Source organism: Mycobacterium sp. BK086, from assembly GCA_004362315.1.
Classification (GTDB): Bacteria; Actinomycetota; Actinomycetes; order Mycobacteriales; family Mycobacteriaceae; genus Mycobacterium.
In genome coordinates this window covers 399,954-456,327 of the sequence record SNWL01000009.1, presented here as the reverse complement: position 1 = coordinate 456,327, position 56,374 = coordinate 399,954, and the positions used below count along the sequence as shown (strand labels likewise).

Genomic DNA, 56,374 nt, shown 5'->3' with positions numbered 1-56,374 from the left:
TCTGTCGGTGATCAGCACGGCGCAGCACCGCACAGGCCAGCCCGTGGCGCAGTGCCTCCCGGTCACCGAGCCCGAGCACGGTCAGCACCCGGCCTGCGTCGACTGTCTCCGAGGGGCCCACCGAAATTCCCTGGGCGCGCAGCGCTTCGACGAAGCCGACCAAGTGCCCCGGAATGCCATGCGGGGCAAGCGGTTGTGGGGGGCGCACCCTTCGGACGGCCATCGGCTTAGTTCAGCCGCAGTTCGCCGGCCGCGCGCTGCTGGTCGGACTGATGCTTGAGCACCACCCCGAGCGTCGCGGCGATGGTGGCGTCGTCGATCGTGTCCATGCCCAGAGCCAGAATGGTGCGGCCCCAGTCGATGGTCTCGGCGACCGAGGGCAGCTTCTTGAGCTGCATACCGCGCAGCACGCCGATGATGCGGACCAGTTCGGCGGCCAGCGACTCGGGCAGCTCGGGCACCCGGGAAAGCAGGATGCGCCGCTCCAGATCCGCATCCGGGAAGTCGATGTGCAGGAACAGGCAGCGACGCTTGAGGGCCTCGGACAGTTCGCGGGTGGCATTCGAGGTCAGCACCACGAACGGGGTGCGCGCCGCGGTGATGGTGCCGAGTTCGGGCACGGTCACCGCGAAGTCGGAGAGCACCTCCAGCAGCAGGCCTTCGATCTCGATGTCGGCCTTGTCGGTCTCGTCGATCAGCAGCACGGTGGGCTCCGTGCGCCGGATCGCGGTCAGCAGCGGGCGGGAGAGCAGGAATTCCTCGCTGAAGATGTCGGACTTGGCCTGGTCCCAGTCGTTCGACCCGGACTGCATCCGCAGGATCTGCTTGGCGTGGTTCCACTCGTAGAGCGCGCGGGCCTCGTCGACACCCTCGTAGCACTGCAGGCGCACCAGCCCCGACCCGGTGGTCTGGGCGACCGCGCGGGCCAATTCGGTCTTGCCGACACCGGCCGGCCCCTCGACCAGGAGCGGCTTGCCCAGCCGGTCGGCGAGGAATACCGCTGTGGCGGTGGCGGTGTCGGGTAGGTAACCGGTTTCGGCCAGCCGCTTGGCGACATCGTCGATGTCGGTGAACAGCGGTGCCGGGCGGGCCGGGGTTTCAGTCATGGTTCTCCTGTCGTGCCTCAGGCAGGGCGGGTGTGGCCGTCTCCCCAGACGATCCATTTGGTTGACGTCAATTCGGGCAGACCCATCGGGCCGCGGGCATGCAGCTTCTGGGTGGAGATGCCGATCTCGGCTCCGAAGCCGAACTGCTCGCCGTCGGTGAACGCCGTTGATGCGTTGACCATCACCGCGGCTGCGTCGACACGTTCGGTAAAGAGCTGTGCCGCAGCAAGATTGGTGGTGACAATGGCCTCGGTGTGACCGGTACCGTAGGTGTTGATGTGCTCGATGGCGGCGTCGAGCCCGTCGACGGTGGCCACCGCGATGTCCATCGACAGGAATTCCGCCCGCAGGTCGTCGTCGGTGGGGTTGTCGTGGACGGTGACGCCGGCCTGTTGCAGGGCGCCCACCAGCCGCGGCAGGGCGGTGCCGGCGACGGCGGCGTCGACCAGCAGCGTCTCGGCGGCGTTGCAGACACTGGGCCGCCGCGTCTTGGCGTTGAGGATGATCCGCTCGGCGACGTCGAGGTCGGCGGCGGAGTGGACGTAGACGTGGCAGTTGCCCACACCGGTTTCGATCGTGGGCACGGTGGCGTCGCGGACGACGGCGTCGATCAGACCGGCCCCGCCGCGCGGGATCACCACGTCGACCAGACCGCGGGCCTGGATGAGATGGGTGACGCTGGAGCGATCGACGCTGGGCAGCAGTTGCACCGCATCCTCGGGCAGACCCTCGGCCGCCAGCGCACCACGCAGCGCAGTGACGAGGGCGGCGTTGGAATTCGCCGCCGAGGAACTGCCGCGCAGCAGGACAGCATTGCCGGACTTCAGCGTGAGGCCGAACGCGTCGACCGTCACGTTGGGTCGGCCCTCGTAGACGATTCCGATCACGCCGAGGGGAACGCGCTGCTGGCGCAGTTGTAGTCCGTTGGGCAGCGTGCGGCCGCGCAGGACCTCGCCGATCGGGTCAGGCAGGCCGGCGACCTGGCGCAGGCCTGCGGCGATGCCGTCGATGCGCTGCGGGTTGAGGGCCAGGCGGTCCAGCATGGCCTCGGCGGTGCCCGCGGCGCGTGCGGCGTCGAGATCTGCGGCGTTGGCCGCCAGGATCTGATGAACGTGGGCCAGGACCGCGTCAGCGGCGGCGTGCAGGGCCCGGTCTTTGACGGTCGTCGTCAGCGATCCGAGGGTGCGGGAGGCGACCCGCGCCCGACGGGCGGCGTCGTGAACCTGATCGCGCAAGTCCACCTGAACGGCCTGCGCCTCGACACTCATAATCCGAGGATATCGGTCTCCTTACCAACCGGCAGGTGGGGGCTAACGTAGCCGGATGACCCGGGTCTGTGTGGTGGGCAGCGTGAACGTCGATCAGTTCTTCCGGGTCACCGCTCTGCCGCACGCCGGAGAGACGGTGTTGGGCTCGGCGGTGACCACCGAGCCGGGCGGCAAGGGCGGCAATCAAGCGGTGGCGGCGGCCCGAGCCGGTGCCGACGCGCAGTTCGTCGGGGCGGTCGGCACCGATCCGGCCGGGGCCGGGCTGCGGGCGCACCTGCGCGCCAACGGCGTCGAGCTCGACGGTCTGCAAGAACTGGGCGCGCCCAGCGGCAGCGCGGTGATCCTGGTCGACGACCGCGGCGAGAACATGATCGTGGTGGCCCCCGGCGCCAACGGGCATCTGACGTTGAATTCAGCTGCCGCCCGGGCGGTCATCGCCGACTGTGAGGTGCTGCTCGTCCAGTTGGAGGTGCCGATCGCGACGGCGGTGGCGGCCGCACGCGAAGCCCGGTCGGTCGGGGCCACCGTGATCGTCAACGCCTCCCCCGTGAGCACCGACGCCGGCCTGAGCGAGCTGGCCGACGTCACCGACGTCGTGATCGTCAACGAAGCCGAAGAACCGCACTGGCCTTGGCCCACAAGACATCTGGTGGTCACCCGCGGTTCTCGTGGGGCGACCCACCGGAGTCCCGACGGCGACGTCGAGGTACCCAGCCCCGAGGTCGAGGCGATCGACACCACCGGCGCGGGCGACGTCTTCGCCGGTGTGCTGGCCGCGGACTGGCTGGCCGGTCACGAGCGCGCCCTTCGGCGGGCGTGCGCAGCCGGTGCGCTGGCGACACTGGTGCCCGGCGCCGGTGACTGCGCACCGACGGCCGAGGCGATCGACGACGTTCTCACCCAGTACTGAACGCCCTACGGTTGTGGCGATAGTCTGCGGCCATGACGCAGACCGACGGCCCGCGGCCACCCGAGGGTGACTGGCTGGGAACGAAGTTCCTGAAGTTCACCCGCGAAGCCGGGTTCGGGGTGTGCACCCTGGACCGGCCCGAGGCGCGCAACGCGATGACGCCGGCGATGTACTTCGGCATCAAGTACGCGGTCAACCACGTCGGGTCTGATCCTGACCTGGCCGGTCTGCTCATCACCGGCACCGGCGACGTCTTCGCCCCCGGCGGCGATATGGGCGGCGGCGGAGAGGACAACTGGCTGACGTTCGGTGCGGCACTGGGCATGGACGCCCTGCCGTTCGACACGCTGCGGCAATCCGCCAAGCCGGTGGTGGCCGCCGTCAACGGTCTGTGCCAGGGCGGTGGGCTGCAGATCGCGCTGTGCGCCGATATGGCGGTGGTCAGTGATCGCGCGACGTTCCGCGTTCCCGAGCTCTACCGCGGCATCGCCGACACGTACTACAGCCAGATGCTGGCGCGGCTCATCGGCCCGGTCCGCACCCGCGATCTGATGTTCACCGGGCGCACGCTGAAGGCCGAGGAGGCACTGGACTGGGGCATGGTCGCGCGGGTGGTCCCGCACGACGACCTGGGCGACGCGGCCCGCGAGATCCTGGCCCAATGCTGCCGCACCGCGCCCGTCGCACGGTCGGTGGTGAAGTCCAGCCTGGACAACTACCTGGGCCTCTACGACCGGATCGGCATGCAGCGCAGCCTCGGCTCGCCGGAATCCATCGAGGGTTTCATGGCCTTCAAGGAGCGCCGCTCCCCGGACTGGGTGCACCCGGACCTGCGCATCGACGGCAGGCTGTAAGTACATCCTTTTCTGAATACAGACTTGGCTGTACTGTCGATGGAATGCAGACCGTCGTCAACCGCGATGCACTCGCTCGCTTCGGCTGGGCGCTGTCGGACCCGACCCGGGCCGAGGTCCTCCTGCTTCTGCGTGATGGACCCGGATATCCCTCGGATCTGGCCGAGAAGATCGGGGTATCGCGCCAGATCCTGTCCAATCACCTGGCCTGTCTGCGCGGCTGCGGGCTCGTCATCGCCGAGCCCGAGGGTCGGCGAAGCCGTTACGAGCTGGCCGACGCCCGGATCGCCACGGCGCTCGAGGATCTGATCGGTCTGGTGCTGACCGTCGATCCGGCGTGCTGCCCGGCCGCCGACACCGACGACTGCTGCTGATGTCCATCGTCACGACCCCCGCACGGCGCGCCCAGCTCACGCGGCGGATCCGGCTGCTCGTGGCGGCCACCATCGCCTACAACGTGGTCGAGGCGGCCGTCGCCCTCACCGAGGGCACCAGGGTGTCGTCGACCGCGCTGATCGGGTTCGGCCTGGACTCGCTGATCGAGGTGTCCTCAGCGGCCGCGATCGCCTGGCAGTTCTCCGCCGAGGACCCCGAGACCCGGGAGAAAACCGCGCTGCGGATCGTCGCCTTCTCGTTCTTCGCGCTGGCGATCTATGTGGCCGTGGAGTCGGTCCTGGCACTCGTCGGGCTACAGGAGCCGCGGCATTCACCGATCGGCATCGGTCTGGCCGCGCTCAGCCTGGCCATCATGCCGGTGCTGTCGCTGGCCCAGCGCCGCGCCGGTCGGGAGCTCGGCTCACTGTCGGCGGTGGCCGATTCCAAGCAGACCCTGCTGTGCACCTATCTGTCGGTGGTACTGCTGGTCGGGCTGCTACTCAACGCGCTCGCCGGCTGGTGGTGGGCTGACCCGATCGCCGCCATCGTCATCGCGGGCGTGGCAGCACGGGAGGGGCTGCAGGCGTGGCGTGGTGACACCTGTTGCGCGCCAACCACTGTGACCGACGACTGCTGCTCAGGAGACACCACATGCCCGCCATCGCACTGATTCTGTTCGCCGTCTTCGCCACGCTCGGATTCGGTTGGCGCAGTTGGGAACAGCGCCGCCGCACGGGGTCGACCGGGTTCAAGGGCATCAGTGGCCGGCCCGGGTCGGTGGAATGGCTGGCCGGCGTCGGGTTCGTGGTGGCCCTCATCGGCGCCGTGGTGGCACCCGTGCTTCAGCTCACTGGCGTCGTTGCGCCTCTGTCCGTCCTGGTCGCGACGTGGATTCAGGTGACGGGCATCGTCGTTGCGGCCTTGGGCATCGCGACGATGGTGTGGGCCCAGATCGACATGGGCGAATCGTGGCGCATCGGGGTCGACGAGGGCGAGACGACGACGCTGGTTCGCTCCGGATTGTTCGGCCGAGTGCGTAATCCGATCTTCACCGCGATGTTGTTGTTCGGCGCTGGGATCACGCTCGTCACCCCGAATATCCTGGCGCTCATCGCCTTTGCGCTATTGCTCGCATCGATCGAAGTACAGGTTCGCTTGGTCGAGGAACCGTATCTGCTGCGGGTACACGGCCAGACCTATCGGGACTACGTCGCCACGGTCGGACGTTTCGTTCCCCGCGTCGGATAGCCTGGGTGGGATGGCACGCAGGGAACCGTCTACGTCCAGCACCGGCCGGCTCTACATCCCTCTAATCATCGGACTCATTCTGGGCGGTACCGTGGCGGCCGCAACCGACCGGTGGTGGTGGTCGACCGTCGGGGTCATTGCCGGCGCGGCTACCGGAGGAATCGCCGAACTGGTGCGTCGGAAAAGGCAGCGCCGCTGATCAGTCCTCGGGGATTTCCCGTTCGATCTCGGCCAGCCAGATCCGTGCCGACATGTCCGACGGCGCCCGCCAGTCACCGCGTGGCGACAACGAGCCGCCGTGAGAAACCTTGGGGCCGTTCGGCAGTGCCGACCGCTTGAACTGGCTGAACGAGTAGTACCGCTGGGCGAAGACCTGCAACCACTGCCGGATCTCCTTCAGCGAGTAGGCGGGTCGCTTGCCGGGCGGGAAACCGGGTGGCCAGCTGCCGGCGTCGGGATCGCTCCACGCGTGCCACGCCAGGAACGCGATCTTGGACGGCCGGAAGCCGTACCGCAGCACCTGGAACAGCGAGAAATCCTGCAGCGAGTACGGGCCCACCTTGGCCTCGCTGCTCTGAATCTCTTCGTCCTCACCGGTGGGCACCAATTCCGGGGTGATCTCGGTGTCGAGCACCGACTGCAGGATCTCCCCGACTTCGTCCTCGAACTGACCCGAGGCGATCACCCACCGAATCAGATGCTGGATAAGGGTTTTCGGCACTCCGGCATTGACGTTGTAATGCGACATCTGGTCGCCGACACCGTAGGTCGACCAACCCAGACCCAGTTCGGACAGGTCGCCCGTGCCGAGCACGATCCCGCCGCGCTGGTTGGCAAGCCGGAACAGGTAGTCGGTGCGCAGGCCGGCTTGCACGTTTTCAAAGGTGATGTCGTACAGCGGTTCACCCTTTGAGAAGGGGTGATCCATTTCGGTCAGCATCAGTTTCGCGGTCTCGCGGATGTCGAGTTCGGCGAAGGTGACGCCCAGGGCGCGAGAAAGCCTGATCGCGTTGTTCTTGGTGCGCTCGCCGGTCGCGAAGCCCGGCAGCGTGAACGCCAGAATGTCGCTGCGCGGGCGGCCTTCCCGGTCCATCGCGTGCGCCGCGACGATCAGCGCATGCGTGGAGTCCAGACCGCCGGACACCCCGATCACAACCTTTGGGTAATCCAGTGCCCGCAAACGCTGCTCGAGACCGGAGACCTGAATGTTGTAGCCCTCGTAGCAATCCTGTTCGAGCCGGAACGGATCGCTGGGCACGAACGGAAAGCGTTCCACCGCCCGCATCAGGCCGATGTCGCCGGTGGGCGGATCGAGCTGGAAACCGATGCGCCGGAACGACTTCAACCGGTCCTGATGGTGACGGCGATTGTCGTCGAAGGTGCCCATCCGAAGCCGTTCGGAGCGCAGCAGATCCAGATCGACGTCGGCGACCGAGCGCCGCTCCCCCTTCGGGAACCGCTCGGATTCGGCCAGCAGACGGCCGTTTTCGTAGATCATCGTCTGGCCGTCCCAGGCCAGATCGGTGCTGGACTCCCCCTCGCCCGCCGCGGCGTACACATAGGCCGCCAGGCAGCGCGACGATGCCGAGCGAGCCAACAGCTTGCGGTCATCGGCCCGCCCGATGGTGATCGGGCTGCCGGAGAGGTTGGCCAGCACCGTCGCGCCGGCCAGTGCGGCCTCCGCGCTCGGCGGCACCGGCACCCACATGTCCTCACAGATTTCGACGTGCAGAACCAGCCCCGGCACGTCGTCGGCGTCGAACAACAGGTCCGGGCCGAACGGTACGTCGGTAGCGCCGATGCGAATCGTGCCGTGCACGTCGTCGCCGGCGGCGACCTGGCGGCGTTCGTAGAACTCCCGGTAGGTCGGCAGGTAGGACTTCGGGACGACTCCGAGCACAACACCGCGGTGGATGACCACCGCGGTGTTGTAGATGCGGTGCAGGTAGCGCAGTGGCGCACCCACCACCAGCACGGGAAACAGATCGGCCGACGCCGCGACGATATCCAGCAGAGCGTCCTCGACGGCGTCGAGCAACGAATCCTGCAACAGGATGTCCTCGATGGAGTAGCCCGACAGGGTGAGCTCGGGAAACACCGCCACCGCAACGCTGTCGTCGTGGCAGGCGCGGGCAATCCGCAGCACCGACTCGGCGTTAGCGGCGGGGTCCGCGAGCACCGTGTGGTGGGTGCACGCAGCCAGCCGCACGAAGCCGTGCCGGTAGGCGGAGTAGAAATCCATAACCCATTGTCGCCCGTCGCCCGGTGCCCAGATGCGAGAACCCCGGAAGTGACCTGAGTCACATCGTGTCGAGCGAGTGGCGCCGGCTACCGCAGACGTTGTGGCTCAAGGCTTTTGCGTGGTCCGCACACGGGTTTCGAGTATGGCTCTACGCGTTCTCATCCGTGCTCGCGGTCGTAGGTTTTCGCCATGAGGCCGGATTTCGCCGGCCGACCAGATCGGGGGATCGAAATGTTGTCAGTCCACGCTCCTGTCCAGCAGCCGGAAGCGACGCCTCGCGTCGTCGACACCCGGCCGACCGTGCTGATCACCGAGCAGGAAGTGAAGCTCCTGACCGCAGCGGCCATCGCAGCACCGGCCAAGCAGGGCCTGTTCTCGCGCTGGGTGGTGTCGCATCGGGAGGCCCGTGACGCGCGGCGCAACCGGCAGCGGTACTCGCCGGCGCACTACGAGTTCCTGGAGCACTCGGCGATGGCCCGGGCCATGGAACGGCTCTGAGGAGCCGTCCCGTAACGACCCAGCACGCTTGCGCGATTACGCCAACAGCAATTTCAAACGGGTCGGAGGACATGTGCGAGGTCGGTGGAAGGCCCTCTGCGGCGCATTGGTGCTGATTGTCGCGACCCTGTTCGGTGAGATCGGCACCGCTGCGGCTGACCCCCTACCCGCGCCCGTCACCAAGGATTTCTCCAATCCGGCGATCGTCATCCTCGGGTACGGCCTACTGCCGGACGGTTCGATGCGGATGATTCTGCGCAGGCGCGTGCTGACCGGGCTCGCCGTCGCGCAGATGTATCCGCACTCACCGATCATCGTGACCGGCGGGAATCCGCAGAACGGCGTGACGGAAGCCGCCCAGATGCGCCGGATGCTCACCACGCTGGGCTTCCCGGATCATCGGATCATCGTGGAGGACAAGGCCAACAGCACCGTGCAGAACGCGCAGTTCTCGGTGCCGCTGGCCAAGCAGGCCGGCACCTCGGGCATCATCCTGGTCACCTCCTCGACGCACCAGGGCCGCGCTGACGGCGATTTCGTGGATGCCGGCGCCAATCTGCTGGCCACCGTGAGCTATCCCGACGGCAATCCGACGCTCAACGTCACGCAGTTCGCCCACGACGTACTGAGCCCGCTCACCAACTTCGGCTGACTACTCTGGAGTTCGTGGAAAGCCCCGAACTCGTCGCTCTGTTGGCGGGCCGTCGCGTCGCGGTCCTCACCGGCGCTGGGATCTCCACCGACTCCGGCATTCCCGACTATCGCGGCCCGGATTCACCGCCGGCGAACCCGATGACGATCCGTCAGTTCACCTCCAGCCGCGCGTTCCGGCAGCGGTATTGGGCACGAAACCACCTGGGCTGGCGGCACATGGCCCAGACCCTGCCCAATGCGGGGCACCGGGCCCTGGCACACCTGGAGCGCGCCGGCGTGGTCAGCGGTGTCATCACCCAGAATGTCGACCTGTTGCACACCAAGGCGGGCAGCCGCAACGTGATCAACCTGCACGGCACCTATGCACAGGTCGTGTGCCTGGATTGCGGGTACACGATGTCGCGCGCGGCGCTGGCCGACGAACTCGAGGCCGCCAATCCCGGATTCGCGCAGCGCGCCGAACATCTCGGCGGCATCGCCGTCGCACCCGATGCCGATGCCGTGGTCACCGACACCGAGTCGTTCCACTTCATCGATTGCCCGTCCTGCGCGGGGATGCTCAAGCCCGACATCGTGTACTTCGGCGAGAGTGTGCGCAAAGAGGTTGTCGCCCAAGCCTATTCGATGGTCGATCAGTCCGATGCATTGCTGGTGGCCGGATCGTCTTTGACGGTGTTCTCCGGGTACCGATTCGTGCGGCACGCCGCCGCATCGGGTATGCCCGTTGCGATCGTGAACCGCGGTGCCACCCGCGGTGACGACCTGGCGACGGTCAAGGTGCACAGCGGCTGCTCGCCGATGCTGGCGCTGCTGGCCGACGAACTGTCGGGGCAGATGTCGGCTTAGACGGCCACCAGGTCGTCGGCGTGCACGGCGGGACGGCGCATTTCGGCGGGCAGGTCCGACGTCGATCGGCCGATCATCGTCGTGAGCTCGGTGGCGTCGTACGCCACGACCCCGCGGGCGACCATCTGCCCGTCCAGGTCGTGCAACTCGACCACGTCACCGCCGAAGAAGCGGCCCGCGACCGCAGTGATCCCCGCCGCCAGCAGCGACCGCCGCTGTTTGACCACCGCGCGCACCGCACCGGCGTCCAGCGTCAGCGCGCCGGCGGCCTCCGCGGCATAGCGAACCCAGAACCGCCGGGCCGACATCCGGTCCGGGCGCGGCGCGAACACCGTGCCCACCGATGCGTCGGTCAGCGCGGCACCGGCATCGGCGGCCGCGGCCAGCAGCACCGGAACCCCGGCGTCAGCCGCCAACAGCGCCGAGGACAGCTTGGACCGCATCCCACCGGTGCCCAATCGGCTGCCCTGACCGGCCACCACGCCGTCGAGATCGTCGGGCCCGGCCACCTCCTGGATGAAGCGGGCATCCCCCTTGCGCGGGTCGGCGTCGTAGAGCCCGTCGATATCGGAGAGCAGGATCAGCGCGTCCGCGCCGACCAGGTGAGCGACCAATGCCGAGAGCCGGTCGTTGTCGCCGAAGCGAATCTCGTTGGTGGCCACGGTGTCGTTCTCGTTGACGATCGCGACCGCGTGCAGGGCCCGCAGCCGGTTCAGCGTGCGCTGGGCGTTGGTGTGCTGCACCCGCATCGAGATGTCGTGCGCGGTCAGCAGAACCTGACCGACCGTGCGGTCGTAGCGGGCGAAGGCCGCACTCCAGGCATTGACCAGCGCGACCTGCCCGACACTGGCGGCGGCCTGTTTGGTCGCCAGATCGGTCGGGCGCCGGTTGAGGCCCAGCGGTTCGATACCGGCGGCGATCGCACCCGACGACACGATGACGACGTCGGAGCCGGCCTCCATTCGCGCCTCGATCGCGTCGACGAGCTGGGCCAGCCGGCCGGCGTCGAAAAGTCCCGACTTCGTGGTCAGTGCCGTGGTGCCGATCTTGACGACGACGCTGCGCGCCGCGCGCACAGCATCGCGGTACTGGCTCACCTGTCGTCCTCGTGCTCCCGGCGGTGGCGGCGAGCCTCTTTCCGCTCGGCGGCACCGATCCGGTCGTTCTGCTCCAGCCGGGCGTCGGTGCCGCGGCCGGTCGGCGTGACGTCGACTCCCGCCGGGGTCTGCGGCTCCCAATCGAACGTCATATCGCCGATGGTGACCGCGCAACCGGGCTTGGCGCCCAGCTTGAGCAATTGGTCCTCCACCCCGAGCCGGGCCAGCCGGTCGCCGAGATAGCCGACGGCTTCGTCGTTGTCGAAGTTGGTCTGTGCGATCCAGCGTTCCGGCCGGACGCCGCGCACGATGAATCCGCCCCGATGTTCGGGGTCGGCTTCGACGGTGAATCCGCTCTGGTCCACCGGAACCGGCCGGATCACCGGGCGCCGCGGCACCACTTCTGGCTGCGCGGCTTGATAGGCATCCACCATCTTCCAGAGCGCAAACGTCAGCTCTCGCAAGCCTTCCCGGCTCGCGGTCGACACCTCGAATACCGGCCAGCCGCGCGCCTCGACATCGGCGCGCACGAACTCGGCCAGCTCCCTGGCCTCGGGAACGTCGATCTTGTTGAGCACTACCGCCCGCGGCCGGTCGGCCAGGTCGCCCAGCGTCGTATCGCCTTGCAGCGTCGGACGATACGCGGCCAGCTCGGCCTCCAGCGCGTCGATGTCGGAGACCGGGTCGCGGCCGGGTTCCAGTGTGGCGCAGTCGACGACATGCACCAGCACCGCGCAACGTTCGATGTGGCGCAGGAAATCCAGGCCCAGCCCGCGGCCCTCCGAGGCGCCGGGGATCAATCCGGGTACGTCGGCGACGGTGAAGGTGTGATCCCCCGCCGACACCACACCCAGATTGGGCACCAACGTGGTGAACGGATAGTCCGCGATCTTCGGCTTGGCTGCCGAGATCGTCGACACCAGTGAGGATTTGCCTGCCGACGGAAAGCCGATCAGCCCGACATCGGCGACGGTTTTGAGCTCCAGGGTGAGCTCGCGCTCCTCGCCCTTCTCGCCGAGCAGCGCGAACCCCGGCGCCTTGCGGGCCCGGGATGCCAGCGCCGCGTTGCCCAGTCCGCCGCGGCCGCCCTCGGCAGCCACAAAGCGGGTGCCGGCGCCGACCAGATCGGCCAGCAGACGCCCGTTGGCGTCGAGCACGACGGTGCCGTCGGGCACCTTGACTTCGAGATCGGAGCCGTTGGCCCCCTCGCGATTACTGCCCATCCCCTGCGTGCCCGACGGGGCCGCGACGTGCGGATGGAAGTGGAAATCGAGCAGGGTGTGCACCTGCGGATCGACGACGAGCACGACGCTGCCGCCCCGGCCGCCGTTACCGCCGTCGGGTCCGCCGAGGGGCTTGAATTTCTCCCGATGGACCGAGGCGCAGCCGTTCCCGCCGTTGCCCGCGCGGGTATGGATGACGACGCGGTCGACGAAACGGGGCATCGGAGAGTCCTTTCAACCGCCGAGTGTGAACCTGGTGCGAGAAATCGGCCTCAACCTCGCAGTGGTTTCACACTCGCGAGTGAGACCTACTCCGGTCGCGCAGTGCGAACGATGTTGACGGTCTTGCGGCCGCGCTTGAGCCCGAACTCCACGGTGCCGGGGGCAGTGGCGAACAGGGTGTCGTCACCGCCGCGGCCGACGTTCACGCCGGGGTGGAAGTGGGTGCCGCGCTGGCGCACGAGGATCTCGCCGGCCTTGACGAGCTGGCCACCGAATCGCTTGACGCCGAGCCGCTGGGCGGCTGATTCGCGACCGTTGCGTGAGCTGGAAGCGCCCTTCTTATGTGCCATGTCAGTACGCTCCCTTACTTGATTCCGGTGACCTTGAGCACGGTCAGCGGCTGACGGTGCCCCTGCCGCTTGTGGTAGCCGGTCTTGTTCTTGAACTTGTGGATACGGATCTTCGGACCCTTGGTGTGCTCGAGCACCTCACCGGTGACCGCGACCTTCTCCAGAGCCTTGGCGTCAGTGGTCACCGTGGCGCCGTCGACGACCAGCGCGACGGGCAGCGACACCGAGCTACCAGCCTCGACCTCGAGCTTCTCGACCTTGACTATGTCTCCAACGGCGACCTTGTACTGCTTGCCGCCGGTCTTGACGATTGCGTACGTCGCCATCGTGTCCTCTGCCTTGCTCTGCGGGCGCGCGCTAACCGAAGCTGCGTGCGCGGGTCTGGGGGTGCGGGATCTTGAGCCCGCTGCCACCGGCGTCGGACGCCTGGCGACAACTGCTCAAGGTTACGTGACCAGCACCGGGAGGGTCAAACCGCCACTCTATGAGGTTGGCGGCCCTGCTGGGCGTGCCGCCGCCCGGCGCCGGTGCCTGCCGGCCGGCGCGGGTGGTGCCGCGGCCGCGACGGGCTGGTCGACGTCGTATTCGTCGGATTCGTCCTCGTCATCCTCGTCGTCGAGGTCGTCCTCGTCGTCATCGTCCTCGTCGTCGTCGTCAGAGTCGACGTCCAGGTTGTCCTCGTCGAGGTCCTCGTCGTCTTCGTCCAGGTCGACGTCGATTTCGTCGTCATCCTCGTCGTCATCGTCGGACTCGTCGTCCTCGTCCGAATCGTCGTCGTCCAAGTCCTCGGCATCCTCGACGGCGACCTCCTCGGTGACCTGCTCGGCGGTGTCGGCCTCGTCCTCGGACACGGCCTCCCGCTCGAGCTCGTCGGCCAACTCTTCCTCGGCCTCGTCGTCCTCGAGCTTGCCGTTGGCCGCCGCCATCGCCTTGAACATCGGGTGCTCACTGGTGTGCTGCGGCACCTTGGCCACGGGCGCGGCCTCTTCGGTGCGCCCGCGCTTGCCCCGCTTACCGCGCCGGCCACCGCCATTGCCGCCGCCGGACTCGGACTTACGCCCGGCCGCCTGCGTGGTGTCGACGGGATCGGCGTGCAGCACGATGCCCCGGCCGCTGCAGTGCGTACAGGTGGTGGAGAACGCCTCCACCAGTCCGGTGCCCAGCCGCTTACGGGTCAGCTGGACCAGGCCCAGGGAGGTCACCTCGGACACCTGATGACGGGTACGGTCGCGGCCCAGTGCCTCGGTCAGCCGCCGCAACACCAGGTCGCGGTTGGACTCCAGCACCATGTCGATGAAGTCGATGACCACGATGCCGCCGATATCGCGCAGCCGCAGTTGACGCACGATCTCCTCGGCCGCCTCGAGGTTGTTCTTCGTGACGGTCTGCTCGAGGTTGCCGCCCGCACCGGTGAACTTTCCGGTGTTGACGTCGACGACGGTCATCGCCTCGGTGCGGTCGATCACCAGCGTGCCGCCCGAGGGCAGCCACACCTTGCGATCCAGGGCCTTGGCCAGCTGCTCGTCGATGCGGTGCACCGCGAACACGTCCGGCCCGTCGCCACCGGCAGGCTCGTACTTGGTCAGCTTCGAAACAAGATCGGGCGCAACGGAATTGACGTAATCATGGATGGTCTCCCAGGCATTGTCGCCCGAGACGATCAGTCCGGAGAAGTCCTCGTTGAACAGGTCGCGGATCACCTTGACCAGCACGTCGGGCTCTTCGTAGAGCGCGACGGCGGCACCGGCTTTGTTGCCCTTGACCCGCTCGGCCTCCTCGGCGATCGTGGTCCAACGTTCCTGCAGACGGGTGACGTCGCCGCGGATGTCCTCTTCCTTCACACCTTCGGAGGCGGTCCGGATGATCACACCGGCGTCATCGGGCACGACGTCGCGCAGGATCTCCTTGAGCCGCTGACGTTCGGTGTCGGGCAGCTTGCGGCTGATCCCGGTCGACGACGCACCCGGCACGTACACCAGGTAGCGCCCGGCCAGCGACACCTGGGTGGTCAGTCGCGCACCCTTGTGTCCGACGGGGTCCTTGCTGACCTGGACGACGACGTAGTCGCCGGGCTTGAGGGCCTGCTCGATCTTGCGGTTGGCACCGCCGAGACCGGCGGCCTCCCAGTTCACCTCACCGGCGTAGAGCACACCGTTGCGGCCGCGGCCGATGTCGACGAACGCGGCCTCCATCGACGGCAGCACGTTCTGCACGATGCCGAGGTAGATGTTGCCGACCAGCGACGCCGAGGCCGCCGACGTGACGAAGTGCTCGACGACGACCCCGTCCTCCATGACGGCGATCTGGGTGTAGCGGGCGCCCTCGTGCGGGGGTTCGGTGCGGATCTTGTCGCGCACCACCATGACGCGCTCGACAGCCTCGCGGCGGGCCAGGAATTCGGCCTCGGACAGAATCGGCGGGCGCCGGCGGCCGGCGTCGCGACCGTCGCGACGGCGCTGACGCTTGGCCTCCAGCCGCGTGGAGCCGCTGATGCCCTGGATCTCGTTGGAGTCGCGTTCCTTCTCTTTGCGGGGCGCGCGCTCGTGGACGACGGTGTTCGGCGGGTCGTCGGCCGATCCGCCGTCGGCGTCCTCGCCGCCGCCGCCGGACTTGCGGCGCCGCCGCCTGCGGCGCCGACGGGTTGCCCCCTCGCCGCCGCCCGACTCGTCGTCACTCTCGTCGTCGTCGCCCTCGGATTCCTCGCCGGACTCGGCGGTCTCCTCGGTGCCCTCGGGCCGCTCCGACTCGTCGCGCTCCTCGCCGTCCGGGCCGCCCTGCTCGCCGCGGCCACGGCCACGGCCACGACGGCCGCGGCGGCGCCGCCGGTTGGCGGGGCGTTCGGACTCGCCGTCGGTGTCGGCGGCGGACTCGTCGTCCTCGTCCTCGTCGTCCTCGTCGGTCTCGTCCTCTTCGTCACGGGGCGCAGCACGGCGAGGTTCGGCCTCGACAGGCTGCGGGGCGACGAACAGCGGCATGTACGCCGCCTGCTCGAACGTGGTGGTCTCGAGGATCAGCCGCGACTCGGGCTCCTCGGCAGCCTCGGGGGCTTCGGCAGCCTCAGATTGCTCGACGACTTCGGGCGCCAGAGCATCCTCGGGCGCCGCGGCGTCGAGTGGCAGAGCCTCCTGGGCCGCCGGCTCGTCCGCGCTGTCGTCGGCACCGGCCGCCAGCACGTCACGGACCCGCACGGCGTCGGTGCGATCCACGCTGGAGTGCGGGCTGCGGGTGCGGCCGTCCAGCTCGCTCAAGGCGTCGAGCACGCGTCTGCTGGTGGTGCCGAGCACCCGTGCCAGCGAATGCACCCTCAAGCGGTCGGGCAGGTCGTCCGCAGCGGCAGCTGCCGCTGGGGGTCCCCACTGCTCCTGGGGTTCGGTTTCGGGTAGTTCCTGATAGAGGTCATCGTCGGCCACGTATTCTCCTCAAGCCCCCGGGCGCGTCATATCGACGCGGCCACGCGAGGGCTTCCGCTATTTGTCCGGGTTAGTTCGCCCGGACTTGTTTATGGTCTCGCTCCGAACTGTTCACGGGAACGGGTCCGGTGCCTGGCTGAATGATGGCTGTGACGGTCGGCGCCTCACCAATGGTGCTGCGGTGGTCGCGCACGTCGTAAGTCTTCATCCGGATGCGCTTTGGGGGCACATCCGCAGCCAGTATCCCACACCACAGGGGCTGTTCGAACGAGAGTGGCGCGGGAAGTGGCCTCAGGCGCCGGGGAACCAGAGGGCGATCTCGCGCTCGGCCGACTCCGGGGAGTCCGAGCCGTGCACGAGATTGAACTGCGTTTCCAGTCCGAAATCGCCGCGAATCGTGCCCGGTGTGGCCTTCTCCACCGGGTCAGTGCCACCGGCGAGCTGGCGAAATGCCGCGATCGCCCGCGGACCGTCGAGTACAGCAGCCACCACCGGGCCTGAGGTGATGAACTCCAGCAGCGAGTCGAAGAACGGCTTGCCGTCGTGCTCGGCGTAGTGCGCCCGAGCCAGCTCGTCACTGACCTGCTTGAGCTCCAGGGCAGCGATCGTCAGGCCTTTGCGCTCGATTCGGCTGATGATCTCGCCGACCACCCCGCGCTGAACACCGTCGGGCTTGATGAGTACCAGCGTCCGCTCAGTCATTCGCGCCATTCCTCCTCATCGCTTCGCTCCGCATCGTGACCGGCGCGGTCACGGCGCACAGCGTACCTGTCACCGGTGTCGCGTCGAGTGTCCGGATACCCCACTCTTGGCGACCCGTACTCGACTCCGCTCCAGCCCCTAGGCACGGACGACGGCGGAATCTAGCGTTCGACTTTGGGGGCAATAGCCACATTTCACAACTGGGGGAAACATGAGAAACGACAACGATTTCGTCCGCCGGATCCGCCGGCTATCGGGCGGCATGCTGTTCGGCGCACTGGCTGCAGGCACGTTGGCCACGCTGTCCCTGAATTCCGCGGGGACCGCCAATGCCAGCTGCGCGTCGATCAACGGCTTCAACATCGGTTCGGGTTGCCACACCACGGATTTCGGTGATTTCGCGCTGGGCATCGGCAACGTCAGCAGCGTCACAGCCAGCGGCGGGTTCAACACCGCGATCGCGTTCGGAAACGGCGCCTCCGCATCTAGCTACGGCCGACTGAACGTCACCGTCGCGGGCGGAACGAATGCCACCGCGTATGCGAACGGGACGCTCAACCGCTCGGTGGCCATCGGCAATCGAGGCAATAACGTCTACTACGGCGCGAACGACTACACCTATGCCAAGGCGAACGGCTCACTGAACTCGGCGTACGCCATCGGCAATGGCAATACCGCCGAGGTGGCGGGGGGCAACGTGAATCCGCTGCGCGGCCCTGGCTTCAGCACTGCGGTCGCCGTCGGTTATGGAAACGCCTCCAGTGCGGGCGTCGGTTCAGGCAGGCTCAGTATCGCCGCCGGTTCGCGACGGGAGGCACAGAACGGGTTGAACAACGGCGGCTACCACCCCGTGTAATCCGTTCGGCTTACGGGGGCGGCTGCTGACCCGGCAGCCGCCCTTGCCGCTGTCTGCGCAAGACCTCGGAGCGCAGGTACGCGATGAGCGCCCACACGACGACGAACAGGATTCCCACCATCCCCACGGCGGGATACACCACGAACCCGGCGACCAGGATGAGCTGCACACCCAGGTTCAGCCAGATGGCCCACGGCCTGCCCTGCACACCGGCCAGCAGCAGCAGGAACACCGCGAACCCAACCAGGTAAGCCGTCGACCAGGCAGTGAGACCGCCGCCGACCATGCTGACGACAGGCAGAGCCAACAGCACCACGATCGCCTCGAGAATGAGGGTCCCGGCCATGACCCCGCGGAAACTCTTCCAGGGATCGGGGGGCGCGGGCGTGTCGCTCATTGCGGGTCCTTCCCGAACAGGGTGCGTGCCGCACCCGCGGTCACCACGGATCCGGTGATCACGATCCCGGCCCCGGAGAATCCGTCGGAATCGGCGGCGGATTCCTCGACCAGCGCGGTGGCGGTCTCGATGGCGTCGGGCAGCGTCTCGGCGCGCAGCACCCGGTCCGGCCCGAATATCTCCTCGGCCTGCATGGCCAACGCGTCGACCTCGAGCGCGCGCGGTGAGCCGTTATGGGTCACGACGACCTGGTCGAACGCCGGCTCCAACGCGGTGAGGATGCCGGTGACGTCCTTGTCCCCCATCACCGAGAGCACACCGACGAGGAACCGGAAGTCGAACTCGGTGCCCAGTGCGTCGGCGAGCGCGCCCGCTCCGGCGGGGTTGTGGGCGGCGTCGACGAACACCGTCGGTGCGCTGCGCATCCGTTCCAGGCGGCCGGGGCTGGCGGCCGCGGCGAATCCGGCTCGCACCGTGTCGATGTCCAGCTGCCGGTCGGCTCCGGCACCGAAGAACGCCTCGACAGCGGCCAGCGCGACGACGGCGTTGTGCGCCTGATGCTCGCCGTGCAGCGGCAGGAAGATGTCGGAGTACACCCCGCCGAGGCCCTGCAGCTGAAGCACTTGACCACCGACGGCCACCTGGCGGCCGAGCACGGCGAATTCGGAGTCCTCGCGGGCTACCGCGGCGTCGGACGTAACCGCCTGGGCCAGAAGCACTTCCATTGCCTCGGGTACCTGGCGGCCGATGACCGCGACGGTGTCGGTCTGGACCAGCTCGCCGCGCGGCGGGGCGATGATGCCGGCCTTCTCGGCGGCGATCTCGGCGACGGTGTCACCCAGGTATTCGGTGTGGTCGATGCCGATCGGGGTGATCACCGCGACCGGTGCGTCGACGACACTGGTGGCGTCCCAGCGTCCGCCCATCCCGACTTCGACGACGGCGACGTCGACGGGTGCGTCGGCGAAGGCGGCGAACGCCATCGCGGTGAGCACTTCGAATTTGCTCATCGCGGGGCCGCCGTCGGCCTGCGACTGGGCGTCGACGAGCTGAACGAACGGCTCGATCTCGCGGTAGACCTCGACGTAGCGGGCCGGGCTGATCGGCTGGTTGTCGATGGCGATGCGCTCGACGGCGGATTGCAGGTGCGGGCTGGTGGTGCGCCCGGTCCGGCGGCTGAAGGCCGTCATCAGCGCGTCGACGATACGCGCCACCGACGTCTTGCCGTTGGTGCCGGCGATGTGGATGCACGGATAGCTGCGCTGCGGCGAACCCAGCATCTCCATCAGCGCCTCGATGCGGGCGGTGCTGGGCTCCAGCTTCGTTTCCGGCCAGCGCTGGTCGAGCAGATGCTCGACCTGCAGCAGCGCGGCGATCTCGTCGGGTGTCGGCGGTTCGATCGTCATGCCAGCGCAGCCAGTCGCGCGGTGATCCGCTCGACTTCCTCGCGGGCCAGTTGCTGGCGGGCGCGGATCTTGGCGACGACCTCATCGGGCGCCTTGGCCAGGAATGCTTCGTTGCCGAGTTTGGCTGTGGTGCCTGCCAATTCCTTCTCGGCGGCGGCCAGGTCCTTCTCCAGGCGGCGGCGTTCGGCGGCGACGTCGACGGTGCCCGAGGTGTCGACCTCGACGTTGACGGTGCCGGCAGACAGGCGCACCTCGATGTGTGCGCTGGCGTTGAAGTCGGCACCGGCGTTGGTCAGCCAGGCCAGCGCGGTGACCGGGGCGACCTGAGCGTCCAGCCCGGCCGCATCGATTCCGGAGAGCCGGGCAGGTACCTTCTGCCGGTCGGCCAGGCCCTGGTCGCTGCGGAACCGCCGGATCTCGGTCACCAGCTTCTGCACATCGGCGATCCTCTGGGCCGCAACCGGATCCAGCGCGACACCGGAGGCCGTCGGCCACTGCGCGATCACCAAAGACTCGCCACCCGTGAGTGCCTTCCACAACGCCTCGGTGACGAACGGCATGACCGGGTGCAGCAGCTTCAGCAGCGTGTCCAGCACCGCCGCGAGCACCGCGGTGGTATGCGAAACACCCTCGGCCAACTGCACTTTGGCCAGCTCCAGATACCAGTCACAGAACTCGTCCCAGGCGAAGTGGTAGAGCGATTCGCAGGCCCGGCTGAACTCGTAGCCGTCCAGAGTCGAATCCACCTCGGCCCGAACCTCTTCCAGGCGACCGAGGATCCACCGGTCGGCGTCGGTGAGGTCGGCGGCGTCCGGCAGCGGAGCCGGTGCGGCGCCGTTCATCAGCGCGAACCGGGTGGCGTTGAACAGCTTGGTGGCGAAGTTGCGTGACGCCCGGGCGGCGTCGTCGCCGATGGACAGGTCACCGCCGGGACTGGCGCCCCGGGCCAGCGTGAACCGCAGCGCGTCGGCACCGAACTGCTCGACCCAATCCAGCGGATCGATGCCGTTGCCCTTCGACTTGCTCATCTTGCGGCCATGCTCGTCGCGGATGAGCCCGTGCAGGAAGACGTTCTCGAACGGCACCTGCGGACCGCGCGTGCCGCCCGAGGTGATCGTGTCGTCGCCTGACACGAACGTGCCGAACATGACCATCCGCGCCACCCAGAAGAACAAGATGTCGTAGCCGGTCACCAAAACGTTTGTCGGATAGAACTTCTCCAGTTCCGGCGTGCGGTCCGGCCAGCCCATCGTCGAGAACGGCCACAGCGCCGAGGAGAACCAGGTGTCCAGCACATCGGGGTCCTGCTCCCAGCCCTCCGGCGGGGTTTCGTCCGGCCCGACGCAGACCTTCTGGCCGTCGGGGCCGTGCCAGATCGGGATGCGGTGGCCCCACCAGAGCTGGCGCGAGATGGTCCAGTCGTGCATATCGTCGACCCACCCGAACCAGCGCGGTTCCAGGCTCTTCGGATGAATCACGATGTCGCCGTTGCGAACCGCGTCGCCGGCCGCCTTGGCCATCGACTCGACCTTGACCCACCACTGCAGGCTGAGCCGAGGCTCGATCGGCTCGCCACTGCGCTCGGAGTGCCCGACGCTGTGCAGGTACGGCCGCTTCTCGGCGACGATGCGACCTTCGGCCGCCAGCGCCTCGCGCACCGCAACCCGCGCCTCGAAGCGGTCCATACCGTCGAATTGCGTTCCGGTGTCGGCGATCCGGCCCTTGGTATCCATGATCGACGGCATCGGCAGATTGTGCCGCACGCCGATCTCGAAGTCGTTCGGGTCGTGGGCAGGGGTGACTTTGACTGCACCGGTGCCGAATTCGGGCTCGACGTGATTGTCGGCGACAATCACGATCTCCCAGTCGCGGTAGGGATGCGGAAGCGTCTTGCCGACCAGATCCCGGTAGCGGTCGTCGTCGGGGTGCACCGCGATCGCGGTGTCACCGAGCATCGTCTCCATCCGGGTGGTGGCCACCACGATGTGCGGTTCGGAGTCGTCCATCGAGCCGTACCGGAAGGACACCAGCTCACCCTCGACGTCCTCATACTTGACCTCGAGGTCGCTGATCGCCGTCTCCAGGACCGGTGACCAGTTGACCAGCCGCTCGGCCTGGTAGATCAGCCCGGCGTCGTACAGCCGCTTGAAGATCGTCCGCACCGCGCGGGACAGCCCCTCGTCCATGGTGAATCGGTCGCGGCTCCAGTCGACACCATCGCCGATCGCACGCATCTGCCCGCCGATGGTGCCGCCGGATTCCCGCTTCCAGTCCCAGACCTTGTCGACGAACAGCTCCCGGCCGAAGTCTTCTTTGGTCTTGCCGTCCACCGCGAGCTGCTTCTCGACCACGCTCTGGGTGGCGATGCCTGCGTGATCCATCCCCGGCAGCCACAGCACCTCGTAGCCCTGCATGCGTTTGCGCCGGGTCAGCGCGTCCATCAGCGTGTGGTCCAGGGCGTGGCCCATGTGCAGGCTGCCGGTCACGTTCGGGGGCGGCAGAACGATCGAATACGCGGGCTTGCCGCTCGTGGCGTCGGCCGTGAAGTAGCCGGCGTCGACCCAGCCCTGATACATCCCCGCCTCTACCGCACCCGGCTCCCAAGACTTGGGCAGGGCGTCGGCACGAGAGTTGTCAGTGGTGGTCACCCGACAATTCTAGGAACGCGCCGAGCAATGCTTCCGACCGCCTGCGATCCGCGCTATTTTTTCCCGCCCAGCAGCCCGCCCAGGATGTCGCCGATGGCGCCGCCCTTCTGTCCACCGAGCACGCTGCCCAGAATGCTGCCCAGCGGGTTGTCCCCGCCGGCCGACGCGCCGCCTGCGCCGCCGAGGATGCTGCCCAGCACATCGCCGAGCCCGCCGCCGGAGGTCCCGCCCTGAGCTGAGGACTGCTTGCCCAGGTAGGCCAGGACGATGGGGATCAGGATCGGCAGCAGCTTCTTGATCAGGTCGCCGCCGCCGGCACCGGATCCGGCCAACGCCGAGGCCACCTGATCGGTGTCGTTGCCGCCGAAGATCCGCGCGACCATCTGCTCACCCTGACCGGCGCCTTCGCCGGTGGCGATGGCCGATTCCAGTTCACTGGAGTCGATGTCGTCGGAGGCGACGTTGTGCTGGATGCCGCCGACGAGCGTGGGCACCAGGGTCTGGATCGCCTGATTCACCTCACCCTCGGGAGCACCGAGTTTGGCGGCGATGTCCGCCACCGGAATCTGGCTGTAGAGATCATCGAGACCGGCCATGATGTCCACCTTCATTGCTGGATGTGTGGCACTACCAGCCGACGCTAGTCCTCGAGGCGGACGGTCTCCAGAGAAATCTCCGCGGCCGGGAATCGGTCGAGCAGCGCATCGCCCATGGCAGCGGCGGGGGTGAGCACACCACAGAGATCGGAGAGCTTGTCGCGGTCCAGCGCCAGCGCCAGCCCGCACTCGCCGAGCATCACCGCGGTGGCCTTGTATCCCGGATCGCCCTGCTGGGCGATGGTGGCCCGGTAGCGCGCGCCGGTCGTGGTGGTCGTGTACGTCTCGGCGCGGTAGTAGCCGCGGTCGCGGGTCTGCTCGCTGGGGCCGGTGCCCGGTTTGGGCGCGACGCGCTCCACCAGCCGGCGCGGCAGGAAACGGAAGAACCGGCTGCCCAACGCCACGACACCGTTGTTGGCCGCGCTCGCCACCGCCGAGGCGACCGGTGCTGCGACCGAGGAGCCGACGCTCATGTTCTCGGCGTAGCGGAACCGGCGGCCGTACGCGTAGTTCAGAAGTGCGTTGCTGCGCCGCACAATTCGGGTGTTGTACATCGCCATCACGAAGCCGGTTGTCCATGTGCCCGCCAGTTCGCGCGCGATATTGGCGCCGCGCCGCCACGGCAGGTCGGGCTGGGGGCCGAGCTCGGGTTCGACGGCCCGGTCCTGCGTCAGCGTGTAGGGGTCCTCGAGCATGCGCCGGGTGTTCGGGTCGTTGGACGAGGCGCGAAAGACCTCGATCATCGAAGCTACGGTGCCGCCCGACACCCCACCGGAGAATCCACGCAGCACGAAGTCGGTGTCCCCGAGCTCGCCGGTGCCGTCGCGCTGGGCTTGGCGATAGAGGGCGAACACGCTCATATCCGAAGGGATGGAATCGAATCCGCACGCATGCACGATTCGCGCGCCGGTATCGACAGCCTGCTTGTGGTAGTCGTCGATGCTCTGCCGCACGAACATCGCCTCACCGGTGAGGTCGGCGTAGTCGGTGCCAGCCGCCGCACAGGCAGCTACCAGCGGCAGTCCGTAGCGGGTGTAGGGGCCGACGGTGGTGATGACGACGCGGGTGCGTGCGGCCATATCGTTCAGCGACGACGGCGACCCGGCGTCGGCGGTGAGGATCGGCCAGGACTGCGCGGCTTCGCCGAGTGTCGCGCGCACCGCCAGCAGCTTGTCCGGCGATCGGCCGGCCAGCGCGACCCGGACGTCGCCGCCCTTGCGGGCCAGGTATTCGGCGGTGAGCTTGCCGACGAATCCCGTGGCTCCGTATACGACGATGTCGAATTCCCGCTGCGCTGTCGTCATGAGTGCCAACCTACCGGTCGGTCAGCCCAGCGTTTCGGGCAACTGCACCTGCTCCCCCAGCACATGCTCGGCCAAAAACGCCGTGACCACCTGGTACCAGATCTTCGCGTGCTGCGGAGACAGCACCCAGTGGTTCTCCGACGGGAAGTACAGGAACCGATGCGCCGTGGAGCCGTCGGCGGCGGCCGGCAGGCCGGATTCGGTCAGCAGTTCGTACCACAGCCTCAGCGCCTCGCCGATGGGCACGCGGTAGTCCTTGTCGCCGTGGATCACGAGCATCGGGGTGGTGATGTTCCCGACGAAGCGGTGCGGTGAATTGGCTTGTGCCATAGCCGGTGTCATCTCACGGGCCCAGTAGTAGGCGCCGTCGGTGGTCGGGCCGAACTGATCGAGCGCCCACAGGCTGGCGTGGGTGACGATCGCCGCGAAACGGTCGGTGTGCCCGGCCACCCAGTTGGCCATGTACCCGCCGAATGAGCCGCCCATCGCCGCGGTGCGTGTGGCGTCGATGCGCGGGTCTGCCACGGCGGCATCCACGGCGGCCATCAAGTCCTCGTACGGCGGCCCGCCCCACGCGCCCCAGCCCCGCTGGATGAACTGCTGCCCGTAACCCGTGGACAGCGCGGGATCGGGCAGCAATACCGCGTAGCCGCGCGCGGCCATCAGCCACGGGTTCCACCGCCACGACCACACATTCCAGCTGCCAAGCGGCCCGCCGTGAATCCAGAGCAGCAGCGGCGCGGGTTTGCCAGTGTCGATTCCCGGGTCGCTTCGCTCCTGCCCTCCGGAGCCGGGCAGCACCAACCATGACCGCACCGGTGTGCCGTCGGCGGCGGTGGCGACGATCTCGGTGAGTTCGCCCGGCAGCTCCGGCAGGTCGACACACGGCAGCGCGGTGATCGCGCCCGACGGGTCGATGCGCACCGGGTGCGGCGGCGCCGCATAGGAGGTGCGTAGCGCGTAGACGATGCCGCCGGGTGCGCCGGTGACATCGCCGTAGCTGAAGTCGTCGGCGGTGATCTGGCGGACACCGCCGTCGAGTCCGATCGCGAAGATCGGGTGACGGCCGTTGTCGTCGCCGGTGACCAGCACCGCCGAACCGTCCGGGGTCCACGTCACCGAGGCCGGCCAGCGATCCCAGCCGGTCGCCAGCTCCGCCCACTCTCCTGTGTCCAAACTCAAGTGGCACAACGTGATTCGAGGCGCCTGCTCAGGTGTCGACACGGTTTCGCGGGTGAACGCCACCCGGGTGCAGTCCGGCGAGATGGCGGGATGTTCCAGGTCGGCCTCGAGGTCCTCGGCGAGCACCGAGCGGTCGCCGGTCTGCAGGTCGACGCGCATCAGAACCGAGCGCAGCGCCGCGTCAGGGGCGGACACCCGCCAGCTGGTGACGGCGAAGGTGCCATCCGGACTGACAACAAAATCGGTGTCGCCGAGTGCGGGACCAGGTTCACGAGTCAGGTCGGTCAGAGCTCCGTCGGGCGCGACGCCGAACAGGTGGGTCTGGTCGGGTCCCAGATCCTTGTCCCAGTGGCGAACCGGATAACCGGAGTGCAGGATTGCACTGATCTTGTTGTCCTTGCGCAGTTTTCGAAGCCGCCGGTCATCGTCGACGGTGTCGGCCGACGGCAGCAGCGGCGCACCGATCACAACGGCCGACGCGGCGCGAGCGGTCCGCACCGCGCTGATCCCGGCGGGAAGTTCGGCCAACAACCCGGCCTCCCCACCCTCGGCAGGCAGCCGCCACAGCGCGGCGGGCGGCTTGTCGTCGTCTTCGGTCGGGCGCACCGACGTGAACAACAGGTCCCCATCGGCGGTGAAGACCGGTGCAGATTCCCCCTTGGCGCCGCGAGTCAGCCGACGGGCTGGCGCTTCCCCTGCCGGATCGAGCTCCCATACCGCGGTGACGTATTCGGTTTTCGCGGTGTTGAGTTCGGCGATGCACACGACGACCCGTGATCCGTCCGCCGACACGGCCAATCCGGAGACTCGCGGCAACGCGAGGTAGTCGTCGAGGTCGTCGAAGGAGCCCGATGTCATGAGCACACGTTACGTTCAGGAGATGGCCGAGATCGCTGTCGTGGGCGCGGGGATCGCCGGACTCGCGTCGGCGGTGGCGCTGTCGCGTCGCGGCCATTCCGTCACAGTGATCGAAGAGCGCACCGACACCAGCTCGGGCGCGGGGATCAGCATCTGGCCCAACGCACTGGCCGCGCTCGACGAGCTGGGCCTCGGCGACCGGGTACGCGCCGCCGGCGGCCGGATCACCGCGGGAGCCATGCGCTGGAAGGACGGCAGCTGGCTGCGCCGCCCATCCGGTGAACGGATTGTCACCGCGCTGGGCGAACCCCTGGTGGTGTTGCAGCGCGTCGCCCTTCGCGACATCCTGGCCGGCGCGCTGGCGCCGGGCACCGTCGTCGACGGGGTCGGGGTGCGTGGCCTGAGCACCACGGCCACCGGGGTGCGCCTGCAGCTGACCGATGCCTCGACGCGTGAGGCCCAGGCGGTGGTCGGCGCCGACGGCACCTTCTCGGTCGTGGCCCGGCATCTCAACGGCCCACTGCCCCACCGCTACGCCGGCTACACGGCCTGGCGCGGGGTGTCCTCGCTGGCGATCGACGCCGATCTGGCCGGCGAGACCATGGCGGCCGGGGCCGAGGTCGGTCATGTCCCGATGGGGCCCGATCAGACGTATTGGTTCGCCACCGAGCGCGCGGCCGAGGGCGCCGCCTCACCGGGGGGCGAGCTCGCCTACCTGCGCGCCACGCTGGCATCGTGGGCCGCGCCCATCCCGGCGATGCTGGCGGCGACCGATCCGGCCGATGTGCTGCGCAACGACCTCTACGACCGCGCCCCCGCACGACGCTGGGCCTCGGGGCCGGTGGTGCTCGTCGGCGACGCCGCGCATCCGATGCGGCCCCATCTGGGCCAGGGCGGCTGTCAGGCGATCGAGGACGCCGCGGTGCTCGGCGCATTCACCGACCTGTCCCCCGATCTGCCTCGCGCGTTCGCCGCCTTCGAGGCGTTCCGTAAGCGCCGGGTGAGCACCATCGTCGCGGAATCGCGCCTGATCGGCCGGATGGTCAACCTGCGGCCGGCGGCGCTCAGCGCGCTGGCCAGCCGGGCCACCGTGGTGCTGCCGGAGGCCGTCGCCACCCGCCATCTCGCGTCGATCGCGGCGGTCTCGGCGTTTCGGCTGCCCGGTAGCCGCTAGCGCAGGCCGAGCGCGTTGGCGATGGCACGGCCCGGATCGTGGAAGGCCTGGCACATCTTGTTGAAGTCGATCGACTTGAACGGGCCGCTCAGGACGTTCGAGCAGGCGCCCTGGGCCGGAGCGGGCGCGCCACCGGCGACCGGGGTGGCGAACGCGGGGGTGCCGGCGGCCTGGCCACACGACGGCCACGCGCCCATGCCCTGCTTGCGGGCGACGTTCTCGGCGACGCGGATCTGCTCTTCGCGGGTGGCCTGGTGCGGGGCCCCGGTGCCGCCGTTGGCGGTCCAGGTCGCCTGCTTGAACTGCAGGCCGCCGGAGAAGCCGTTGCCGGTGTTGGCGGCCCAGTTGCCGCCGGACTCGCACTGAGCGACCGCGTCCCAGTTCACGCCGCTGTCAGCGCTGGCATTTCCGATGCTCAGAACGAATCCGGCCAGGGCCAGCGCTCCGGAGATGACTGCGAGGGTGACGATCCTGCGCAAAGTGCTCATTGGTTTTCCCTTCCCGACAAAGGGGGCACTGTTGTGCCGCTGTGATGTGAATCGCAGCTTGTGATGCACCTGTTACAGGCGTGTCGCTTGATTTACCTGAGAATTTTGATAAGAGAGTGGCGCAAGAAATAAGGGTGGCGCCGGATCCGCAGATCCGGCGCCACCCTTATAGAGAGCTAGCTCAGCCGCGACGGCCGCAGACCGGCCATGCGCCCCGGCCCTGGCTACGCAGCACGTTCTCGGCCACGCGGATCTGCTCGTCGCGCGATGCCATGTGCGGGGAGCCAGAGCCACCGTTGGCACGCCAGGTGCCCATGGTGAACTGCAGGCCGCCGTAGTAGCCGTTGCCGGTGTTGATTGCCCAGTTGCCGCCAGACTCGCACGCCGCGACCGCGTCCCAGTTCATGCCATCAGCTGAGGCAGTACCGGTGCCGACGACCATCGGGGCCACCAGGGCGGCGCCGCCGATCGCGGCGATCCCGAGGGAGCGTACGAGTGAGGTGCGGACGTTCTTCAAAACTTTTCCTTTCGCCGTGCAGGCGCCGGTGCCATCCCGTCGCCATCGGACGGGTACAGCCCGTTGCCGGGGCTGCCGGAATTCGGGTCGTGCCGTCTCGGTCGGGCACGACAGCGCGGCCGGCGGGAATCAAAACGACTCACAGAAAGGCCCTTCGGACCTCCCGGCCCCGCTCACACGCAGGGTTCGAATTTATGGAGTTATCGGTGGAGATGTTTGCTCCCATAGGGACCGGGTAGGACCGTACAAAGCGGATTAGAGGAAGTCACATCAACGACACGCTTATCTCGGTTCGATAACAGGACGATCACGACGCGGACCTATGAGTTGTCTGTGCAGGTCACCCCGGCGTGTCGCGACCAGGCTTTACATTGACACGCCCGTCAATTTTGTGATCTAAATCACGCACTATTTGTGGGCTGCGACACAGGATCCCGTTACGCAAAGAGCTCAATCGAGCGTGTGCGTGCCGCTGAGACAGGCGATTTCGGCACTGACGGTGCGGAGGGGCCCGAATCGTTAGCTGCGAAGCCTTACCCTTCAGCGCCGTTAGAAACGCCCAAACACCTTGTCAGCAAATGACTTTCACCTCGGCGCGGCGCGTTCATCAATGCACCTGCCGTGACGGCGCGATGGTCGGATACTGCCGTCGGAGCTCAGAATGCCTTGCGCGGCAGGCATGTTCGAGATAGTCCGAAAACGCCAAACCGCCCTACCAGCGGGCACTCCCCTGTGTTCCGCCGGCGTGGCCACCGACAAATCGGGGCGGTGCGAGTCCGCCACGAAAAGGCCAGATATTGACGCCTTCCCAGACGGCGGGCAGCCGAGATACGTTCTGGCTCAGCGGATCTAGCGCCTGAAAAACCGGCGATGAACACAATATGTCGAATTGATAAATGCTAATTTGAACTCATTGCGCAAATTGTGCGCAATTGCCGCTCTAAAGCGCTATTTGCTGCTGCAGATCAGCCGGGGAATTGACGTTAGCCAGCGCCGGGCCTGCCGGGATGACGATCCGCTGGGTGACGACGGTTTCGGCCAGCGCCCGCATGCTGCGCTCCCCGGCAGCGACCAGGGCGTCGATGTGATCGGCGAGGTCGGTGCGATAGACGCCGGCCAGGTAGTGATCCCGGCCGTCCCAGGGCAACACGATGTCGACGCCCCGATGCTCAGCCAGTTCGTCGATGACGTCGGTGGTCAGGAAGGGCATGTCGACCGCGCTGACGAACGCGCGCTCGAGACCGGCTGCCGCGGCGGCCCGAAGTCCGCGGCCGGTGGCCAGCAACGGGCCCACTCCGCGGACCTCGTCTCGCAACACCTGGGCGTCCAGCGACGGAAGTGCCTGGCCGGGAGCGGCGATCACGAACACCGGCGCGCACCGAGAACGCAGGACTCCGACGGTGAACTCCACCATCGTGGTGCCGCTGTTCGGATGCTCGAGTGTGGCCTTGTCCCGGCCCATACGCCGCGACGCCCCACCAGCCAGTACTACTGCGGCCAGCGGGGCGGGCGTAACCATCGGTGCGTCTAGATCCTCTAGTCCACGGTCCAGGTGTCGCGGCCGCGCAGCAGCGACTGCAGCGCGTGCCGGTCGTGCGGCGTGGCCTCGCGGGCCATCCGGACCTGGTCGCGCGCGGCGTCGTCGTACGTCGGCCGGCTGACCTGGCGGAAGACACCCATCACGGTGTGCTCGAGGTTCTGCTCGCTCAACCGCGAAAGCGCGAAGGCGTAGGCGGAGTCGTCGATCGTGGCGTCGTGCACCACGATGTCGCTGGCCGCGACGTCGGCGGTCTTGGCGACGTCCAGCCCGAAGCCGGTCTTGACGACGCAGTACTCACCGTTGGCGCCGAACGTGACCGGCTCACCCTGGCGGACGTTGATGATCCGCTCCTCGGCGCCTTCCTTGCGCAGCAGGTCGAAGGAGCCGTCGTTGAAGATCGGGCAGTCCTGCATGATCTCGACCAGAGCGGCACCGCGGTGCTCGGCAGCCGCCTTGAGGACCTCGGACAGACCCTTGCGGTCGGAGTCCAGCGCCCGGCCGACGAACGTGGCCTCGGCACCCAGCGCCAGTGACACGGGGTTGAACGGGTAGTCCAGCGAGCCCATCGGGGTCGACTTGGTGACCTTGCCGACCTCGGACGTCGGCGAGTACTGGCCCTTGGTCAGACCGTAGATCCGGTTGTTGAACAGCAGGATCGTGATGTTGACGTTGCGGCGCAGCGCGTGGATCAGGTGGTTGCCACCGATCGACAGGGCGTCGCCGTCGCCGGTGACCACCCAGACCGAGAGGTCCGGGCGAGCCAGTGCCAGGCCGGTGGCGATGGTCGGGGCACGACCGTGGATCGAGTGGAAGCCGTAGGTCTCCAGGTAGTACGGGAAGCGACTGGAGCAGCCGATACCGCTGACGAACGCGATGTTCTCGCGGCGCAGGCCCAGATCCGGCAGGAAGTTGCGGATCGTGTTGAGGATGACGTAGTCACCGCAACCCGGGCACCAGCGCACCTCCTGGTCGCTGGTGAAGTCCTTGGCTTTCTGCGGCTCATCGGTGGTGGGCACCCATGCCGTCTTGGACACACCAGGTGCCAGCAGATCCGAGCCGATCAGGTCAGTCATCCGTTCACTCCTGCGCCAACTGTGCCGGTACTCACGGTAGCTGCCGCGAGCCGGGCGAATTTCGCTTTGTCGCTTTCCTTTTCAGCCAGCGTCCCGTCGAGGGCGGCATCGATGATGCCTTCGAGCTCGTCGGCCAGGAACGCCATGCCTTCCACCTTGGTCACCGAATGGACGTCAGCCAGGTACCTTCCGCGCAGCAGCAGCGCCAGCTGACCGAGGTTCATCTCCGGGACCACCACGTTCGGGTACTTGGCCAGCACCTCGCCGAGGTTGGCCGGCATCGGGTTGAGGTGGCGCAGGTGAGCCCGCGCCACCTTGATGCCGCGGCGGCGTGCGCGCCGGCAAGCCTCGCCGATCGGCCCGAAGGAGCTTCCCCATCCCAGGATCAGCAGCTCGGCATCACCGGTCGGGTCGTCGACCTCGATATCGGGCACCTTGACCCCGGCGATCTTGGCCTGGCGCAACCGGACCATGAGGTCGTGGTTGGCCGGCTCGTAGGAGATGTTGCCCGACCCGTTGGCCGACTCGAGCCCGCCGATGCGGTGTTCCAGACCCGGTGTGCCCGGAATCGCGAACTGGCGGGCCAGCGTCTCGGGGTCACGCGCGTAGGGCTGGAAATCCTCGCCGGCCTTGGCGAAGTTGGGCTCGATCGCCTCGAAGTCGTTGATGTCCGGGATCCGCCACGGCTCCGAGCCGTTGGCGATCGCACCGTCGGACAGCAGGATCACCGGCGTCCGGTAGGTCAGTGCGATCCGCGCGGCCTCGATGGCCACCTCGAAGCAGTCCGAGGGAGTGCTGGCAGCCAGCACAACCACCGGCGACTCGCCGTTGCGGCCGAACATCACCTGCAGCAGGTCGGACTGCTCGGTCTTGGTCGGCAGGCCGGTGGACGGGCCACCGCGCTGTACGTCGATCACCAGCAGCGGCAGCTCGGCCATCATGGCCAGGCCGATGGCTTCCGACTTCAGCGAGATACCGGGGCCCGACGTGCTGGTCACGCCGAGGGCGCCACCGTAGGAGGCACCGATCGCGGCGCCGACGCCGGCGATCTCGTCCTCGGCCTGGAAGGTGAGGATGTTGAAGTTCTTGTGCTTGGACAGCTCGTGCAGGATGTCCGACGCGGGCGTGATCGGGTAGGTGCCGAGCACCACCTGGATGTCCGCGAGCTGACCGGCGGCGATCACGCCGTAGGCCAGGGCGGTGTTGCCCGAGATCTGCCGGTACTCACCGGGAGCCAGCTTGGCCGGGGAGATCTCGAAGGTGGTGCCGAAGGCCTCGGTGGTCTCGCCGTAGTTCCAGCCGGCCTTGAGCGCCAGCACGTTCGCCTCGGCGACATCGGGCTTGCGGGCGAACTTCTCCCGGATGAAGGTCTCGCTGGTCTCGATCGGCCGGCCGTACATCCACGACAGCAGTCCGAGCGCGAACATGTTCTTGGCGCGCTGGCCGTCCTTCTTGGTCGCGCCGATCTCCTCGACGGCGCCGAGGGTCAGCGTGGTCATCGCGACGGCCTGCACGACGTAGTCGGACAGCTCGCCGCTGTCGAGCGGGTTGTTCTCGTAGCCAACCTTCGCGAGGTTGCGCTTGGTGAATTCGTCGGAGTTGGCGATCACCAGACCGCCGCGCGGCAGGTCGCGGATGTTGGCCTTGAGCGCCGCGGGGTTCATGGCGACCAGCACGTCGGGACGGTCACCCGCGGTCAGGATGTCGTAGTCGGCGATCTGGATCTGGAACGACGAGACACCGGGCAGCGTGCCCTGTGGTGCGCGGATCTCCGCGGGGTAATTCGGTTGAGTCGCAAGGTCATTGCCGAAGAGCGCGGCCTCTGAGGTGAACCGGTCGCCGGTCAGCTGCATACCATCGCCGGAGTCACCCGCGAACCGGATGACGACCTTTTCCAGCTTCTGCCGGTTGCCCGAAGCACCGTTGCCGTTGGGACCCACGTCCCCGCCTTTCGTCCTGTCCCGCCGGGTGTGGATACCGCGTCGCTGTCAGGGTGGACGCGCCGACGGAATCGACAGCCCAGGAGTTGCTGTCACTCGCAGTACCGATTATTGCACTTTCTTAGGCAAGCCAGACCACGGCACGACGTTGACACGCCGCCAGGCCTGCGCCGAAGACACAGCTCACGGACATCCGCGACAGCCAGATGAGACAAAAGTGTGTCGTTCGTCACCTTCCGAGAATGGCATTCTCTAAGAGAAAAGCTACTCGCCGGTAGCTCTCAGTTACCGGCGTGCCTGCAGGCGTTTCTCCAGTTCACCGGCAACGAGTTCACTGGCCTCTTTGGCTGCGGCGCGCGGATCGGCGCCTGCCGCGCGATTTGCCACATAACAGGTGGTGAACATGTCGCCGGCTCCGGTGGCCTGCACACCCTCCACCCGCCATGCGGCCGGCACCCGCACGCAGCTGTCCCCCGTATAGATGTCACAGCCTTCGGATCCGTAGGTCACCAGGATCTCGGGCACTCCGAGGCGGGCCGCGGTGGCTTGGTCGAAGGGCCCGTCGGCGACGATGACAGCCTCGTCCTCGGCCAGCTTCAAGATGGACAGGTGCGCCAGCAGTTCGGTGGGGTAATGCCGATCCTCGACCAGCGGTCCCAGCTGGTCGGCGCGCACCAGGCCCTGGCCGTCGTACGCGATGCGGTGACCGCGTTGCGCCAGCAGCGCCAGCGTCTGGGCGGGAAAGTCGGTACGCAGCAGCGGCGCGAGGTGGACCCAGGTGGTGTCGGGCGCGGCGGCCTCGACCTCTGCGGCACCCCACACCGGGCCGATGGCTTCCACCGACATCCGGCGATGATCGACGTCCTCATAGTCCAACCGGAACGCGCTGGTGCGGTCTGCCGCGAGAATCCGGATCATCGAACCGAACCGGTCCAGCAGCGGGTCGAACAGGGAGTGGTCTTCGTCGGCTGCCAGCGCGACGATGCCGCCCGGGACGCCGGTGGCTTCCATGGCCACACCGGAGAACGACGCGCACCCGCCGGGGGTCTTCGGGCCCCCGTTGATCACGTCGATGGCCAGATTGCCCAGCACGGTCACGCCGTCCACCAGCTCGGCGCGCTGTTCTGGCACGGATTGTCTCCTCAATAGATTGGCGCATTCATCGTCGCCGTCGGCGCGAGATGCTAGTCGGGAATTCGGCGAATCACTGATTCGCGCGGTCAGGCGGGCAGGTTGTAGGGGGTGATCACCTGGATCGGGACGGGTCGCGCGGGCTCGCTGGGCAGCGCCCCGTGCTGCTGCAGGAGCAGCCGCATCGCGAACCGGGCATCGGCGCGCAGATCGTTGTGCAACACCGCCGAGATCCGGCCCTCCCGCAGCAGGCGGCGGTTGTCGGCGTCTAGATCGTGGGCGACAAACACCCGGCACCGCCGTCCGATCCGGTCGAAGGCCGCCACCGTCGCCGTGTTGCCGCCACCGACGGAGTAGACGGCCTCCACCTCGGGGTGCCGTTCGAGTGCGTCGAGCACCAGGCGCTGGTTGGTGGCGTCGATGCCGTCGCTGTCGCTGACCTCGACGATGCCGCGCCCGGATCTGCGCAGTCCGCTGCGGAAGCCGACCTCCCGTTCCGCCTCACCACGAAACACCGTGCGGCTCAACGTGATCAGCACGTCGGCGGGGGCTTCACCCAGCCACTGGTCCATCAGGTAGGCCGCCGTGACGCCGGCGCCGTGGTTGTCGATGCCGACGTAACCGCAGCGCGAGCTGGCCGGGATGTCGGTCGTGTAGGTCACCACCGGAACGCCGCCGGCCACCAGCCGGTCGACGGCCTCGGCCACCTCGGGCTCGTCCTGCGCTTTGAGCACCACGCCGTGGCTGCCCTTGATCCGGGCGAGCGTTTCCACCATCTGCTCGGTCGACCCTGACTCCCACAGGTGAAAGCGCGCCCGCAGCATGGCCGGGGCGAACGTCGGCAGCTCGGCTTCGACCGCAGCGCGGAAGGCGTCGGAGAACCGCTGCGGTGTCTGCATCACGACGTCGAACAGGTAGCGACGCCCGTTGAGCCGCAACTGGGCTCGCTGCTTCTCCAGATCCTCGATCGCCTGCGTCACCTCGGCCCGGGTGGCTTCCCGCACGCCGGGGCGGTCGTTGAGCACCCGGTCGACGGTGGCCTCGGACAGCCCGGACTGCTGGGCGATCTCGCGGACCTTGAATCGGTGCGCCATGCGAGGCACCCTATCCCCGGTGATGGCTTTTTGATGGTTTTCTGGTGTTGATTGCGGGCTGGATCACAGCAAGACTTTCCGCATGGTCGACGTGAGGGCACGGGTAGAGCCGTGGTTGGGCGAGGCGGTATTCCAGCTCGACGAGCTGCGAACGCTGACCGAGCGGGACACCGATCTCAGTGCGTACCCGCACGCCGCCGACGTCCGCGAGAACGTCCTGGTCTACTCCGCCGCCGAGATGGTCCTGACCGACCGGCGGACGCTGCAGGCCGAGCTGATCTCCGCACTGGCCGACGGTCCCGGCGTCGTGGTGTTCACGGGCGCGTTTCCCGCCGCGGTCGTCGATCCGGCGAGCGCGGCATTCGCTGACCTGATCGCCGCCCAGCGACAGGCCGGCGCGGCGGCGGGCGATCACTTCGGTGCGGCAGGCGCCAACGACCGGGTGTGGAACGCCGCCCAGAAACTCGCCCTGCACTCCCCCGAGGTCTACGCCGACTACTACGCCAACGACCTGCTGGCGTTGGTCTGCCAGGCCTGGCTGGGTCCGCGGTATCAGGTCACCTCTCAGGTCAATGTCGTCAATCCCGGTGGCGCGGCGCAGGTTCCGCACCGTGACTACCACCTCGGCTTCGTCGCACCCGGCCAGCTCACCGACTACCCGGCCCACGTACACCGGTTGTCGCCGACGTTGACCCTGCAGGGCGCCGTCGCGCACACCGACATGCCACTGGCGAGCGGGCCGACGATGCTGCTGCCGTACTCGCAGCTGTTCGAGGGCGGGTACGTGGCATTCAACCGCCCGGAGTTCGTCGACTACTTCGCCACCCACCAAGTACAGATCCCGCTACGTAAGGGCGACGCGGTGTTCTTCAATCCCGCGCTATACCACGGCGCGGGAGCCAATACGTCGGCCGACGTCCGGCGGATGGCGAACCTGCTGCAGATCTCGTCGCCGTTCGGCCGCGCGATGGAGGCCCTCGACCGCACCGCGATGGTGCGGGCGGTATACCCGGCGCTGCGGGCCATGACGGCTGCGGGCCGCCCGGCGGCGGACGTGCTCAACGCGGTGGTGGCCACCGCCGAGGGATATCCCTTCCCCACCAACCTCGACCAAGACCAGCCCATCGGCAGCCTGGCCCCACCCAGCCAGGTCGACGTGGTGCTCGCCGCGCTGGCCGACGATCTGACCCCCGAAGCCCTCGATGTCGCGTTGCGCGACCAGAACGAACGGAGAATCCCATGACCACACTCGGTGTCATCGGCCTCGGCCGCATCGGTGCGTTCCACACCGAAACGCTGAGCAACCTCGACGGCGTCGACGGCCTCGTCGTCACCGACGAACGTCCCGATGTCGTCTCTGCGGTCGCGGCGAAATTCGGTGCCACACCCGTGAGTTCGGTTGAGCAGCTACTGAATTCGGGCGTCGACGGCGTGGTGGTCGCAGCCGCCACCCCGGCGCACGCGGAGCTCACCCTGGCCGCTGTCGCCAAGGGTCTGCCGACGTTCTGTGAGAAGCCCATCGCCGCCACCGCCGCCGAAAGCGCCCGGGTGGCCGAGGCCATCACCCGATCGGTGGTACCGGTGCAGGTGGGTTACCAGCGTCGCTTCGACGCCGCGTTCGCCGCTGCCAAGGCCGCCGTCGACAGCGGCTCGCTCGGTGCGCTGCACACCGTTCGGAGCACCACGATGGATCCCGCTCCCCCGCCGATGGACTACATCGCCGGCTCGGGCGGCATCTTCCGCGACTGCGCCGTCCACGATTTCGACATCGTCCGCTGGATCACCGGGCAGCAGGCCGTCGAGGTCTACGCCACCGGCACCGTGCAGGGCGATCCGTTGTTCACCGAATACGGTGACGTCGACACCGCCGCCGTGGTGGTCCGCTTCGACGGTGGGGCGCTGGCCGTCATCTCCAACGCCCGCTACAACGCCCGCGGCTACGACTGCCGCCTCGAGGTGCACGGCTTCGAGGACTCCGTCGTCGCCGGCTGGGACCAGGGCGCCCCGGTCCGAAACACCGACCCGCGCAACACGTTCCCCGAGGGGCCGGCACACCACTTCTTCATGGACCGGTTCACCGAGGCCTTCCGCACCGAGCTGGCCGCCTTCGTCGAGGTCACCAAGGGCAACGCCATCAAGGGCGCGACGGTTGCCGACGCGGTCGAGGTGGCCTGGATCGCCGAGGCGGCCACCGAGTCCCTGCGCCGCGGCACTCCGGTTCGCATCGAGGAGGCCAAGGCCCGATGAACTCCATTCGTATTGCCGGTGCCCCGATTTCATGGGGCGTGTGCGAGGTGCCGGGGTGGGGCTACCAGCTGGATCCCGAGCGGGTGCTGACCGAGATGGGCAGCGCGGGCTTGACCGCGACCGAACTCGGCCCGGAGGGCTTCCTGCCATCGGATCCGGCCGAGCTGACCGCACTTTTGGGCCGGCACGGCCTGAGCTGTGTCGGCAGCTTCGCGCCGGTGGTCTTGCACGACGCCGGCCACGATCCGGTTCCCGACGTTGCCAGGGTGCTGGAATCCCTTGTGGCTGCTGACGCTTCGATGTTGGTACTGGCCGCGGCCACCGGCACCGACGGATACGACTCCCGACCCGATCTCGACGACGAGCAGTGGTCGACGCTGCTCACCAACCTGGACCGGCTTGCCGCAGCCGCCGCCGAGCGCGGTATCACCGCGGTGCTGCATCCTCATGTGGGCACGATGGTCGAGAAGGGTGACGAGGTGGCCCGGGTGCTGGGCGGGTCGTCGATCTCGCTGTGCCTGGACACCGGACACCTGCTGATCGGCGGCACCGATCCGCTGAAGCTGGCCCGCGCGGTGCCCGGCCGGATCGCGCACGCCCACCTCAAGGACGTCGACGCCGCGTTGGCCGCTCGCGTGCAGTCCGGCGAGCTCAGCTACACCGAGGCAGTGGCCCAGGGTATGTACACCCCGCTGGGCACCGGTGACGTCGATATCGCAGGGATCGTTGCGACGCTGCGGGACAACGGCTTCGACGGCTGGTTCGTCCTCGAACAGGACACCATCCTCGACAGCGCGCCGCAGGGCCAGGGACCGCTGCGTGACGTGTTGGCCAGCGTCGCCTACCTCCAGAGCGTCGCGGGCGGCGTACCGGCATGACGTTGCGGATCGGTGTGCTCGGGGCCTCCCGCATCGCCGACCACGCGATCGTGGGCCCGGCCCGTGAGCTGGGCCATCGGCTGGTCGTGGTGGCGGCTCGGGATCCGCAGCGGGCCAAGCATTTCGCCGATACCTATGGCGTCGAACGGGTCGCCACCAACTACGCCGACGTCATCGATGACGACGAGGTGGACGTCGTCTACAACCCGCTGGCCAATGCCCTGCACGCGCCATGGAATCTCGCGGCGATCACGGCCGGCAAACCGGTGCTGACCGAAAAGCCGTTCGCGCGCAACCACTCCGAGGCGCAGGCGGTTGCCGAGGCTGCCGAGTCAGCCGGGGTGAGCATCCTTGAGGGCTTCCACTACTTGTTCCACCCGGTGACCCGACGGATCTTCGTGTTGGCCGGCAGTGGTGAGCTGGGCGAGATCCGCCATGTCGAGGTGCGGATGGGGATGCCGGCGCCGTCGGCCGACGATCCGCGCTGGTCGCTGGAGATGGCCGGCGGGGCGCTCATGGATCTCGGCTGCTACGGCCTGCACATCATGCGCCAGCTCGGCGCGGGTGGCCTGGGCCGGCCCGAGATCGTCGCCGCCCGCGCCTCACAACGCACCCCGGACATCGACGAGTGGTGCGACGTCGACGTGAGCTTCCCGTCCGGGGCTACCGGACTGTCCGCCAATAGCATGGTCGCAGAAGCGTTCTCGTTCACGATCAGGGTTGTCGGCACCACGGGCGACGCAGTGGTCCACAACTTCATCCAGCCCCACGACGACGACCGAGTCACGATCCGCACGGCGGACGGCACGCGGGTGGAACGCCTGGGCACGCGAGCGTCCTATACCTACCAGCTCGAGGCGTTCGCCGCGCACGTACAGCAGGGCGCACCGCTGCCGATCGGTGTCGACGACGCCGTGCAGAACATGCGGTTCGTGGACGCCGCGTATGTCTCGGCGGGCATGTCGCCGCGCTGAATGGGGTTCTGCAGCGGGCCCTCATCGGGCACGATGACAGACATGCCGCAATCCTTCCCTGACGGCCATTGGGGCAGAGAAGACATCTCGCCCCTGTTCAAGCCGGTCTACGCCTTCGCCTCGACCGCACTCGGTTCCCGCGTCATCAAGGCACTCGTTCCGCTCGATCGCCGGGTGCTGAAGGCGACGAACGGCAAGTACACGCTGTTCGGTCCAACCTCGATGCCCGAGCTCCTGCTCACCACGACGGGCCGTAAGTCCGGCCAGCAGCGGGTGTCCGCACTGAGCTATCTGCGCGACGGCGACCGGCTGCTGATCCTCGGCAGCAACTTCGGCGAGCAGCGGCATCCGGCCTGGAGCATGAACCTGATTGCCGACCCGCAGGCGGTCGTGGCGATCAACGGCATCGACATTCCGGTGACGGCCACGCTGCTGAGCGGGCCGGAGGCCGAAGCGGGACTGCGGCGCTTCCTGGCCTACCCGATGTACCAGTCGTACCGCACGCGGACCGACCGGGAACTGCGGCTGTTCGCGCTGACGGTGCGCTGACTCAGCGCCCGAGCTCGTGCGACAAGGCCTCGAGCTCGTCACCGCCGGCCATCTGCTGGGTCAGGTGCTCCAGGGTGATCTCGTCATAGGTGCAGTCGAGCTTCTGGCGGCCACGGTTGAGCAGTACGAAGTGGTCGCCGACCATGTGGGCGTGGTGCGGGTTGTGCGTGATGAACACGACGCCGAAACCGGCTTCCTTCGCGGCGGTGATGTATTTCAGCACCACGCCGGACTGCTTCACACCCAGGGCGGCGGTCGGCTCGTCGAGGATCAGTACCCGCGCACCGAAGAACACCGCCCGCGCGATCGCTACACACTGGCGCTGACCGCCCGAGAGCGAACCGATCGGCACGTCGACGTCGGGAAGGTCGATTCCCATCTTCGACAGCTCGGTCAGAGTGGTGGCCCGCATCGCGTTGGCATCCAGCGACCACGGAAAGCTCTTCTTCCGAATCTCCTGGCCCAGGAAGAAGTTTCGCCACACCGGCATCAGCGGCACGACGGCGAGGTTCTGGTACACCGTGGCGATGCCCTTGCCCAGCGCGTCGGCGGGTGAGGTGAACTTCGTGGCCTCGCCGTCGACGAGCAGCTCACCGTCGGTCTGCTGATGCAGCCCGGCGATGATCTTGATCAACGTCGACTTGCCCGCACCGTTGTCACCGAGGATTCCGGTCACCTGGCCAGCGTGCACCCGGAGCGAGATATCTTTGAGCGCAGTGATATTGCCGTAGCTCTTGCCGACGTTCTTCAACTCGACGAGAGGCACGGGGCCGCCGGACGGGGCTTCTTCGGTGGGACGATCCATGGTCGCGGTCACTTCTCTCTCACCTCTTGGCGGCGTAGTTACGGAAGGCGTTGTTGGCGATCACCGCGAACAGCAGCATCGCGCCCAGGAAGAACTTGAACCAGTCCGGGTTCCAGCCCGCATAGACGATGCCCTGGTTGGTCATACCGAAGATGAACGCGCCGATCGCGGCCCCGACTGCGGTGCCGTAGCCACCGGTCAGCAGACAGCCGCCGATCACCGCGGCAATGATGTAGAAGAACTCGTTGCCGATGCCCTGCCCGGACTGAACGGTGTTGAACGCGAACAGCAGATGCATGCCCACGAACCAGGCGCAGAAACCGACGAACATGAACAGGCCGATCTTCACCTTCGTCACCGGCACGCCGACCGCACGGGCGCTCTCCGCGTCACCGCCGACCGCGAAGATCCAGTTGCCGATCTTGGTCTTGAACAGCACCCAGGTGGCCACCGCGGTGAACACCAGCCACCACACGACGGTGATGCGGATGCTCACGCCGAACAGCGTGAACGACGAGGCGAACACCTTCTGGGCCGAGTCCCAGCCCTGCATGTCGCTGACGCTTTGCGTAGCCACTTGGCCGGCAAGGAGTTTGGTCACCGCGAGGTTGATACCGGCCAGCATGAAGAACGTGCTCAGCGTGATCAGGAAGGACGGGATCTTGGTCTTCATGACCAGGAAGCCGTTCAAGAACCCGACGGCCAGCGCCAGGATCAGCGCCAGACCGGCACCGGCCCACAAGTTGAGGTGCAGGTTGTAGGACAGCATCGACGCGGCCAGCGAACTGAATGTCACTGCGACGCCGGTGGACAGGTCGAACTCCCCACCGATCATCAGGACCGCGACACCGCAGGCCATGATCCCGATGGTCGAGCTGGCGTAGAGCACGGTGGCCAGCGACGAGGCCTGACGGAACGGCTCGGCCACGACGAGGAAGAACACGAAGATCCCGATGGCGCCGATACCCGCGCCCATCTCGGGCCGAATCAACAGGCGTTGCAGCCGATTCCGTTCCTTGACACGTTCGTCGCGGACAACCTTGTGGTCGGCGACCTCGAGATCTGCTTGCGTAGTCATGTCTTTCCCCAGGGTCGCTATCGGGTTCCGCCCTTGGCCAATTCGGCCACGGCGTCAACGTTGGACTTGTCGATGAAGGACGGGCCGGTCAGCGTCGGCTGGTTGCCACCGATGACGTTCTTGTTGGATAGGTACAGCCACAGCGAGTCGACGGCCAGGTAGCCCTGCAGGTACGGCTGCTGGTCGACAGCCCACTGCACGTCGCCCTTCTGGATCGCGTCGACGAGCGCGGCGTTGGTGTCGAAGGTGGCCACCTTGGCGTTACTGCCCGCGTTCTTCACCGACTGGACAGCGGTCAGCGCGAACGGCGCACCGAGGGTCAGGACCATGTCGATGGCCGGATCCTGTTGGAGCTTGGCGGTGATCGTGGACTCGACCGATGGCATGTCCTTGCCATTGACGTTGAGGATCTCGGTCGCCGGGAAAGTGTTCTTCACGCCGGCGCACCGCGCTTCGAGGTCGACGTGACCCTGCTCCTGGATCACACACACGACCTTCTTGACGCCGTCGGCCTGCAGGCGCTTGCCCGCTTCCTGACCGGCGATGTACCCGTCCTGGCCGAAGTACTCCTTGACCCCCATCCCCTGCCAGGCATCCAGACCGGCGTTGAAGGCGACGACGGGGATGCCCTTGGACTCGGCGTTCTGCACGGCAGCCTTCATCGCGTCCGGCTTGGCCAGCGTGACGGCGATGCCCTTGACCCCGCTGTCGATCGCGCTCTGCACGAGATTGGCCTGGTTGGGCGCCTCAGGATCGCTCGAGTAGCGAAGCTCGATGTTGTCCTTCTTGGCCGCCGTCTCCGCGCCCTTGCGGACCAGATCCCAGAACGAGTCACCGGGGACCTCATGGGTGATCATGGCGATCGTCATGCGGGGCGTATCGACGGTGCCTCCGCCGGACCCGCTGCCGTTGTCCCGGGGCTTGCCACCGGTGGCCGAACAGGCACCGAGCCCGATGACAAGCACACCTGCGCCTGCCATGGCCGCTAGCCGAGTGAACCTCATGACGACTCCTTGTCCATCGCGCACGACACGCTGATCTCTCGATGTAATACGGCTCACAGCAGAAAGTCAAGACTTTGTTAGGACATTTGGACTGCATGTCAAATGCTAGGGTGCTGCCCATGAGCGACTTCGAGCTGGCGATCTGCGCCGAGATGGTGTTTCGCGACTTGCCGATCCTGGACCGAGTGCGCCGCATCGACGAGCTGGGTTTCGCAGTCGAGATCTGGTCCTGGCACGACAAGGACCTGGCGGCGCTGGCCGCGACCGGGGCGCGCTTCTCGTCGATGACGGGCTACTTGCACGGTGACCTGATCGATCCGGCCAGCGCCGACGAGGTGGTTCGGACTGCCGAGCTGAGCATCAAAGCCGCTGCGACACTTGGTGTTCCGCGACTCAACCTGCACACCGCCGAGCTCGTCGACGGTCATGCGGCCCGGCCGCGTCAGCGGGCCACCGGCCAGATGTGGCTGACGGCCCAGCGCACACTCGAGCGGATCGGGGAATTGGGCGCCGCGGCCGGCGTGATGTTCTGCGTGGAGAACCTCAACACGATCGTCGACCACCCCGGCGTCCCGCTGGCCCGCGCCAAGGACACGCTCGCGCTCATCGAGGGCGTGGGGCATCCGAACGTCAAGATGATGCTCGACCTCTACCACGCCCAGATCGGCGAGGGGAACCTCGTCGAGCTGGTTCGCCGATGCGGTGACGCGATCGGCGAGATCCAGGTAGCCGACGTGCCCGGCCGGTGTGAGCCCGGCACCGGCGAGATCCACTACCCCGCTATCGCGACGGCGTTGCGCGAGATGGGCTATTCCGGACCGATCGGCCTGGAGGCATGGGCTGCCGGCGACAGCGAAGCGGCACTGCACGCGTTCCGGGCGGCGTTTACCTGACCGCGAGCAAGAAAGTCAGTAGCGCGCCCACCGAACGATGACGGTTCCGTCCCCACCGGCCAGAATGCCCCTGCGCTGCATGTTGATCTCCACGTGACCATCGGCCGCGGCGATGCGGCGTGCGGGTCCGGCCACGAGCTTCGGGCTCGTGGTCAGACACAACTCGTCGATCTCGTTGTCCGACACGAATTGCGAGAACAGCGTCGGCCCGCCCTCCACGAGCACCCGGTGCAGACCCAACTCGCCGAGCGTGTTTCGGATTGCCGCGGAACCGATTCGGTCACCGGGAAGCTCGATCACCCGCGCCTCGGATTCGTCGAGCACACGTCGCGCCGCGGCATCGGCGTTCGCCGCGACGAACACCACCGGCGGGACAGTCACATTGCCCAGGACCGCGGGCGGCACCACCCCGCGGCTGGACACCACCGCCACCGGCAGGGTGGCGGCCAGCCCCCTCGACAGCCGCCAGGCCTGTGCCTCCGCGGACATCCGAATATCGGCATATGGCTTGGAGCACGCGGTCGTCGCACCGACGAGAACCACATCGGCGACTTCCCTCAACCGGCCGAACACCCGCCGGTCGGTCGGTGTCCCCAATTTGCGCCCCGACCCCTCCAGCGTCACCGCCCCGTCGATGCTTGCGATGAAGTTGGCCCGAAACAGCGGCGCGGCAAGGTCGGCCGGGTAGGCGAACAGATCGCGCAGCGCGTCGTCGGTGAGGGCCTCGGCGTCGTGCAGTATCGGGGGTGAAGTGCCGGCAAGGGTCGTCATCGGGACACACTCACCTCTCTGCTGGGCCGAACATCTGAAGCGAGGGCCGACGCCGGCGTGCGTTCCCGGCCAACCAGGAACAGGGCGGTGAGGACGCCCATCGCGGCCGCGGTCGCCGGAAGCAACATCGACTGCGACATCGCCTCGGCGAGCCCACTTCTCGGCGGTTCGTCGCCCAGCAGGGCCGCCATCAGCGCCGCGATGCTCGCGCTGGACAGCGCCGCCCCCAGGTGCCGGGCGGTGTTGCACAGTGCCGAACCCGCGCCCGCCAAATCGGCGGGCAGCGCACGCGATGCGATCACCGCGAGCGGCTCCCAGGTGAACGCCCCCGCAGCGCCCACCAAAGCCAGCGGTAACACCAACCGCCACAACGCCGTTACCGCCGACATGTCCATCGCGAGCCAGAACAGCGCGCTCGCGAGCAACACGAAACCGAATATGACGATCGGACGGGGGTGGACTCGGTCGACGATCCGCCCCACCACCGGCGCCAGCACAACGGTTGCGACGGCCATCGGCGCGGTGAGCAAGGCGGCATCCAGCGGCGAGAGCCCCCGCACCTCTTCGAGATAGATCATCAGCGGGATGACGAAGGCGACGAAGGTGAAACTGGCCAGAGCGATTCCGGCATTGGAGAGAACGAAGTTCCGATGCGCGACCAGCGGAAGCGGGATCAGCGGCTCATGCGGATGAATGGCCTGCCAGCCGAAAAACGCGGTGATCAGTGCTAGTCCACACATGATCGTCACCCAGATCCATGCGGACCAATCGGCGTTCTCACCCTCTTGCAGCCCATAGACGATCAAGCAGATCCCTGTGCCGGACAACCCCACGCCGAGGAGGTCGAAATGCAGGTGCCTGCCGGGTAGTGCGGGAATCAGCCATACCCCCAGGGCGAGCCCCACCGCGCCGATCGGGGCGTTGATGAAGAAGATCCACTGCCAGCCCAGCTCGTCCAGCAGCACACCGCCCAGGATCGGACCCGCGAACAGACCCACGCCTGTGGTGGCGCCCCAGACGGCCATCGCCATACCGCGCCGGTCGGACGGAAAGATACGGGTGATCGTGGCGAAGATCTGCGGCGCCAATAGCGCGGCGCCCACGCCTTGGACGACCCGCGCGACGGTCAGCATCGGCAGCGACGTCGTCAGCCCGCACCACACCGACGACGCGCTGAAGATGGCCAGCCCGAGCAGATAGACGGGTTTGGTCCCGAATCGATCTCCGAGCCGTCCGCCGACCAACAGAAGCGCGGCGAATGCCAGCAGGTACCCACTTGTCGCCCACAGGGCGGAGTCGTAGTCGACCCCGAACTCGTTTTTGAGCACCGGATTGGCCACCGCGACAATGGTCGAATCGACCACGATGAGAAACAGGCCGATCATCATGACCCACAGCGCGCGGAACGGATGGCTTTCGGTCACTGTCCCCCCGCCGTCATCGACGCAGCCGGAAAGTGAAATTGTCACATGCGTCGGGAGAGTTAGCCGATCAAATCAAATTTTCGAATCCCCAAGGCAGTAGGCGTAATTCACGCTCTGATCTTGATTTCATTTGCCACTACCGCGGCCTGGTTGCATTTCTGCACGATCTGTCGGCCATCGGCGCGTGGAGGAAGGTTCGCCGAAGTTGCACGTTCCGGTCATATTGCCACCGGCGCGGCCTGACCCTCGGCGTCGGCCTGGAACCGCTCTTCGAGCTCTTCGAGGGTGGTTCCCTTCGTCTCCGGCACGTAAGCCCGAACGAACAGCCATGAGCCGACATTGATCACGACGAACAGAAGGAACGTTCCGGTCGAACCGAGCGCGGAGTTCAGCAACGGGAACAAGAAGGAAATGATCGCGTTGGTGCACCACAGCACGAACACCGCGATACCCATCGCGAAGCCGCGGATGCTCAGCGGGAAGATCTCGGAGAGCAGCAGCCACACGCAAGTGCCGATGAACATCTGAACGAATGCCACGAAAAGCACCATGCACGCGAGGATCACGTAGCTGCGCGTGGTCGACGCGGGCAGTAGGAAGGTCAGCGACAGCGCCACCTGTGACAGCGCGACACCGGCGAAGCCGATGAGCAGCATCGTGCGCCGGCCGACGTAGCCCAGCAGGATGATGCCGATGATGGTGGTGACCACCGAGGTGACTCCGACGGCGATCGTGGCCACCAGTGCCGCGCTGACGCCGAGGCCGCTCTGTTCGAGGATGGTCGGCGCGTAGTAGTTCACCGTGTTGATACCGGTGGCCTGCTGGACGATCGCCAGCCCGCAACCGATGAGCACCACACGCCGGATCCACGGCACATCGCGAATCAGGCTGAAGGGGGCGCTCTTCGTCTTCAGCATGTGCGCGGTGTGTTCGACGATCAACGCGTACTCGGCGTCCGCCTCCCCCGGTGTGCGGCTGAGCCCGAGGACGTTTCGTGCCTCGGCCATGCGCCCCTTCAGCCCGTACCACCGCGGGGAATCGGGCAGCGCGAGCATGCCGAGCAGCAGCGCGACCGCGGGCACGATCGCCACGGCCAGCATGACCCGCCACACGTGCGGATCGTGAATGACGTGATCCAGCAAGGCATTCGTGGCGAAGGCCAGCATCTGTCCGGTGACGATCATCAGCTCGTTGATCGTGACCATCCGGCCCCGCCGATCAGCCGGCGCCATCTCGGCCAGGTACAGCGGGCAGGTCACCGCCGCGGCCCCGACGCCGAGTCCCAGGATGATCCGCGCGGCCACCATGATCTGAACCGTCGGCGCCAAGGCACACCCCAGTGCGCCGATCAGGAACAGTCCCGCGCACACCAGCAGGCTGCGCTTGCGGCCGATCCGGTCGGCCACGCGGCCGCCGAACAGCGCCCCGAAGGCCGCCCCCGGGAACAGCAGCGAGCTGACCACCGTCGCCTCGCCGAACGAGCTGAGGTGCAGATCGTCCTTCATGTACAGAAGCGCGCCGGAGATCACCCCGGTGTCATAGCCGAACAACAGGCCGCCCAGGGTCGCGATCACGGTGAGCCTGGTGAGGAATCGACCTGAGGATGTGCCGGGGTGTGTGGTGGTCATGGCCGGGTCTTTCTGATCAGAGGCATTGGGGCGTAAGCGAGCTGGCGTCACGCAGCGTGTTGGCGGCTACCTGCAGCCCTTCGAGCTGGTCGAGCTCGGTGTCCTCGTGCTCGATGTTGACGGCCATATCGGGATCGACGCGGTACAGCGCGGCGATGAACCGCGACCAGAACTCGACGTCGTGTCCGCGTCCGACGGCGACGAAGTCCCAGCTGGAGTTCACCGGCCACTGGTTGACGACGTGGCGGCCGCCGAGTCCGGTCTGTTTGTGCCCCTTCGGAACTCGGGTGAACCGATCGTCGAGCACGCCGGCGACCGAGCATGCCGGGTTGATCCGGGTGTCCTTGGCGGCAGCGTGGTACACCAGGTCGCCGAGGTAGTCGATGGCATCGATCGGGTCGATGCCCTGCCAAAACAGGTGGCTGGGATCCATCTCGGCGCCGACGTGGGTGGCGTCGATCTTTTCCACGAGCCGGCGCATGGTCGGCGGGTTGAAGACGAGGTTCTGCGGGTGCATCTCGATGCAAACCTTGACGTCGTGGTCGCGGGCCAGCGCGTCGATCTCGCGCCAGAACGGAACCGCCACCGAATCCCACTGATAGTCAAGCGAATCCAGGTACCCGCTGTCCCATGGGTTGACGTGCCAGGCCGGCCACCGGCCACCCGGGTGGGCGGCGGGCAATCCCGACATGGTCACCACTCGACGGACGCCGAGGAGGGCGGCGGTACGAATCGCGCGGCGCAGGTCGTCGGCGTCTTCTGGCCCGACCTCAGGATCGGCGTGCAGCGGGTTGCCGTTGACATTCAAGCCGGTCAGCTCGATCCCCGCGGCATCGAAGATGCCGAGGTACTCGGCCGGCGCGATGGTCCCGGCCAGCAGCTCGTCGATCGGTAGGTGCGGCGTCGGCAGGAATCCACCGGCGTTGATCTCGGCACCGTCGAGCCCGAGAGACCGGATGGTCGCGAGCGCGGTCCGCAGCGGCTGGTCGTGAAGTACCGCGGTGTAAACGCCGAATTTCATGGCCGGAAATCCTCTCGACTAAAGCGCGTTAGTAACGCGCGTTAGACGTACTATGGTCGACACCGGATGTTGTGTCAACCGTCACAGGGAGGAACCTCATTGACCAGCTCGTCGCCCGGCGCCCGGCCCGCCCGCCGGTCGCCCACCATGGCCGACGTCGCCACCCGCGCCGGGGTGTCGCGGACCCTGGTGTCCTTCGTGCTCGACGGCAAGCCCGGCGCCAGCGAGGCCACCAAGCAGCGGGTTCTTGCCGCTGCCGACGAGCTCGGTTACCGGCCGGACTCGGCCGCGCGTCTGCTGGCCCGCGGTCGCAGCCGCACTCTCGGCGTGCTGATGGACGTCCGCCAGCTGTTCGAGGCCGACCTCGTGGCGGGAATCTATCCGGCCGCCGAGGAGCTGGGCTACGAGGTGTTGCTGTCGGCGAATCTGCCCGACCGCGAGGAGTCGGTGTCGGTTGAGGCACTGCTCAGCCACCGCTGCGGCAGCCTGATCCTGCTGGGCCCGATGTCGGGCACCGAATATCTGCACGGCCTCGCCGGGAAGGTTCCGGTGGTCGTGGTGGGCCGGCGGCTGGATCCGGCACCGGGCCTCGCGACGGTCCGCACCGACGACGTCAAGGGCATCCGCGAGGCGGTCGACTATCTCGTCGAGCTCGGGCATCGCGATATCCGCCATGTCGACGGTGGCTCCGATCCGGGTTCACCGGACCGGCGTCGCGCGTATCGCGCCGCGATGCGCCGTCACGGAATCTCCGAGTACGCCAAGGTGATTCCGGGCGCTCATACCGAGGAGGCCGGCGCCGAGGCGGCACGGGTGATGCTGGCCGACGGCGATCTGCCCACCGCGGTGCTGGCCGGTAACGACCGCTGCGCACTCGGCCTGCTCGATGTGTTCACCCGGGCGGGCGTCGACATACCCGGCGAGCTGTCACTGATCGGCTACGACGACAGCAGGCTGTCCGACAACCCGCGGATCGACCTCACCACCGTGCACCAGGATGCGGCCGCGCTCGCGCGTCACGCCGTCCGGCTGGCGATCGAGATGCTCGAAGAGCGCGAAATCGATTCACCCGATGTGGTTTTGGAGCCCGAACTGGTGGTGCGCGGTACCACCGCTCCCCCGCGTCAGCGGTCGACGAGCGTGGTGTCGAAGTAGTAGCGGGAGGCGCGATAGCAATGCGTACCGAACTCGACCGCGCGCCCGGAGTCGTCGAACGCGGTGCGGTCCATGGTCAACAGCGGTGCGCCGGGCTTCTCGTCCAGCAGCCGGGCTTCGCTGCGGGTGGCGGCCTTGGCGCCGATCCGCTGGCTGGCCAGCCGGATGTGCACGCCGCGTCCGCGCAGCGACTGGTAGAGGCCGTTGCGCTCGAGTTCCTCGGCGTCCGGCGCGATTTCGACCGGGAGGTAATTGGTCATCAGAGCCAGCGGCTCACCGTTGGCGCACCGCAGGCGCTTGATGCAGGCGACCTCACGGTCTTCGGCGAGGTTGAGTTCCCGCGCGACGTCCTCGTCGGCCGGCCCGACATGGAATTCGAGCAATTGGGTGGTCGGTTCCTGCCCCGCCCGGACCAGGTCGTCGAAGAGACTCGTCAACTCGACCCGGCGGTGCACCGGATTCTGGACGACCTGAGTGCCGACCCCCCGTTTGCGAACCAGCAAGCCCTTGTCGACAAGCTCCTGGATCGCGCGCCGGGTGGTGGGCCGGGACAGGGTCAATCGCTTGGCCAATGCCAGCTCATTCTCGAACCGATCGCCGGGCGCAAGTTCGCCACTTCGGATGGCGGCCTCGATCGCCTGGGAGAGCTGATAGTAGAGGGGAACAGGGCTTGACCTGTCCAATTCGACCGCCAACGGCACATCGACTCCGATCTCGAACTCGAAACCCCAACAGTAGCTGAAGTCTAACACCGATTGACTAAAAGATAGAATGTCAGGACAAAGTATTGACAGACCGCTGTGGCGCGGGGCACAGTCGTAACAAGTCCCCATCGAGCCCTGAAGAGAGCTGACGTGACTACTACCCCACAATTCGACGTGCTCGCCATCGGGCGCAGTGGTGTCGACATCTACCCGCTGCAGGTCGGTGTCGGCCTGGAGCATGTGGAGTCGTTCGGCAAGTTCCTCGGTGGCAGCGCGGCCAACGTCGCCGTCGCCGCCGCCCGCCTCGGTAACCACACCGCACTGATCTCCGGAGTAGGGGCCGACCCGTTCGGCCGTTACGTGCGCGCCGAGCTGGGGCGCCTGGACGTGGACAACCGCTACGTCAACGTCCACCCGGAATACCCGACGCCGGTGACATTCTGCGAGATCTTCCCGCCCGACGACTTCCCGCTGTACTTCTACCGCAAGCCCAGCGCACCCGATCTGCAGATCACCGCCGGCGAGCTCGACCTCGCCGCGATCCGCGACGCCCGGCTGTACTGGTCGACCGTCACCGGACTGTCCGAAGAACCAAGCCGCGGTGCGCATTTCGCGGCATGGGAGGCCCGCGAAAGGAAGCCCCTGACGGTTCTGGACCTCGACTACCGGCCGATGTTCTGGGACTCCCCCGCCGCGGCCTCGGTCCAGGTGCAGCGTGCGCTTGCCCACGTCACGGTGGCGGTCGGCAATCGGGAAGAGTGCGAGATCGCCGTCGGAGAGACCAACCCGCACAAGGCCGCCGACGCGCTGCTCGATCTGGGTGTGCAGCTGGCGATCGTCAAGCAGGGACCGCGCGGAGTGCTGGGCAAGACCCGCAGTGCATCGGTGACGGTCCCGCCGATCGAGGTCGACGTGGTCAACGGACTCGGCGCCGGCGACAGCTTCGGCGGCAGCCTGTGCCACGGGCTGCTGCACAACTGGCCGCTGGAGAAGACGTTGCGCTACGCCAACGCCGCCGGTGCGATCGTCGCGTCGCGTCTGGAGTGCTCGACGGCGATGCCGACCGCCGTCGAGGTTGCCGAACTCGCCGAGCAGATCGCGGTGGAGGCCGTCAATGTCTAGCCCCTGCAAGGACTACGCCGACGTCACCGATCTGCGCGCAGCCGACCCCGCCGCGATCGCACGGGCGTGGCAGAACCGCACTACCCGTCCGGTCGTGCGTGGCAACGGGCGGCTGATGATCGTCGCGGCCGACCACCCGGCCCGCGGCGCACTGGCCGTCGGCTCACGACCCACAGCGATGAACAGCCGCACCGACCTGCTCGACCGGCTGCGCACGGCGCTCGCCGACCCCGGCGTCGACGGCGTGCTGGCCACCTCCGACATCCTCGACGACCTGCTGCTGCTCGGTGCTCTCGAGGACAAAGTGGTGTTCTCGTCGATGAACCGCGGCGGGCTGGCCGGCGCATGCTTCGAACTCGACGACCGGATGACCGCCGCCACCGCCGAGTCCACCGCCACCGCGAAGATGAACGGCGGAAAGATGTTGTGCCGCATCGACCTCGGCGACCCCGGCACAGTGTCCACCCTGGCGGCCTGCGCCCAGGCCGTTGACGCGCTGGCCGCGCACGGGCTGATCGCGATGGTCGAACCGTTCCTGTCCACCCGCGTCGACGGCAAGGTCCGCAACGACCTGAGCCCGGACGCGGTGATCAAGTCCATCCACATCAGCCAGGGGCTGGGGTCCACCTCGGCTTACACCTGGATGAAGCTGCCGGTCGTCGACGAGATGGACAGAGTGATGGAGGCGACCACCTTGCCGACGCTGCTGCTCGGCGGCGACCCCGCCGATCCCGACGAAGCCTTCGCCAGTTGGGAAAAGGCACTGTCGCTGCCGTCGGTACGGGGCTTGATCGTAGGTCGCACGCTGCTCTACCCGGCCGATGACGACGTGAGTTCCGCGGTCGCGACCGCCGTCTCGATGGTGAGGTGAATGGATGCACAGTAAGTACTACATCCCCGCGCGCAGCGCACAGCTGCCGCTGACCGTCGACGTGACACCGGAGTCGGCGGGCTGGGCCGAATCCTCGCTACAGGTCCTCGAATTGGACGATTCGCAAAGTGCCGAGCTGCATACCCGGGACACCGAGGTGATGATCCTGCCGCTGGCGGGCGGCGGCAGGATCGTCTGTGGCGGAGAGACGTTCGAATTGTCGCGCCGGGAATCGGTTTTCGACGGGCCGGCCGACATGGTGTACATCGGTATCGACCAGGAGTACGTGATCGCGGGCGAGGGCCGGTTCGCGATCTGCGGCGCCCGCGCAACGACGTCGTTCCCAAACCGCCGGGTCGCCGCCGCGGATGTCGCCGTCGAGCTGCGCGGGGCGGGCAACTGTAGCCGCCAGGTCCACAATTTCGGCACTGCAACGACATTCGAAGCCGACTCGCTGATCGCCTGCGAGGTGATCACCCCCGGCGGCAACTGGTCGAGCTACCCCGCGCACAAGCACGAGGAGAACACCGACATCGAGACCCAGCTCGAAGAGATCTACTACTTCGAGATCGCCGACAGCCCCGCGGGCACTCCCGGTTTCGGCTACCACCGGGTGTACGGCACCCCGCAGCGGCCGATCAAGGTGCTCGAAGAGGTGCGCTCCGGTGATGTGGTGCTGGTCCCGCACGGCTATCACGGCCCGTCGATCGCGGCGCCCGGCCACCACATGTACTACCTCAACGTCATGGCCGGCTCCGGACCCAACCGGGCCTGGATGATCTGTGACGACCCGAACCACACCTGGCTGCGCGGCAGCTGGGAGCACCAGGAGATCGACCCCCGGCTGCCCATGGGCAGCCCTTCCCAAGGAGCCTGACCGTGGTATCCACCGCGCCGAAGTCGACCGAGAAGCTGGCCGATACCGAAGCCACCGTGCGACTCACCGTGGCGCAGGCCACCATTCGGTTCCTGGCCAACCAGTACGTCGAGCGTGACGGGCTGCGTAGCAAGTTCTTCGCCGGGTGTTTCGGCATCTTCGGCCACGGCAACGTGGCCGGGCTCGGCCAGGCGTTGCTGCAGGACGAGGTCGAGTCATTGGAGGCGGGCCGCGAGCCCGGTCTCAGGTATGTGCTCGGCCGCAACGAGCAGGCCATGGTGCACACCGCGGTCGCCTACGCGAGGCAGACAGACCGTCTGGAAGCCTGGGCCGTCACCGCCAGCGTCGGACCCGGCTCCACCAACATGCTGACCGGCGCCGCATTGGCGACCATCAACCGCCTGCCGGTGCTGCTGCTGCCGGCCGACACCTTCGCCACCCGGGTGAGCTCCCCCGTTCTCCAGGAACTCGAACTGCCCTCCTCCGGCGACGTGACGGTCAACGACGCGTTCAAGCCGCTGTCCCGCTACTTCGACCGGGTGTGGCGGCCCGAACAGCTGCCCGCCGCACTGCTGGGCGCCATGCGGGTGCTCACCGATCCCGTCGAAACCGGTGCGGCAACGGTGTCGATCCCCCAGGACGTCCAGGCCGAGGCCCACGACTGGCCCGAATCGCTGTTCGCCGAACGCACCTGGCACATCGCCCGGCCGCTGCCCGAACGCTCGGTGATCGCCCGCGCTGCCGAGATCATCGCCGCCGCGCAACAGCCGCTGATCGTGGCCGGCGGCGGTGTGCATTACTCCGGGGCAGAAGAAGCGTTGGCCGCGTTGGCCGCAAAGACCGGTATCCCGGTCGCCGAAAGCCAGGCCGGTAAGGGTTCACTGCGCTTCGACCACCCGCAATCCGTCGGCGCGGTCGGCTCGACCGGCACCACCGCCGCCAACGCGCTGGCCGCCGAGGCCGATCTGATCATCGGGATCGGCACCCGCTACAGCGATTTCACCTCGGCGTCGCGGACCGCGTTCAACAACCCCGACGTGCGGTTCGTGAACATCAATGTCGCATCGCTGGACTCGGTCAAACAGGGTGGGGTCAGCGTCGTCTCCGACGCCCGGGAAGCCATCGAGGCACTCGGTCCGGCGCTGGACGGGTACACCGTGAGCGACGAATACCGTTGCCGGGTCACCGAATTGGCTGCCGAGTGGGAGGACACGGTGTCCTCGGTGTACGCCTGCGAGGACGGGGTGCAGCTGAACCAGAATCAGGTCATCGGACTGGTCAACACGCTGTCCGAGCCGCGCGATGTCGTGGTGTGCGCCGCGGGCTCGATGCCCGGGGATCTGCACAAGCTGTGGCGTACCCGCGACCGCAAGGGCTACCACGTCGAATACGGCTACTCCTGCATGGGCTATGAGATCGCCGGTGGCATCGGCGTGCGAATGGCAGCACCCGATCGCGACGTGTTCGTCATGGTCGGCGACGGCTCGTACCTGATGATGGCCACCGAGCTGGTGACCGCCGTCCAGGAGGGCGTCAAGATCATCCCGGTTCTGGTGCAGAACCACGGATTCGCCTCCATCGGCGGACTTTCCGAGTCCCTGGGTTCTCAGCGCTTCGGCACCGCCTACCGCTACCGCAGCGGCGACGGCCGGCTCGACGGCGACAAGCTGCCGGTCGATCTCGCCGCCAACGCTGCCAGCCTGGGCGCCGACGTCATCAAGGTGACCACCGCCGCGGAGTTCGCCGACGCGATCAAGGCGGCCAAAGCCGCCGAGCGCACCACCGTGATTCATGTGGAGACCGACCCGTTGATCTACGCACCCGACAGCCAGTCCTGGTGGGACGTACCGGTTTCCGAAGTCTCCAGCCTGGAGTCCACCCAGACCGCCTACCAACGGTATGCGGACTGGAAGAAAGTCCAACGCCCCCTTATCAACCCGTCAGACCGCTAGAGGACATCGTGAGCACAATTCTCGTCGGATCCGCCCCCGACTCCTGGGGCGTCTGGTTCCCGAACGATCCGCAGCAGACGCCCTACACCCGCTTCCTCGACGAGGTCGCCGCCTCCGGCTACCAGTGGATCGAGCTGGGCCCGTTCGGCTACCTCCCGACCGATCCCCGGCAGCTCGCCGATGAGCTCGCGGCACGCGATTTGAAGCTGTCGGCCGGAACGGTTTTCGAGCACCTGCACCAGGATGGTTCCTGGGATGCTGTGTGGAAGCAGATCGAGGATGTCGCGAAACTGACTGCCGCCGTTGGCGGTAAGCATGTCGTGGTCATCCCCGAGATGTGGCGCGACCCGTCCTCGGGCGCGGTGCTGGAGGATCGCACCCTGACGCCCGAGCAGTGGCGCAAGAAGACCCAGGGCATGAACGAACTGGGCAAGGCGATGTTCGAGCAGTACGGGGTGCGCGCGCAGTACCACCCCCACGCCGACAGCCACGTCGACACCGAGGAGAACGTCTACCGTTTCCTGGACGGCACCGACGGCGAGTTCGTCAACCTGTGCCTGGACACCGGGCACATCTCGTACTGCGGCGGCGACAACATCGCGATCATCCGCCGTGCGCCCGAGCGCATCGGCTACCTACACCTCAAGCAAGTCGACCCCGAGATTCGCGCCAAGGTCGAGGCCGAGGACCTGCCGTTCGGCGAGGCCGTCAAGCTCGGTGCGATGACCGAGCCACCGCGCGGAATCCCCGATATGCCACCGCTTCTCGCCGAGATCGAGACGCTCGGCATCGACGTGTTCGCGATCGTCGAGCAGGACATGTACCCCTGCGAGGTCGACGCTCCGCTGCCCATCGCCAAGCGCACCCAGAAATACCTGGGTTCCTGTGGCGTCCCGTCCGTTCGTTTCAGCTAGGAGACACGATGTCTGACCTTCGTATCGCGGTTCTCGGCGTGGGCCTGATGGGCGCCGACCATGTCGCCCGCATCGACAGCAGGATCAAGGGCGCCCGGGTGGCCGTCGTCAACGACTACGTCACCGAAAAGGCCGAGCAGATCGCCGCCGGTATCGACGGCTGCCGGGCGATCGCCGATCCGCTCGACGCCATCGCCGACGCGCAAGTCGACGCCGTGGTGCTGGCCACCCCCGGTCCCACGCATGAGAAGCAGCTGCTGGCCTGCCTGGAGCATGGCAAGCCGGTGATGTGCGAAAA

At 67.4% G+C, this 56,374-nt stretch carries 54 protein-coding genes and 1 pseudogene (2 of these 55 only partly in view); 24 read left to right on the top strand and 31 right to left on the bottom strand.

The window, feature by feature from the left end:
* The 3 genes in view from EV580_RS31420 to EV580_RS31410 are tightly spaced (at most 17 nt apart) and all read right to left on the bottom strand, a layout consistent with a single transcriptional unit that may run on beyond the window.
* A protein-coding gene (locus tag EV580_RS31420) for a vWA domain-containing protein (RefSeq protein WP_133696658.1) crosses the window boundary here: on the bottom strand, positions 1 to 223 show its beginning. 1,223 nt of this gene lie to the left of the window's left edge; the window shows 223 of its 1,446 coding nt (coding positions 1-223); it begins with the start codon at positions 221 to 223; the stop codon falls past the left edge of the window.
* Positions 224 to 227: 4 nt separating this feature from the next.
* A complete protein-coding gene (locus EV580_RS31415) occupies positions 228 to 1,106 on the bottom strand; it encodes an AAA family ATPase (RefSeq protein WP_133696657.1) in 879 nt (292 codons plus the stop codon).
* 17 nt (positions 1,107 to 1,123) lie between these two features.
* Positions 1,124 to 2,374, bottom strand: a complete 1,251-nt coding sequence (locus tag EV580_RS31410; RefSeq protein ID WP_133696655.1) for a glutamate-5-semialdehyde dehydrogenase — start codon at positions 2,372 to 2,374, stop codon at positions 1,124 to 1,126.
* Positions 2,375 to 2,429: 55 nt separating this feature from the next.
* Between EV580_RS31410 and EV580_RS31405 the strand changes: the two genes are divergently transcribed.
* Genes EV580_RS31405 through EV580_RS31380 form a run of 6 tightly spaced genes read left to right on the top strand, consistent with a single transcriptional unit; the run spans position 2,430 to position 5,960 of the window.
* Positions 2,430 to 3,284: a ribokinase gene (locus tag EV580_RS31405; protein ID WP_133696654.1), complete on the top strand. Its 855-nt coding sequence runs from the start codon at positions 2,430 to 2,432 to the stop codon at positions 3,282 to 3,284.
* A gap of 32 nt (positions 3,285 to 3,316) precedes the next feature.
* Entirely contained in the window at positions 3,317 to 4,138 is an 822-nt protein-coding gene (locus EV580_RS31400; RefSeq protein ID WP_133696652.1) for an enoyl-CoA hydratase/isomerase family protein, read from the top strand.
* A 44-nt stretch (positions 4,139 to 4,182) separates the two neighbouring features.
* Positions 4,183 to 4,512 (top strand): ArsR/SmtB family transcription factor, encoded by a 330-nt coding sequence (locus tag EV580_RS31395; RefSeq protein ID WP_133696651.1) that lies wholly within the window; start codon positions 4,183 to 4,185, stop codon positions 4,510 to 4,512.
* Positions 4,512 to 5,183, top strand: coding sequence for a cation efflux transmembrane domain-containing protein (locus EV580_RS31390; RefSeq protein ID WP_133696649.1), 672 nt, complete (start codon positions 4,512 to 4,514; stop codon positions 5,181 to 5,183). Before EV580_RS31395 ends, EV580_RS31390 begins: the two co-directional genes overlap by 1 nt.
* Entirely contained in the window at positions 5,165 to 5,761 is a 597-nt protein-coding gene (locus tag EV580_RS31385; RefSeq protein ID WP_133696647.1) for a methyltransferase family protein, read from the top strand. The genes EV580_RS31390 and EV580_RS31385 overlap by 19 nt, the downstream gene beginning before the upstream one ends.
* A gap of 10 nt (positions 5,762 to 5,771) precedes the next feature.
* Complete coding sequence (locus EV580_RS31380) at positions 5,772 to 5,960, top strand: hypothetical protein (protein WP_133696646.1); 189 nt, start codon at positions 5,772 to 5,774, stop codon at positions 5,958 to 5,960.
* Here EV580_RS31380 and EV580_RS31375 read toward each other — a convergent pair whose 3' ends face one another.
* Entirely contained in the window at positions 5,961 to 8,003 is a 2,043-nt protein-coding gene (locus tag EV580_RS31375) for an NAD(+) synthase (protein ID WP_133696644.1), read from the bottom strand. It lies immediately after the preceding gene.
* A 231-nt stretch (positions 8,004 to 8,234) separates the two neighbouring features.
* Here EV580_RS31375 and EV580_RS31370 point away from each other — a divergent pair, with 231 nt between their 5' ends.
* The 3 genes from EV580_RS31370 (at position 8,235) to EV580_RS31360 (ending at position 10,001) form a co-directional block, all read left to right on the top strand.
* Entirely contained in the window at positions 8,235 to 8,501 is a 267-nt protein-coding gene (locus EV580_RS31370; protein ID WP_133696642.1) for a hypothetical protein, read from the top strand.
* Between the two features lie 115 nt (positions 8,502 to 8,616).
* Entirely contained in the window at positions 8,617 to 9,153 is a 537-nt protein-coding gene (locus EV580_RS31365) for a YdcF family protein (protein ID WP_370629555.1), read from the top strand.
* 14 nt (positions 9,154 to 9,167) lie between these two features.
* Entirely contained in the window at positions 9,168 to 10,001 is an 834-nt protein-coding gene (locus tag EV580_RS31360; protein ID WP_133696639.1) for an NAD-dependent protein deacetylase, read from the top strand.
* Here the strand turns inward: EV580_RS31360 and proB are convergent.
* The 6 genes from proB to ndk all read right to left on the bottom strand — a co-directional run bounded on the left by proB (position 9,998) and on the right by ndk (position 17,005).
* Positions 9,998 to 11,098, bottom strand: a complete 1,101-nt coding sequence (gene proB / locus EV580_RS31355; protein WP_133696637.1) for a glutamate 5-kinase — start codon at positions 11,096 to 11,098, stop codon at positions 9,998 to 10,000. The genes EV580_RS31360 and proB overlap by 4 nt on opposite strands.
* Entirely contained in the window at positions 11,095 to 12,543 is a 1,449-nt protein-coding gene (gene obgE, locus EV580_RS31350) for a GTPase ObgE (protein ID WP_133696636.1), read from the bottom strand. The genes proB and obgE overlap by 4 nt, the downstream gene beginning before the upstream one ends.
* An 86-nt stretch (positions 12,544 to 12,629) precedes the next feature.
* Positions 12,630 to 12,893: a 50S ribosomal protein L27 gene (gene rpmA / locus EV580_RS31345; RefSeq protein ID WP_133696634.1), complete on the bottom strand. Its 264-nt coding sequence runs from the start codon at positions 12,891 to 12,893 to the stop codon at positions 12,630 to 12,632.
* Positions 12,894 to 12,907: 14 nt separating this feature from the next.
* Entirely contained in the window at positions 12,908 to 13,219 is a 312-nt protein-coding gene (gene rplU, locus EV580_RS31340) for a 50S ribosomal protein L21 (RefSeq protein ID WP_059018069.1), read from the bottom strand.
* A 156-nt stretch (positions 13,220 to 13,375) separates the two neighbouring features.
* Positions 13,376 to 16,303 (bottom strand): ribonuclease E, encoded by a 2,928-nt coding sequence (gene rne / locus EV580_RS31335; RefSeq protein WP_133696632.1) that lies wholly within the window; start codon positions 16,301 to 16,303, stop codon positions 13,376 to 13,378.
* 291 nt (positions 16,304 to 16,594) lie between these two features.
* Positions 16,595 to 17,005, bottom strand: a complete 411-nt coding sequence (gene ndk / locus EV580_RS31330) for a nucleoside-diphosphate kinase (protein WP_133696630.1) — start codon at positions 17,003 to 17,005, stop codon at positions 16,595 to 16,597.
* Positions 17,006 to 17,216: 211 nt separating this feature from the next.
* Here ndk and EV580_RS31325 point away from each other — a divergent pair, with 211 nt between their 5' ends.
* Entirely contained in the window at positions 17,217 to 17,861 is a 645-nt protein-coding gene (locus tag EV580_RS31325; protein ID WP_133696629.1) for a hypothetical protein, read from the top strand.
* A 10-nt stretch (positions 17,862 to 17,871) separates the two neighbouring features.
* Here the strand turns inward: EV580_RS31325 and EV580_RS31320 are convergent, their stop codons facing one another.
* Genes EV580_RS31320 through EV580_RS31295 form a run of 6 tightly spaced genes read right to left on the bottom strand, consistent with a single transcriptional unit; the run spans position 17,872 to position 26,252 of the window.
* Positions 17,872 to 18,258, bottom strand: coding sequence for a DUF4233 domain-containing protein (locus EV580_RS31320; protein WP_133696627.1), 387 nt, complete (start codon positions 18,256 to 18,258; stop codon positions 17,872 to 17,874).
* The gene (gene folC / locus EV580_RS31315; protein WP_133696626.1) at positions 18,255 to 19,664 is read right to left on the bottom strand and encodes a bifunctional tetrahydrofolate synthase/dihydrofolate synthase; all 1,410 of its coding nucleotides are present in this window, start codon (positions 19,662 to 19,664) and stop codon (positions 18,255 to 18,257) included. The genes EV580_RS31320 and folC overlap by 4 nt, the downstream gene beginning before the upstream one ends.
* Positions 19,661 to 22,312: a valine--tRNA ligase gene (locus EV580_RS31310; RefSeq protein WP_133696624.1), complete on the bottom strand. Its 2,652-nt coding sequence runs from the start codon at positions 22,310 to 22,312 to the stop codon at positions 19,661 to 19,663. The genes folC and EV580_RS31310 overlap by 4 nt, the downstream gene beginning before the upstream one ends.
* Positions 22,313 to 22,365: 53 nt before the next feature.
* Complete coding sequence (locus tag EV580_RS31305) at positions 22,366 to 22,908, bottom strand: DUF937 domain-containing protein (RefSeq protein WP_133696622.1); 543 nt, start codon at positions 22,906 to 22,908, stop codon at positions 22,366 to 22,368.
* Between the two features lie 44 nt (positions 22,909 to 22,952).
* Positions 22,953 to 24,212 (bottom strand): saccharopine dehydrogenase family protein, encoded by a 1,260-nt coding sequence (locus tag EV580_RS31300; protein WP_133696621.1) that lies wholly within the window; start codon positions 24,210 to 24,212, stop codon positions 22,953 to 22,955.
* Between the two features lie 21 nt (positions 24,213 to 24,233).
* Positions 24,234 to 26,252, bottom strand: coding sequence for a S9 family peptidase (locus EV580_RS31295; RefSeq protein ID WP_133696619.1), 2,019 nt, complete (start codon positions 26,250 to 26,252; stop codon positions 24,234 to 24,236).
* On the opposite strand from EV580_RS31295, the gene EV580_RS31290 reads away from it, so the two are divergent.
* Complete coding sequence (locus tag EV580_RS31290; RefSeq protein ID WP_502703951.1) at positions 26,251 to 27,426, top strand: FAD-dependent oxidoreductase; 1,176 nt, start codon at positions 26,251 to 26,253, stop codon at positions 27,424 to 27,426. The genes EV580_RS31295 and EV580_RS31290 overlap by 2 nt on opposite strands.
* Here EV580_RS31290 and EV580_RS31285 read toward each other — a convergent pair.
* The 7 genes and pseudogenes from EV580_RS31285 to EV580_RS31255 all read right to left on the bottom strand — a co-directional run bounded on the left by EV580_RS31285 (position 27,423) and on the right by EV580_RS31255 (position 35,209).
* Complete coding sequence (locus tag EV580_RS31285) at positions 27,423 to 27,914, bottom strand: transglycosylase family protein (protein WP_133696617.1); 492 nt, start codon at positions 27,912 to 27,914, stop codon at positions 27,423 to 27,425. The two genes, EV580_RS31290 and EV580_RS31285, sit on opposite strands and share 4 nt — an antisense overlap.
* A 181-nt stretch (positions 27,915 to 28,095) precedes the next feature.
* Positions 28,096 to 28,329 (bottom strand): annotated as a pseudogene (locus EV580_RS31280) (transglycosylase family protein); the annotation flags it as partial.
* 1,042 nt (positions 28,330 to 29,371) lie between these two features.
* Positions 29,372 to 29,950 (bottom strand): molybdenum cofactor guanylyltransferase, encoded by a 579-nt coding sequence (gene mobA, locus EV580_RS31275; protein WP_133696614.1) that lies wholly within the window; start codon positions 29,948 to 29,950, stop codon positions 29,372 to 29,374.
* A gap of 17 nt (positions 29,951 to 29,967) precedes the next feature.
* Positions 29,968 to 31,044, bottom strand: a complete 1,077-nt coding sequence (locus EV580_RS31270) for a 2-oxoacid:ferredoxin oxidoreductase subunit beta (protein WP_133696612.1) — start codon at positions 31,042 to 31,044, stop codon at positions 29,968 to 29,970.
* Entirely contained in the window at positions 31,041 to 32,984 is a 1,944-nt protein-coding gene (locus EV580_RS31265; protein WP_133696610.1) for a 2-oxoacid:acceptor oxidoreductase subunit alpha, read from the bottom strand. Before EV580_RS31265 ends, EV580_RS31270 begins: the two co-directional genes overlap by 4 nt.
* A 285-nt stretch (positions 32,985 to 33,269) precedes the next feature.
* The gene (locus tag EV580_RS31260) at positions 33,270 to 34,082 is read right to left on the bottom strand and encodes a PfkB family carbohydrate kinase (protein ID WP_133696859.1); all 813 of its coding nucleotides are present in this window, start codon (positions 34,080 to 34,082) and stop codon (positions 33,270 to 33,272) included.
* Positions 34,083 to 34,204: 122 nt separating this feature from the next.
* The gene (locus EV580_RS31255) at positions 34,205 to 35,209 is read right to left on the bottom strand and encodes a LacI family DNA-binding transcriptional regulator (protein WP_133696609.1); all 1,005 of its coding nucleotides are present in this window, start codon (positions 35,207 to 35,209) and stop codon (positions 34,205 to 34,207) included.
* An 82-nt stretch (positions 35,210 to 35,291) separates the two neighbouring features.
* On the opposite strand from EV580_RS31255, the gene EV580_RS31250 reads away from it, so the two are divergent.
* The 5 genes from EV580_RS31250 to EV580_RS31230 are packed head-to-tail and all read left to right on the top strand — an operon-like array spanning position 35,292 to position 39,857.
* Positions 35,292 to 36,452, top strand: a complete 1,161-nt coding sequence (locus tag EV580_RS31250; protein ID WP_133696607.1) for a phytanoyl-CoA dioxygenase family protein — start codon at positions 35,292 to 35,294, stop codon at positions 36,450 to 36,452.
* Positions 36,449 to 37,456: a Gfo/Idh/MocA family protein gene (locus tag EV580_RS31245; protein WP_133696605.1), complete on the top strand. Its 1,008-nt coding sequence runs from the start codon at positions 36,449 to 36,451 to the stop codon at positions 37,454 to 37,456. The genes EV580_RS31250 and EV580_RS31245 overlap by 4 nt, the downstream gene beginning before the upstream one ends.
* Positions 37,453 to 38,334: a sugar phosphate isomerase/epimerase family protein gene (locus EV580_RS31240; protein WP_133696604.1), complete on the top strand. Its 882-nt coding sequence runs from the start codon at positions 37,453 to 37,455 to the stop codon at positions 38,332 to 38,334. Before EV580_RS31245 ends, EV580_RS31240 begins: the two co-directional genes overlap by 4 nt.
* Positions 38,331 to 39,308 carry a Gfo/Idh/MocA family protein gene (locus EV580_RS31235; RefSeq protein ID WP_133696602.1) on the top strand — a complete coding sequence of 326 codons (978 nt, stop codon included), beginning with the start codon at positions 38,331 to 38,333 and terminating at the stop codon, positions 39,306 to 39,308. The genes EV580_RS31240 and EV580_RS31235 overlap by 4 nt, the downstream gene beginning before the upstream one ends.
* A 42-nt stretch (positions 39,309 to 39,350) precedes the next feature.
* Positions 39,351 to 39,857, top strand: a complete 507-nt coding sequence (locus tag EV580_RS31230) for a nitroreductase family deazaflavin-dependent oxidoreductase (protein ID WP_133696601.1) — start codon at positions 39,351 to 39,353, stop codon at positions 39,855 to 39,857.
* 1 nt (position 39,858) lies between these two features.
* Here EV580_RS31230 and EV580_RS31225 read toward each other — a convergent pair whose 3' ends face one another.
* From EV580_RS31225 to EV580_RS31215, 3 genes are read right to left on the bottom strand one after another with little or no spacing between them, the layout of a single operon-like run.
* The gene (locus tag EV580_RS31225) at positions 39,859 to 40,662 is read right to left on the bottom strand and encodes an ATP-binding cassette domain-containing protein (RefSeq protein WP_221218277.1); all 804 of its coding nucleotides are present in this window, start codon (positions 40,660 to 40,662) and stop codon (positions 39,859 to 39,861) included.
* A 19-nt stretch (positions 40,663 to 40,681) separates the two neighbouring features.
* Positions 40,682 to 41,740: an ABC transporter permease gene (locus tag EV580_RS31220; RefSeq protein ID WP_133696597.1), complete on the bottom strand. Its 1,059-nt coding sequence runs from the start codon at positions 41,738 to 41,740 to the stop codon at positions 40,682 to 40,684.
* Between the two features lie 17 nt (positions 41,741 to 41,757).
* Entirely contained in the window at positions 41,758 to 42,744 is a 987-nt protein-coding gene (locus EV580_RS31215; RefSeq protein ID WP_133696596.1) for a substrate-binding domain-containing protein, read from the bottom strand.
* Between the two features lie 119 nt (positions 42,745 to 42,863).
* Here EV580_RS31215 and EV580_RS31210 point away from each other — a divergent pair, with 119 nt between their 5' ends.
* On the top strand, positions 42,864 to 43,637 hold the full coding sequence (locus EV580_RS31210) for a TIM barrel protein (protein ID WP_133696594.1): 774 nt from the start codon (positions 42,864 to 42,866) through the stop codon (positions 43,635 to 43,637).
* A gap of 15 nt (positions 43,638 to 43,652) precedes the next feature.
* On the opposite strand, the gene EV580_RS31205 is transcribed toward EV580_RS31210, so the two are convergent.
* From EV580_RS31205 to EV580_RS31190, 4 genes are all read right to left on the bottom strand, one after another.
* Positions 43,653 to 44,408 carry a dihydrofolate reductase family protein gene (locus EV580_RS31205; RefSeq protein ID WP_133696592.1) on the bottom strand — a complete coding sequence of 252 codons (756 nt, stop codon included), beginning with the start codon at positions 44,406 to 44,408 and terminating at the stop codon, positions 43,653 to 43,655.
* Positions 44,405 to 45,832, bottom strand: coding sequence for a DHA2 family efflux MFS transporter permease subunit (locus tag EV580_RS31200; RefSeq protein WP_286171941.1), 1,428 nt, complete (start codon positions 45,830 to 45,832; stop codon positions 44,405 to 44,407). Before EV580_RS31200 ends, EV580_RS31205 begins: the two co-directional genes overlap by 4 nt.
* A gap of 218 nt (positions 45,833 to 46,050) precedes the next feature.
* Positions 46,051 to 47,511, bottom strand: coding sequence for a sugar porter family MFS transporter (locus EV580_RS31195; protein ID WP_286171940.1), 1,461 nt, complete (start codon positions 47,509 to 47,511; stop codon positions 46,051 to 46,053).
* Positions 47,477 to 48,481 (bottom strand): sugar phosphate isomerase/epimerase family protein, encoded by a 1,005-nt coding sequence (locus EV580_RS31190; RefSeq protein ID WP_133696589.1) that lies wholly within the window; start codon positions 48,479 to 48,481, stop codon positions 47,477 to 47,479. The genes EV580_RS31195 and EV580_RS31190 overlap by 35 nt, the downstream gene beginning before the upstream one ends.
* A 147-nt stretch (positions 48,482 to 48,628) precedes the next feature.
* Here EV580_RS31190 and EV580_RS31185 point away from each other — a divergent pair, with 147 nt between their 5' ends.
* Positions 48,629 to 49,636 (top strand): LacI family DNA-binding transcriptional regulator, encoded by a 1,008-nt coding sequence (locus EV580_RS31185; RefSeq protein WP_133696854.1) that lies wholly within the window; start codon positions 48,629 to 48,631, stop codon positions 49,634 to 49,636.
* Here EV580_RS31185 and EV580_RS31180 read toward each other — a convergent pair.
* Entirely contained in the window at positions 49,606 to 50,337 is a 732-nt protein-coding gene (locus tag EV580_RS31180) for a GntR family transcriptional regulator (protein WP_133696855.1), read from the bottom strand. The genes EV580_RS31185 and EV580_RS31180 overlap by 31 nt on opposite strands.
* A 153-nt stretch (positions 50,338 to 50,490) precedes the next feature.
* Here EV580_RS31180 and iolC point away from each other — a divergent pair, with 153 nt between their 5' ends.
* The 6 genes in view from iolC to EV580_RS31150 are tightly spaced (at most 8 nt apart) and all read left to right on the top strand, a layout consistent with a single transcriptional unit that may run on beyond the window.
* Positions 50,491 to 51,462 (top strand): 5-dehydro-2-deoxygluconokinase, encoded by a 972-nt coding sequence (gene iolC, locus EV580_RS31175; protein WP_133696588.1) that lies wholly within the window; start codon positions 50,491 to 50,493, stop codon positions 51,460 to 51,462.
* Positions 51,455 to 52,333, top strand: coding sequence for a Cgl0159 family (beta/alpha)8-fold protein (locus EV580_RS31170; RefSeq protein WP_133696586.1), 879 nt, complete (start codon positions 51,455 to 51,457; stop codon positions 52,331 to 52,333). The genes iolC and EV580_RS31170 overlap by 8 nt, the downstream gene beginning before the upstream one ends.
* A gap of 4 nt (positions 52,334 to 52,337) precedes the next feature.
* The gene (gene iolB / locus EV580_RS31165) at positions 52,338 to 53,210 is read left to right on the top strand and encodes a 5-deoxy-glucuronate isomerase (RefSeq protein WP_133696584.1); all 873 of its coding nucleotides are present in this window, start codon (positions 52,338 to 52,340) and stop codon (positions 53,208 to 53,210) included.
* A 2-nt stretch (positions 53,211 to 53,212) separates the two neighbouring features.
* Positions 53,213 to 55,162, top strand: coding sequence for a 3D-(3,5/4)-trihydroxycyclohexane-1,2-dione acylhydrolase (decyclizing) (gene iolD, locus EV580_RS31160; RefSeq protein WP_133696582.1), 1,950 nt, complete (start codon positions 53,213 to 53,215; stop codon positions 55,160 to 55,162).
* Positions 55,163 to 55,170: 8 nt separating this feature from the next.
* Entirely contained in the window at positions 55,171 to 56,076 is a 906-nt protein-coding gene (locus EV580_RS31155; protein WP_133696580.1) for a sugar phosphate isomerase/epimerase family protein, read from the top strand.
* An 8-nt stretch (positions 56,077 to 56,084) separates the two neighbouring features.
* On the top strand, positions 56,085 to 56,374 hold the 5' end (the start) of the coding sequence (locus EV580_RS31150) for a Gfo/Idh/MocA family protein (protein ID WP_133696578.1). 730 nt of this gene lie beyond the right edge of the window; 290 of the gene's 1,020 nt are visible here — the first part of the coding sequence; its start codon is at positions 56,085 to 56,087; the stop codon falls past the right edge of the window.

What these genes read in the sequence shown, in the direction of transcription:
- EV580_RS31415 (WP_133696657.1), bottom strand. Translation starts at nt 1,106, where the DNA reads ATGACTGAAACCCCGGCCCGCCCGGCACCGCTGTTCACCGACATCGAC.
- EV580_RS31410 (WP_133696655.1), bottom strand. Translation starts at nt 2,374, where the DNA reads ATGAGTGTCGAGGCGCAGGCCGTTCAGGTGGACTTGCGCGATCAGGTT.
- EV580_RS31405 (WP_133696654.1), top strand. Translation starts at nt 2,430, where the DNA reads ATGACCCGGGTCTGTGTGGTGGGCAGCGTGAACGTCGATCAGTTCTTC.
- EV580_RS31400 (WP_133696652.1), top strand. Translation starts at nt 3,317, where the DNA reads ATGACGCAGACCGACGGCCCGCGGCCACCCGAGGGTGACTGGCTGGGA.
- EV580_RS31395 (WP_133696651.1), top strand. Translation starts at nt 4,183, where the DNA reads ATGCAGACCGTCGTCAACCGCGATGCACTCGCTCGCTTCGGCTGGGCG.
- EV580_RS31390 (WP_133696649.1), top strand. Translation starts at nt 4,512, where the DNA reads ATGTCCATCGTCACGACCCCCGCACGGCGCGCCCAGCTCACGCGGCGG.
- EV580_RS31385 (WP_133696647.1), top strand. Translation starts at nt 5,165, where the DNA reads ATGCCCGCCATCGCACTGATTCTGTTCGCCGTCTTCGCCACGCTCGGA.
- EV580_RS31380 (WP_133696646.1), top strand. Translation starts at nt 5,772, where the DNA reads ATGGCACGCAGGGAACCGTCTACGTCCAGCACCGGCCGGCTCTACATC.
- EV580_RS31375 (WP_133696644.1), bottom strand. Translation starts at nt 8,003, where the DNA reads ATGGATTTCTACTCCGCCTACCGGCACGGCTTCGTGCGGCTGGCTGCG.
- EV580_RS31370 (WP_133696642.1), top strand. Translation starts at nt 8,235, where the DNA reads ATGTTGTCAGTCCACGCTCCTGTCCAGCAGCCGGAAGCGACGCCTCGC.
- obgE (WP_133696636.1), bottom strand. Translation starts at nt 12,543, where the DNA reads ATGCCCCGTTTCGTCGACCGCGTCGTCATCCATACCCGCGCGGGCAAC.
- rpmA (WP_133696634.1), bottom strand. Translation starts at nt 12,893, where the DNA reads ATGGCACATAAGAAGGGCGCTTCCAGCTCACGCAACGGTCGCGAATCA.
- rplU (WP_059018069.1), bottom strand. Translation starts at nt 13,219, where the DNA reads ATGGCGACGTACGCAATCGTCAAGACCGGCGGCAAGCAGTACAAGGTC.
- ndk (WP_133696630.1), bottom strand. Translation starts at nt 17,005, where the DNA reads ATGACTGAGCGGACGCTGGTACTCATCAAGCCCGACGGTGTTCAGCGC.
- EV580_RS31325 (WP_133696629.1), top strand. Translation starts at nt 17,217, where the DNA reads ATGAGAAACGACAACGATTTCGTCCGCCGGATCCGCCGGCTATCGGGC.
- EV580_RS31320 (WP_133696627.1), bottom strand. Translation starts at nt 18,258, where the DNA reads ATGAGCGACACGCCCGCGCCCCCCGATCCCTGGAAGAGTTTCCGCGGG.
- folC (WP_133696626.1), bottom strand. Translation starts at nt 19,664, where the DNA reads ATGACGATCGAACCGCCGACACCCGACGAGATCGCCGCGCTGCTGCAG.
- EV580_RS31305 (WP_133696622.1), bottom strand. Translation starts at nt 22,908, where the DNA reads ATGGCCGGTCTCGATGATCTCTACAGCCAGATTCCGGTGGCGGACATC.
- EV580_RS31300 (WP_133696621.1), bottom strand. Translation starts at nt 24,212, where the DNA reads ATGACGACAGCGCAGCGGGAATTCGACATCGTCGTATACGGAGCCACG.
- EV580_RS31290 (WP_502703951.1), top strand. Translation starts at nt 26,251, where the DNA reads ATGAGCACACGTTACGTTCAGGAGATGGCCGAGATCGCTGTCGTGGGC.
- EV580_RS31295 (WP_133696619.1), bottom strand. Translation starts at nt 26,252, where the DNA reads ATGACATCGGGCTCCTTCGACGACCTCGACGACTACCTCGCGTTGCCG.
- EV580_RS31285 (WP_133696617.1), bottom strand. Translation starts at nt 27,914, where the DNA reads ATGAGCACTTTGCGCAGGATCGTCACCCTCGCAGTCATCTCCGGAGCG.
- mobA (WP_133696614.1), bottom strand. Translation starts at nt 29,950, where the DNA reads ATGGTTACGCCCGCCCCGCTGGCCGCAGTAGTACTGGCTGGTGGGGCG.
- EV580_RS31270 (WP_133696612.1), bottom strand. Translation starts at nt 31,044, where the DNA reads ATGACTGACCTGATCGGCTCGGATCTGCTGGCACCTGGTGTGTCCAAG.
- EV580_RS31255 (WP_133696609.1), bottom strand. Translation starts at nt 35,209, where the DNA reads ATGGCGCACCGATTCAAGGTCCGCGAGATCGCCCAGCAGTCCGGGCTG.
- EV580_RS31250 (WP_133696607.1), top strand. Translation starts at nt 35,292, where the DNA reads ATGGTCGACGTGAGGGCACGGGTAGAGCCGTGGTTGGGCGAGGCGGTA.
- EV580_RS31245 (WP_133696605.1), top strand. Translation starts at nt 36,449, where the DNA reads ATGACCACACTCGGTGTCATCGGCCTCGGCCGCATCGGTGCGTTCCAC.
- EV580_RS31240 (WP_133696604.1), top strand. Translation starts at nt 37,453, where the DNA reads ATGAACTCCATTCGTATTGCCGGTGCCCCGATTTCATGGGGCGTGTGC.
- EV580_RS31235 (WP_133696602.1), top strand. Translation starts at nt 38,331, where the DNA reads ATGACGTTGCGGATCGGTGTGCTCGGGGCCTCCCGCATCGCCGACCAC.
- EV580_RS31230 (WP_133696601.1), top strand. Translation starts at nt 39,351, where the DNA reads ATGCCGCAATCCTTCCCTGACGGCCATTGGGGCAGAGAAGACATCTCG.
- EV580_RS31225 (WP_221218277.1), bottom strand. Translation starts at nt 40,662, where the DNA reads ATGGATCGTCCCACCGAAGAAGCCCCGTCCGGCGGCCCCGTGCCTCTC.
- EV580_RS31220 (WP_133696597.1), bottom strand. Translation starts at nt 41,740, where the DNA reads ATGACTACGCAAGCAGATCTCGAGGTCGCCGACCACAAGGTTGTCCGC.
- EV580_RS31215 (WP_133696596.1), bottom strand. Translation starts at nt 42,744, where the DNA reads ATGAGGTTCACTCGGCTAGCGGCCATGGCAGGCGCAGGTGTGCTTGTC.
- EV580_RS31210 (WP_133696594.1), top strand. Translation starts at nt 42,864, where the DNA reads ATGAGCGACTTCGAGCTGGCGATCTGCGCCGAGATGGTGTTTCGCGAC.
- EV580_RS31205 (WP_133696592.1), bottom strand. Translation starts at nt 44,408, where the DNA reads ATGACGACCCTTGCCGGCACTTCACCCCCGATACTGCACGACGCCGAG.
- EV580_RS31190 (WP_133696589.1), bottom strand. Translation starts at nt 48,481, where the DNA reads ATGAAATTCGGCGTTTACACCGCGGTACTTCACGACCAGCCGCTGCGG.
- EV580_RS31185 (WP_133696854.1), top strand. Translation starts at nt 48,629, where the DNA reads ATGGCCGACGTCGCCACCCGCGCCGGGGTGTCGCGGACCCTGGTGTCC.
- EV580_RS31170 (WP_133696586.1), top strand. Translation starts at nt 51,455, where the DNA reads ATGTCTAGCCCCTGCAAGGACTACGCCGACGTCACCGATCTGCGCGCA.
- iolB (WP_133696584.1), top strand. Translation starts at nt 52,338, where the DNA reads ATGCACAGTAAGTACTACATCCCCGCGCGCAGCGCACAGCTGCCGCTG.